This is a genomic window from Paenibacillus sp. 4624 (assembly GCF_050435065.1).
Taxonomy (GTDB): Bacteria; Bacillota; Bacilli; order Paenibacillales; family Paenibacillaceae; genus Paenibacillus; species Paenibacillus amylolyticus_D.
The window spans coordinates 576715-634385 of sequence record NZ_JBNDJR010000001.1; the positions used below are offsets into that span (position 1 = coordinate 576715).

General features: G+C 45.5%; 51 protein-coding genes and 1 other RNA gene (2 of these 52 only partly in view). 46 read left to right on the top strand and 6 right to left on the bottom strand.

From position 1 onward, the window contains the following. Both ABIE27_RS02600 and rnpB read left to right on the top strand, forming a co-directional pair. A protein-coding gene (locus ABIE27_RS02600) for a Nif3-like dinuclear metal center hexameric protein (protein WP_429349863.1) crosses the window boundary here: on the top strand, window positions 1-130 show its 3' end. Its footprint begins 986 nt before the window's first position; the window shows 130 of its 1116 coding nt (coding positions 987-1116); its start codon lies off the left edge, out of view; it ends in the stop codon at window positions 128-130. Between the two features lie 83 nt (window positions 131-213). Next, an RNA gene (gene rnpB, locus ABIE27_RS02605) (RNase P RNA component class A) lies at window positions 214-623 on the top strand. A 307-nt stretch (window positions 624-930) separates the two neighbouring features. On the opposite strand, the gene ABIE27_RS02610 is transcribed toward rnpB, so the two are convergent. Next, on the bottom strand, window positions 931-2160 hold the full coding sequence (locus tag ABIE27_RS02610) for a PLP-dependent aminotransferase family protein (protein WP_123062557.1): 1230 nt from the start codon (window positions 2158-2160) through the stop codon (window positions 931-933). 112 nt (window positions 2161-2272) lie between these two features. Here ABIE27_RS02610 and ABIE27_RS02615 point away from each other — a divergent pair, with 112 nt between their 5' ends. Both ABIE27_RS02615 and ABIE27_RS02620 read left to right on the top strand, forming a co-directional pair. Continuing rightward, entirely contained in the window at window positions 2273-3793 is a 1521-nt protein-coding gene (locus ABIE27_RS02615) for a PLP-dependent aminotransferase family protein (protein WP_429349864.1), read from the top strand. 85 nt (window positions 3794-3878) lie between these two features. Next, entirely contained in the window at window positions 3879-4130 is a 252-nt protein-coding gene (locus ABIE27_RS02620) for a hypothetical protein (RefSeq protein WP_123062555.1), read from the top strand. A 159-nt stretch (window positions 4131-4289) separates the two neighbouring features. Here the strand turns inward: ABIE27_RS02620 and ABIE27_RS02625 are convergent, their stop codons facing one another. Next, on the bottom strand, window positions 4290-6164 hold the full coding sequence (locus tag ABIE27_RS02625; RefSeq protein ID WP_429349865.1) for a S8 family peptidase: 1875 nt from the start codon (window positions 6162-6164) through the stop codon (window positions 4290-4292). 300 nt (window positions 6165-6464) lie between these two features. Between ABIE27_RS02625 and ABIE27_RS02630 the strand changes: the two genes are divergently transcribed. The 6 genes from ABIE27_RS02630 (at window position 6465) to thiI (ending at window position 11366) form a co-directional block, all read left to right on the top strand. After that, window positions 6465-6971 (top strand): YpuI family protein, encoded by a 507-nt coding sequence (locus ABIE27_RS02630; RefSeq protein ID WP_090914707.1) that lies wholly within the window; start codon window positions 6465-6467, stop codon window positions 6969-6971. A 184-nt stretch (window positions 6972-7155) separates the two neighbouring features. Continuing rightward, on the top strand, window positions 7156-7374 hold the full coding sequence (locus tag ABIE27_RS02635) for a DUF1540 domain-containing protein (RefSeq protein WP_090914705.1): 219 nt from the start codon (window positions 7156-7158) through the stop codon (window positions 7372-7374). Window positions 7375-7409: 35 nt separating this feature from the next. After that, complete coding sequence (locus tag ABIE27_RS02640) at window positions 7410-7829, top strand: hypothetical protein (RefSeq protein ID WP_429349866.1); 420 nt, start codon at window positions 7410-7412, stop codon at window positions 7827-7829. Between the two features lie 226 nt (window positions 7830-8055). Then, the gene (locus ABIE27_RS02645) at window positions 8056-8802 is read left to right on the top strand and encodes a lytic transglycosylase domain-containing protein (protein WP_429349867.1); all 747 of its coding nucleotides are present in this window, start codon (window positions 8056-8058) and stop codon (window positions 8800-8802) included. A 165-nt stretch (window positions 8803-8967) separates the two neighbouring features. Continuing rightward, the gene (locus ABIE27_RS02650) at window positions 8968-10116 is read left to right on the top strand and encodes a cysteine desulfurase family protein (RefSeq protein WP_429349868.1); all 1149 of its coding nucleotides are present in this window, start codon (window positions 8968-8970) and stop codon (window positions 10114-10116) included. Window positions 10117-10124: 8 nt separating this feature from the next. Continuing rightward, window positions 10125-11366: a tRNA uracil 4-sulfurtransferase ThiI gene (thiI, locus tag ABIE27_RS02655; protein WP_123062861.1), complete on the top strand. Its 1242-nt coding sequence runs from the start codon at window positions 10125-10127 to the stop codon at window positions 11364-11366. A 175-nt stretch (window positions 11367-11541) separates the two neighbouring features. On the opposite strand, the gene ABIE27_RS02660 is transcribed toward thiI, so the two are convergent. Further along, entirely contained in the window at window positions 11542-12234 is a 693-nt protein-coding gene (locus ABIE27_RS02660) for a TerC family protein (protein ID WP_123062551.1), read from the bottom strand. A gap of 87 nt (window positions 12235-12321) precedes the next feature. Between ABIE27_RS02660 and ABIE27_RS02665 the strand changes: the two genes are divergently transcribed. The 6 genes from ABIE27_RS02665 (at window position 12322) to ABIE27_RS02690 (ending at window position 18235) form a co-directional block, all read left to right on the top strand. Further along, complete coding sequence (locus ABIE27_RS02665; RefSeq protein WP_429349869.1) at window positions 12322-12981, top strand: TerC family protein; 660 nt, start codon at window positions 12322-12324, stop codon at window positions 12979-12981. 418 nt (window positions 12982-13399) lie between these two features. Continuing rightward, window positions 13400-13894, top strand: coding sequence for a LiaF transmembrane domain-containing protein (locus ABIE27_RS02670; protein ID WP_429349870.1), 495 nt, complete (start codon window positions 13400-13402; stop codon window positions 13892-13894). Window positions 13895-14080: 186 nt separating this feature from the next. Further along, the gene (typA, locus tag ABIE27_RS02675) at window positions 14081-15928 is read left to right on the top strand and encodes a translational GTPase TypA (protein ID WP_090923779.1); all 1848 of its coding nucleotides are present in this window, start codon (window positions 14081-14083) and stop codon (window positions 15926-15928) included. Window positions 15929-16238: 310 nt separating this feature from the next. Next, on the top strand, window positions 16239-16535 hold the full coding sequence (locus tag ABIE27_RS02680; protein WP_090923778.1) for a YlaH-like family protein: 297 nt from the start codon (window positions 16239-16241) through the stop codon (window positions 16533-16535). Window positions 16536-16625: 90 nt separating this feature from the next. Beyond that, window positions 16626-17687, top strand: coding sequence for an LCP family protein (locus tag ABIE27_RS02685; RefSeq protein WP_123062549.1), 1062 nt, complete (start codon window positions 16626-16628; stop codon window positions 17685-17687). A gap of 95 nt (window positions 17688-17782) precedes the next feature. Further along, window positions 17783-18235, top strand: a complete 453-nt coding sequence (locus ABIE27_RS02690) for a pyridoxamine 5'-phosphate oxidase family protein (RefSeq protein WP_123062548.1) — start codon at window positions 17783-17785, stop codon at window positions 18233-18235. Window positions 18236-18242: 7 nt separating this feature from the next. Here the strand turns inward: ABIE27_RS02690 and ABIE27_RS02695 are convergent, their stop codons facing one another. Then, entirely contained in the window at window positions 18243-18899 is a 657-nt protein-coding gene (locus ABIE27_RS02695; RefSeq protein WP_154957771.1) for a YhcN/YlaJ family sporulation lipoprotein, read from the bottom strand. A 227-nt stretch (window positions 18900-19126) separates the two neighbouring features. Here ABIE27_RS02695 and ABIE27_RS02700 point away from each other — a divergent pair, with 227 nt between their 5' ends. Beyond that, a complete protein-coding gene (locus ABIE27_RS02700) occupies window positions 19127-20461 on the top strand; it encodes a PhoH family protein (RefSeq protein ID WP_123062546.1) in 1335 nt (444 codons plus the stop codon). A 247-nt stretch (window positions 20462-20708) separates the two neighbouring features. Then, the gene (locus ABIE27_RS02705) at window positions 20709-21980 is read left to right on the top strand and encodes an extracellular solute-binding protein (RefSeq protein ID WP_429349871.1); all 1272 of its coding nucleotides are present in this window, start codon (window positions 20709-20711) and stop codon (window positions 21978-21980) included. On the opposite strand, the gene ABIE27_RS02710 is transcribed toward ABIE27_RS02705, so the two are convergent. Together ABIE27_RS02710 and ABIE27_RS02715 are read right to left on the bottom strand one after the other, a co-directional pair. Then, entirely contained in the window at window positions 21977-23056 is a 1080-nt protein-coding gene (locus tag ABIE27_RS02710) for a hypothetical protein (protein ID WP_123062544.1), read from the bottom strand. The two genes, ABIE27_RS02705 and ABIE27_RS02710, sit on opposite strands and share 4 nt — an antisense overlap. 179 nt (window positions 23057-23235) lie before the next feature. After that, the gene (locus ABIE27_RS02715; protein ID WP_090923772.1) at window positions 23236-23472 is read right to left on the bottom strand and encodes a DUF2626 domain-containing protein; all 237 of its coding nucleotides are present in this window, start codon (window positions 23470-23472) and stop codon (window positions 23236-23238) included. 315 nt (window positions 23473-23787) lie between these two features. Between ABIE27_RS02715 and ABIE27_RS02720 the strand changes: the two genes are divergently transcribed. The 28 genes from ABIE27_RS02720 to ABIE27_RS02855 form a co-directional block, all read left to right on the top strand. Further along, on the top strand, window positions 23788-24438 hold the full coding sequence (locus ABIE27_RS02720; protein WP_123062543.1) for an RsfA family transcriptional regulator: 651 nt from the start codon (window positions 23788-23790) through the stop codon (window positions 24436-24438). Window positions 24439-24605: 167 nt separating this feature from the next. Continuing rightward, a complete protein-coding gene (locus ABIE27_RS02725) occupies window positions 24606-25577 on the top strand; it encodes a ketopantoate reductase family protein (protein WP_123062542.1) in 972 nt (323 codons plus the stop codon). Continuing rightward, entirely contained in the window at window positions 25577-25951 is a 375-nt protein-coding gene (locus ABIE27_RS02730) for a DUF3397 domain-containing protein (protein ID WP_123062541.1), read from the top strand. The genes ABIE27_RS02725 and ABIE27_RS02730 overlap by 1 nt, the downstream gene beginning before the upstream one ends. Window positions 25952-26101: 150 nt before the next feature. Then, entirely contained in the window at window positions 26102-27802 is a 1701-nt protein-coding gene (locus ABIE27_RS02735; protein ID WP_123062540.1) for a peptide ABC transporter substrate-binding protein, read from the top strand. 190 nt (window positions 27803-27992) lie between these two features. Next, window positions 27993-28925 (top strand): ABC transporter permease, encoded by a 933-nt coding sequence (locus ABIE27_RS02740; protein WP_123062539.1) that lies wholly within the window; start codon window positions 27993-27995, stop codon window positions 28923-28925. Between the two features lie 11 nt (window positions 28926-28936). Beyond that, the gene (locus ABIE27_RS02745) at window positions 28937-29854 is read left to right on the top strand and encodes an ABC transporter permease (protein ID WP_240036646.1); all 918 of its coding nucleotides are present in this window, start codon (window positions 28937-28939) and stop codon (window positions 29852-29854) included. Window positions 29855-29871: 17 nt separating this feature from the next. Next, complete coding sequence (locus ABIE27_RS02750; protein ID WP_123062537.1) at window positions 29872-31641, top strand: ABC transporter ATP-binding protein; 1770 nt, start codon at window positions 29872-29874, stop codon at window positions 31639-31641. Between the two features lie 156 nt (window positions 31642-31797). Beyond that, on the top strand, window positions 31798-33429 hold the full coding sequence (bshC, locus tag ABIE27_RS02755) for a bacillithiol biosynthesis cysteine-adding enzyme BshC (RefSeq protein ID WP_123062536.1): 1632 nt from the start codon (window positions 31798-31800) through the stop codon (window positions 33427-33429). Between the two features lie 61 nt (window positions 33430-33490). After that, entirely contained in the window at window positions 33491-34756 is a 1266-nt protein-coding gene (locus ABIE27_RS02760; protein ID WP_429349872.1) for an adenosylhomocysteinase, read from the top strand. A gap of 274 nt (window positions 34757-35030) precedes the next feature. Then, window positions 35031-35468 (top strand): division/cell wall cluster transcriptional repressor MraZ, encoded by a 438-nt coding sequence (gene mraZ / locus ABIE27_RS02765; RefSeq protein ID WP_123062534.1) that lies wholly within the window; start codon window positions 35031-35033, stop codon window positions 35466-35468. An 18-nt stretch (window positions 35469-35486) separates the two neighbouring features. Beyond that, window positions 35487-36437, top strand: coding sequence for a 16S rRNA (cytosine(1402)-N(4))-methyltransferase RsmH (rsmH, locus tag ABIE27_RS02770; RefSeq protein ID WP_123062533.1), 951 nt, complete (start codon window positions 35487-35489; stop codon window positions 36435-36437). A 25-nt stretch (window positions 36438-36462) separates the two neighbouring features. Next, complete coding sequence (locus tag ABIE27_RS02775; protein WP_123062532.1) at window positions 36463-36888, top strand: hypothetical protein; 426 nt, start codon at window positions 36463-36465, stop codon at window positions 36886-36888. A gap of 12 nt (window positions 36889-36900) precedes the next feature. After that, window positions 36901-39249 (top strand): penicillin-binding transpeptidase domain-containing protein, encoded by a 2349-nt coding sequence (locus tag ABIE27_RS02780; protein WP_123062531.1) that lies wholly within the window; start codon window positions 36901-36903, stop codon window positions 39247-39249. 152 nt (window positions 39250-39401) lie between these two features. Next, entirely contained in the window at window positions 39402-41297 is a 1896-nt protein-coding gene (locus ABIE27_RS02785; protein WP_429349984.1) for a stage V sporulation protein D, read from the top strand. Window positions 41298-41470: 173 nt separating this feature from the next. Beyond that, window positions 41471-42958, top strand: a complete 1488-nt coding sequence (locus ABIE27_RS02790; RefSeq protein WP_123062529.1) for a UDP-N-acetylmuramoyl-L-alanyl-D-glutamate--2,6-diaminopimelate ligase — start codon at window positions 41471-41473, stop codon at window positions 42956-42958. Further along, a complete protein-coding gene (locus ABIE27_RS02795; protein ID WP_123062859.1) occupies window positions 42958-44370 on the top strand; it encodes a UDP-N-acetylmuramoyl-tripeptide--D-alanyl-D-alanine ligase in 1413 nt (470 codons plus the stop codon). Before ABIE27_RS02790 ends, ABIE27_RS02795 begins: the two co-directional genes overlap by 1 nt. A 12-nt stretch (window positions 44371-44382) precedes the next feature. Then, window positions 44383-45351, top strand: coding sequence for a phospho-N-acetylmuramoyl-pentapeptide-transferase (gene mraY, locus ABIE27_RS02800; RefSeq protein ID WP_123062528.1), 969 nt, complete (start codon window positions 44383-44385; stop codon window positions 45349-45351). 3 nt (window positions 45352-45354) lie between these two features. After that, window positions 45355-46776: a UDP-N-acetylmuramoyl-L-alanine--D-glutamate ligase gene (murD, locus tag ABIE27_RS02805; RefSeq protein ID WP_123062527.1), complete on the top strand. Its 1422-nt coding sequence runs from the start codon at window positions 45355-45357 to the stop codon at window positions 46774-46776. A 48-nt stretch (window positions 46777-46824) separates the two neighbouring features. Continuing rightward, a complete protein-coding gene (gene spoVE / locus ABIE27_RS02810; protein WP_123062526.1) occupies window positions 46825-47922 on the top strand; it encodes a stage V sporulation protein E in 1098 nt (365 codons plus the stop codon). 8 nt (window positions 47923-47930) lie between these two features. Next, window positions 47931-49043 carry an undecaprenyldiphospho-muramoylpentapeptide beta-N-acetylglucosaminyltransferase gene (gene murG, locus ABIE27_RS02815; protein ID WP_123062525.1) on the top strand — a complete coding sequence of 371 codons (1113 nt, stop codon included), beginning with the start codon at window positions 47931-47933 and terminating at the stop codon, window positions 49041-49043. A gap of 367 nt (window positions 49044-49410) precedes the next feature. Continuing rightward, on the top strand, window positions 49411-50736 hold the full coding sequence (murA, locus tag ABIE27_RS02820) for a UDP-N-acetylglucosamine 1-carboxyvinyltransferase (RefSeq protein ID WP_345789249.1): 1326 nt from the start codon (window positions 49411-49413) through the stop codon (window positions 50734-50736). Between the two features lie 59 nt (window positions 50737-50795). After that, entirely contained in the window at window positions 50796-51563 is a 768-nt protein-coding gene (locus ABIE27_RS02825; RefSeq protein WP_123062858.1) for a cell division protein FtsQ/DivIB, read from the top strand. A gap of 295 nt (window positions 51564-51858) precedes the next feature. After that, window positions 51859-53136: a cell division protein FtsA gene (gene ftsA, locus ABIE27_RS02830; RefSeq protein ID WP_123062522.1), complete on the top strand. Its 1278-nt coding sequence runs from the start codon at window positions 51859-51861 to the stop codon at window positions 53134-53136. A gap of 151 nt (window positions 53137-53287) precedes the next feature. Next, window positions 53288-54397 (top strand): cell division protein FtsZ, encoded by a 1110-nt coding sequence (ftsZ, locus tag ABIE27_RS02835; RefSeq protein WP_123062521.1) that lies wholly within the window; start codon window positions 53288-53290, stop codon window positions 54395-54397. Between the two features lie 439 nt (window positions 54398-54836). Continuing rightward, window positions 54837-55817, top strand: coding sequence for a sigma-E processing peptidase SpoIIGA (spoIIGA, locus tag ABIE27_RS02840; RefSeq protein ID WP_123062857.1), 981 nt, complete (start codon window positions 54837-54839; stop codon window positions 55815-55817). An 11-nt stretch (window positions 55818-55828) separates the two neighbouring features. Beyond that, the gene (gene sigE, locus ABIE27_RS02845; RefSeq protein WP_090923750.1) at window positions 55829-56551 is read left to right on the top strand and encodes an RNA polymerase sporulation sigma factor SigE; all 723 of its coding nucleotides are present in this window, start codon (window positions 55829-55831) and stop codon (window positions 56549-56551) included. A gap of 111 nt (window positions 56552-56662) precedes the next feature. Then, entirely contained in the window at window positions 56663-57445 is a 783-nt protein-coding gene (gene sigG, locus ABIE27_RS02850; RefSeq protein WP_110898501.1) for an RNA polymerase sporulation sigma factor SigG, read from the top strand. Window positions 57446-57665: 220 nt separating this feature from the next. Next, window positions 57666-57671, top strand: the start of a protein-coding gene (locus ABIE27_RS02855) for a YlmC/YmxH family sporulation protein (protein WP_240036612.1). 387 nt of this gene lie beyond the right edge of the window; only the first 6 of its 393 coding nucleotides appear in the window; it begins with the start codon at window positions 57666-57668; its stop codon lies off the right edge, out of view.

The following is a 57671-nucleotide window of genomic DNA, read 5'->3' on the forward strand; positions in this document are numbered from 1 at the left end:
GGGTCATAACACGGAGAAAATCATGAAACCTAAAACAGCAGATTGGCTTCGTGTCCGGCTAGAGGATCAGCGATATGAGACACAGGTGACTGCATCCGAGGTAGATACCGAAGTATTTCGCTTTCTGTAAAAGCGAGCATGTTAGTCTGATTTCCATTAATATTTAGCTTGTGTGGGACAGCAAATGCCTGTATACTATGTAATGTTGTTCGGAAAGCTTGACAGACAATCGCTGGTGGCCTTTGTTGCCACGAGAGGAAAGTCCGGGCTCCACAGGGCAGGATGCTGGATAACGTCCAGTCAGCGCGAGTTGAAGGATAGTGCCACAGAAATGGACCGCCGATGGCCGGGTTTTCCGGCACAGGCAAGGATGGAACCGAGGTGTAAGAGACCCCGAGGAACGCTGGTGACTTCGTTCCTGGTAAACCCCATCTGGAGCAAGACCTAATGGGACACGGTCTCCTCTTTGGAGGAGACAGCCTTAGCCCGAGGTGTGTCTAGGTTGGTCGCTTGAGCTGTGCAGCAATGCATGGCCTAGATAGATGATTGTCGCTTCTGGTGGGAGGGTAGTTCCCGTTTGAACCACGAAGAGCACAGAACCCGGCTTACGGTAAGCTTTCCTAACTGCAACAACAATAGTTAACAACATCAGAGTTTTGATGTTAGGCATTATCAATGCTCATCACATGAGGAACTTTTCAAAATTGACCTTTTAAAATGTAATGCTCCTGTTCGCGCCAGGACAGGTTATATAAAATAAGGCGGCAGATTCGTTTTAACGAATCTGCCGCCTTATTTTTTATTTATATATCATGTGTGAAAAGAGAAACACCCACGCATAAAGAAACCGCCTATCCCTTATATGGAATAAGCGGCTAACTGTTATGTTGATCAATTACAGATGATTACAGTTACATGCTTGCCTGTTAGTTACATGGTAACGACATGATCTGATTGATTGGAAGCATGCCAGCGCTGAATCGCGCGATCCATTCGCTGGGCGGCCTCAGGAAGAAGTTCAGGGTCAGTATGCGTAAAGTTAATACGCATCCGGTTAAGCTCTGGTGTGCCGGCATAGAAGGAATCTCCAGGCACGATGCACACTTTTTCCTGAATGCCATAAGTAAATAGATTGCTAGCGAGCATGCCTTCAGGCAATTGCAACCATAGGAACATCCCACCTTGTGGAGAATTCCATGTAATTCCATCCCAAGATTTAGAAGCCATGAGTGTAGTTAGCTTTTTCATGCGTTCTTCATAGTCCTGAGAGATGTGACGAATGTGGCCATCCAAATCAAAGGTTTCAAGCAAGGCATGGAGTGCACGCTGATCGATGCTGCTCGAATGCAAGTCTGCACCCTGTTTGGCTCTAGCAGCGATTTTTACAATATCTGGAGCGGCTAGAATCCAGCCCGTACGAAGACCTGGGGCTACCGTTTTGGAAAAAGTGCTGGTGTAAATTACGTTAGATGGTCCTTCATAGGAAGCGGCATCCAGTGCAGCGAGAGCGGGTACGTCCAGCTGTTCCGGGTTAAAGCGAATTTCGCCATAAGGGTCATCTTCCAGAATAAGCACACCATATTTGCGGCACAAATCGACGGCTTGTTGTCTTCTTTCTCGTGACCAGACTTTTCCTGTCGGATTGGAGAACGTAGGGTTGATGTAGACGAGTTTAGGGCGGTGTAGCTGAAGCAGTTCTTCGAGTGATTCAGGCAACATGCCGTGATCATCACAGGCCACCCCATGAGAGACTCCTTGATAGGATTGAATGACTTGCAAGGCAGCTAAATAAGTGGGGGATTCCACGAGCACGCGATCACCAGGATCTAAAAGGATTCGGCAGATGAGATCAATAGATTGCTGTGATCCAGTAGTCAAAAGCATATGATCAGGTGATGCCGGAAGTCCTTTCGATTCCAGGCGCTCGGCGATTTTGACACGAAGAGGACGGTAACCTTCCGTTTCTGCATATTGAAGAGCGGCTGATCCGCTCATAAATACTTTTTCATACGCCAGACGAATAGCTTCCAGCGGAAATGAAGTCTGTGCTGGCAATCCACCAGCAAGTGATATCATTCCAGGTGCCTGAGCAGCCTGCAACATGTCGCGAACGACAGAGGACGGTGTGTTTTGTGCCATTTTAGACCAGGGTGTACTCATATTATTCTCATCTCCTGTTATTCACTGTTATACTGATACTATAACCTATATTAGACGTAGCACACTATAACAGTAAAACAACGATCATAACAGTTAGGGGCGATGAGTAGACATGCATATTGAGCTTAAACGGGGAAGCAGTACCAAATTATATATGCAGATTGCTCTGACCATTGCAGATCGTATCCGCTCAGGTTTGATTGAACCGGGAACGAGATTGCCATCTGTTCGTAAGCTTACCGCTGATTTAGGCGTTAGCTTGGTAACTGTAACTAAAGCCTATGCGGAACTGGAGGCTATACAACTCGTTCGTTGCTCTCAGGGAAAGGGCTGTTATGTAAGGGGAACAGAGCCTTCCGGTCAAATGTCCAGAGAAGCAGTTGCCCATAGCAAAATGAGCATCAGAGGCTCAGGCGTTTCGTTGAACTGGCAGATGACACTGGTTGATTATTTACCCAGAGCACAACTATGGAGACATTTTGACGCATCCCCTCAAGTCCGCTATGAACTGCATATGTCAGCGATTCAACCTGAGTTATTACCTACACGTGATATTATCAATAGCGCCTATCACTTGTCCTCAGAACATGCAGAGCGCATGGCGGCCTATGGATCATTTCAGGGGGATTGGGAACTAAGACAGACCTTTGCAACACATTTTGCTTCTCGCGGAATGCAAGTCACGCCCGAAAGAATGTTAATTACAAGCGGAGCACAGCAGGGGATTGATCTGGTAGCTCGTACATTTATCGGTCCTGGAGATGTCGTATATATGGAGGCACCAACGTATACAGGGGCTATAGATGTGTTCACGAGTCGAGGAGCCAAAATCATTACCGTTCCTGTGGACAATGAAGGTATGCGTATTGATCTGCTTACCCGCTTGTGTGACACATATCCACCCAAGTTAATCTATACAATCCCTACATATCACAATCCGACAGGTGTGACGATGAGTGCTCAAAGGCGGGCCCAATTGCTAAATATCGCACAAAGTTATCATTGCCTCATTCTGGAAGATGATCCGTTTGCAGATTTATACTTTCGTGAGCCGCCACCGGCTTCGATTAAGTCCATGGATCGTGCAGGGCATGTGGTTTATATTAAAAGTTTCAGCAAAGTACTCTCCCCCGGTTGCCGTGTAGCTTGTGCTATAGCCGATGGGAGTGTGCTAACCCGGCTTGTGGCCGCGAAGTCTACGGCCGATCTGGGGAGTCCGTTATTAACACAGAAAGCACTTCAGGCTTATATTCAGGAACAGTATGACACTTACGTTTATCAGCTCCGAGAAGAACTCTACTCACGCTTGTGTGCTGCCTCAGAGGTGCTGGAGCAGTGTGCAACGAAGGAGATGCAATGGCGTCTTCCTGAGGGAGGGCTTAATTTATGGCTCGAATTGCAGGGGAATATGGATATGCATGAACTGCATCGGCAGTCTCTCGCTGCGGGCGTGTCTTTTCTGCCTGGTTCAGCTTGTTATGTTGCGGAAAGTGACACGACGAGTTTAAGAATATGTTTCACTGTGACGAGTAGCGAAGCGCTGAAGCAAGGGCTTCGAATTCTGTGCACTGTCATTGAGAAGGTCTCATCCAAACAATCTGGGGCAACGGCGGACAGGCTACCGCTCATTTAATTTTTAAGGATATGGACATCCATCCATACCACATCGGGTTCACTGCAATAGGTTATAGTATCACTTGAAAGGGAGTTGGTTTGAAATGAACCATTGTTGTCCACAGGTTTCACCGATTGTATGTGACCCGATTCAGGTTGTTCAGGATTATTACATTCCACAGATTGTGCCTGTAATCCACCCGATTGAAGTTGTGAAGCAACACCACTGTGTTCCAATACCTCATCATATGTACCCCGTTGTTATAAGAGAAGAAGGTCCGATGTATGTATCCAGCCATAAGAAAAAATCCGTGAAAAAATCAAGCAAAGCCCGCTCGACTTCTCGCAAGCGCTAATCGCAGTTGGCGTCCCGGGAATAAAGAATCAAACCAAAGAGCAGCATACGCCCCGGGGCGCAGCTGCTTTTATTTTCTTGTATAACTCTATTTGGAAAATGTGGCACGTTCACTCTGATATCCGAATAACCTGGAGATTAACGATTATGCCATAAGTTATTATCGGATATATTTTTTCATCGTGTTATCCATCTGCTGTCTGACATGCTGAGGCCAGAACTGTAACGGGGCACTGCTTCCGGATGCGGCTTGCAGCGCTTTGTATACATCAATCTGCCCATAGCCGTAGTACTTATCGTGGCCGGGTTCTCCTAGATCAATTACACTTTGTCGCATCAGATCCATGACCTCCGTATTGGTCAAATCCGGGTTCAACGAGCGAATTAATCCTGCAAGTGCTGCAACGTGGGGACTGGCCATGGATGTACCTGACAGAGCGGCGTACTGATTGTCCGGGTACGTACTAGCAATACTTGATCCGGGAGCCATGACATCCACATAGTCGCCATAGTTGGAATAGGAGGCTTTATTCATATCCGGGTCTGTAGCAGAGACAGCAAAAACTTCGGGATAAGCAGCAGGGTATCCTGGACGCTCGGTATTATCGTTGCCGGTTGCAGCGATAAGCACGATATCCCGATCAAAAGCGTATTTAATAGCATCATGGAGAAATTGAGCGTCCGCATAGTTACCGAGACTCATGTTAATGACTTTGGCGCCATGATCGGCTGCCCAAATGATTCCCTCAGCTACGGCATACGTTGTACCTGATCCCGAGTTATCCAGCACTTTGACGGGGAGCACCTTATTGTACCAGCTCATGCCAGCTACACCTTCGTTATTGTTCACAATCGCGCCGATAATTCCGGCAACATGGGTCCCGTGACCGACATCATCGAGCGGTTTGTTGCCCGGATTCACAACATTGTATCCTTCGAGCAATTTTCCTTTGAGATCCGGGTGATTCACATCAACACCTGTATCTACCACGGCTACGATAACATCTTTGTTGCCCTTCGTAATGTTCCACCCGCGATTTGTCTCAATGGCAGGAAGATTCCACTGATAATCGGAAAACAGTACATCGTTAGGGATGGGGACATCCGGTTGTTCAGCAGCCGTTTCATTGGTTAAGTACATATAGTGAGGCTCCATATACAGGGGATTCCATTTACTTCCGAAATAATCCCGCAGCTGTGCATAACTCATTGTTTCAGACCGAAAAACATACGTATAACCTAACTTGCGAGCAGACTGCGTCTTCACGTCAGAACGAATCATGCGCATATCTCGTTCACCCGGATCTTGCCGGAAACGAATGACGATTTCATTTTCGTAAAAATGGCTTGCATTGGCGTTGTCATGCCCGGTTTTTACCGTGATTTCGTTTAACGTGTCGGGATGAACCGATTCGATTTTAAATTTTCCTTCACGTGGATAAGGAATCATCCGTAAATTTTTGCGCTGATGTTCTTCCACGGCATTTAATACGCTTTGACTAAACAGAGCGATGATAGCTCGTTTGCCATCCTTGGAGGGTTGTCCCATGACAAAGTATTTTTCCTTTCCAAGTAGAAACGAAGAGGACTCGAAGCTTTGACGCTTGTGTACCGCTTTTTTTGCCAAATTCATGGCATGAGATAATTTTTGCTGCTCCAGTTTACTTCCTTCTTTGAACGCACGATCAAATCTTTTACTCGATGAGTCATCGATATTCATCAATTGAATAGACCGCATGTGCCCGTGTGAATCTTGAAGATCTTTCATATAACGGGTCACCTGTGCATCTGTCATCGTGTTCGTTTTATTCAGTATGATCCCGAGGTGCTGTTTGGCATCTACACGTGTCAGCAGATCAGTGGCTTTGATATCCTGAACTTTCAAACGCTGTTTACTGGCATGTTCCTTCTGAGGATTTTCCTGCATAGCGCTTGGCTTGGGTACGGTACGGTTGGATGTTGGAAGCAGTAAGGTCAGCGCTAATGCGCCTGCACCTGCTGCAAGAGCCCAGTTGATCCACCTTGGTCTGGACATAAGACAGAACCTCCTCGTTCATTTTGGACGATGATCATACGGCGTGCATGAACGCATCGTCGTTGTCACGGATGTAGTTATCGTTAGGAGAAGCACATATTTTTATACAAAAGAGTTTCGAGTCATTGCTTATTCCGAAGCATGTATCATGACAGGAATGGAAAGCGCGATTAAGGGATACCGCTCGTCAACTTTTTATGGTAGGATTATATCTGAGTATTCAAAAGGTCAGGAAACAAACATGGTTTGGCCTACCTGGATGTAAAAATGTAAGGACTTATTTAAGGGGGAGCTACCTTTATGTCAGCAGCCAATGTACAAAAAACATGTGAGTCAACCAGAGAAAAGTTAAAACCGGCGATCGATCGGATCGAAAAGTTTTTGAATGAAAATGCTTTGCCTGAACTGGATCAGAACCAGACGGAGGAATCAACCGCCTTCTACAAAGGTTTCCTTTCAGATCTCCGTCATTTGCTCGTTTTTTCTGAAGTTTCTTACGAAAAACTTGGCGTTGTGCTGCGTCGTGCCAACTTTGATGTCGAATTTGCCGAAAAGGCTCTTTATAATACGTATCACCAAAGTGTGAACAGCTTTTTCTATCCGAAAAATGAGTGCTACTCTGAGGACGGAAGATATGCTTACACAGGTCAGGATGCTATCCGTTTCCGTGATAAGCCCATTCGTGCTGTACGCGACGTCATTTTGGAAATTTCCAAGACTTATGAAGAACTGCGTGACGACTTGGCCTATTACGAGAGTGATTATCTGACCCAGCGTCGTATGCAAAGCCAACGTAACCACGCTTAATATTTCGTAAAACATAGACCGCCCTTGAGGCGGTTTTTTTTGTTTGGATGTAAAGATGGAACGTTCGTTTCGACCTGAATGGCTCTAGATAAATGTATTATCCTGAGACATGTTATCATCTGGCATTTTGGCGAAGAATATCGGATTTGGTGCGTGGGAACATTAGATGTCGAGGTGATAAAAAATGAGCCATGACAAACCAATTGTCAAATGCAGCGTTTCCAACTGTCATTTCTGGGGAGAAAACAACTTTTGCCAGGCCGATGCCATCATGATTGACATTGACCAGCACGCTACCCGTCGTCTGCATGAGGAATTTGCCGGAGAGACATTTGACTCCGATCATCATGATCATGCACGTACCTCTTCAGCAACATGCTGTCACACATTCAGACCTAAGTAAGCAGTCATCCCATCCATTAACGGAGGTGCTTTCACGTGAAGAATGATGATTTCAAAGACGAACATCTGGATCGTTACAACACAGAATCGCAGGGTCAACAACAGCGCCAGCGTGTGGATTATCCAAGAAAAGCATATCGTGAGGAGTACGGTGCGGAGATTACGCCGCGAGCAACCGTGCGAACCAGGGAGAGCGACCGCGTGCATTCAGATGCAGTACCGCAGAAACATGAGGCTGACCGTGTAATGGAGTCTTCGGGCCGCGTTGCAGGTTATATGGGTCTTGCTTTTGGTATTGCATCATTGTTTATGTGGTCTATTGTACTGGGTCCGGCAGCGGCTGTGCTTGGCTATTTTGCATTCGTGAATGGCCGTAAAACAGCGGGCGCATGGTCCATCGGATTGGGCATCGTCGCTACACTCAGTTACTTTTTTATGATTCCTTTTGCACGTTAAAAAAAGCGGACATCCGTTCATGGGATGAGAAAGTTATCCTCAGATCGCAGGACATTAGAAAAGCCTTCTGTATTCACTTCCTTATAGTGAATCAGAAGGTTTTTTCACATTTGCGCATATTTTTAACGCCTAATCAGCTATTTTTTATGAAAATGATGGAACCTGTCTGTAAAACCATGTAGAATAAAGTCATCTAGCTTGAATGAAACGGGAGTGGAGATAACTCATGCAAATCGATCCACGCAATTCGCGGCAATTACTGGAGCTGCAATTGTCTAATATCAATAATCAAACGAACGGATCTGCTGTGCCGACTGGTTCGACGACTGACTTTTCAAATATGATGGATGGATTGTTAAATGCGGATACTCGTAGTCTGAGCGATACGGTGAATCAGGCTTCGACCTCTAAACGATCCAACGACGGTTTGTTGTGGTTGCAACTTGGCAGTACCTATAGTCCCGATATGAATATAACGGGTTCTTCCCAGGCAGGTAATCCGGATTCATTGCTTGCTTTGAGCAATACAGGACAAGCTGATTCCAGCAAATCGGTGCCTACGGATTTCGAATCACTAATCTCACAGGCTAGTGCGAAGTACGGTGTACCTGAATCTTTAATCAAAGCTGTTATCGATACAGAATCGGGTTTTAATCCAAATGTTGTCTCTTCTGCAGGTGCGAAGGGTCTGATGCAATTAATGGATGGTACGGCAGCTGGACTTGGTGTGAGTGACTCCTTTGATCCGGGTCAAAATATTGATGCCGGGACCAAATATTTATCCCTTCAACTCCAGCGCTTTGGCGGACAGGAGAAAATGGCTTTAGCTGCATATAATGCTGGCCCGGGGCGAGTATCTAGACTTGGAGTTACGAATGATAATGAACTGATGAGCATGCTTCATCTGCTGCCTGTGGAAACACAGAACTATATTACTAAAGTGGAGCGAGCTCGTTCTAAATTTATGATCTAAAAGGGACATTTTCTGAGCATGCCCCAAACATAGAGATCCAGCTTAAAAGGCAGGCCTTCATTGCCTGCTTTCGGTTGGTCTTTTTTTGTGTTGTACGGAGATCGTGGTACAATGCTCACTATAGGTTAATGAATGAACGAACGAATAAGGAAGGTGCGCCTCGTTTTGAAATATTTTGATTATGCGGCAACGACTCCTCCATATCCAGATGTGGTTCGCACAATGACGGAAATTATGGAAACACAGTTCGGAAATGCGTCGTCGATTCATGGATACGGTGAACGTGCAGATCAATTACTACGCCGAGCGCGGACAGGCTGTGCTGCTGCAATCGGTGTAAAAGCAGATGAAATCGTATTTACATCCGGAGCAACGGAGAGTAATAATCTTGCGATCAAGGGGGCTGCTCTTCGGTATAGCTCACGGGGAAAACATATTATAACGACAGCAACGGAGCACGCATCTGTGTATGAAAGTGTGTTGCAGTTACAGCAATGGGGATGGGACGTAACCTTTATCCCTGTAGATTCAACAGGTGTCGTTACTGCTGAGCAGGTAGTTAAAGCTGTTCGTTCGGATACCGTGCTTGTTAGTCTGATGCATGTAAACAATGAGACGGGTGCGATTCACCCGGTAGAAGAGATTGGTAATCTGCTTAAAAAAAACGCACCGCGAGTCCTTTTTCATGTGGACGGTGTTCAGGGGTTCGGAAAAGTGCACGTTGCACCAGCCAAATGGAAAGCTGATCTGTACAGTTTGTCGGCTCATAAAGTCCGTGGGCCGAAAGGTGCCGGGCTCCTCTATGTGAGAAGTGGCGTAGAGCTTACACCTCTTCTATCTGGTGGTTCGCAGGAGCATGGGCTCAGGGCAGGAACAGAGAATACGGCTCTGATTGTGGGCATGGCCAAGGCGATGCGGATCGCAACGGAAAGACAAATTGATTTTTCGAGTCGCATCCGCTTACTCCGAGACCGGGTGATGAAGACGATTGCTTCTATCCCAGAGCTCGAGCTCAACAGTACACAAGACGGAGCGCCACATATTGTGCATTTTTCCTATCCTGCTATGAAAGCAGAAGTAGCACTGCATACCCTAGAGCAATTTGGATGCACGGTGTCCACCCAGTCTGCATGCTCCTCCCGTTCGGCTGAACCAAGCCGGGTGCTGCTTGCCATGGGAAGAGATGTTGCCTGTGCCTCTGGGGGATTGCGAATTAGTTTTGGTGATGAACATACAGAAGAGGATGCAGCCATGTTGGAAAAGGCGCTGCATCAGATGGTGGCACAATTACGGCCACTCGAAAGGCGGATGTAAATTAAATGTTGAATTATGATATGCTTCTTCTCCGTTTTGGAGAGTTTATGTTAAAAGGAAAAAATCGTGCGCGATTTGAGAAAACCATCATCACTCAAGTTAAGGCACTGCTTAAGCCTTATCCGGGTGCAAGTCTGCGTAAAGAATATGGCCGAGTCTACGTGGATCTTGGCGGTGAATCCCACACACAGCTTATTCCCGTGCTCAAACGTGTATTTGGTGTGGCGTCCATCAGTCCTGTGAAAGTAACGCCTTCCGAGATTGAAGAAATTGTGCAAACAGCGGTTGCTTTTATGGATGAACGAGCTCAAGAATTCGGCGAAGTCACGACCTTCAAGGTAAACGCACGTCGAGTGTGGAAGGTCTTCCCGCATTCTTCTCATGAAACAAACCATTTGGTTGGTTCACCGATTTTACGCAAATTTCAACAGTTGAAGGTCGATGTTCGTGACCCTGATATCGAGCTGCGTGTAGAAATCCGCGAACAAGGCACTTATATTTTCAGTGAAGTCATTCCTGCCGCAGGTGGGTTCCCGCTTGGAACAAATGGCAGGGCAATGGTTCTTTTATCCGGGGGGATAGACAGTCCTGTAGCCGCATGGTCTTCCATGCGCCGGGGGCTTGAAGTCGAGTGTGTGCATTTTTATAGTTATCCTTTTACCAGTCAGCGGGCCAAAGAAAAGGTGATTGATCTTGCACGTGCACTTGCAGATCATGCCGGTTCAATCAAATTACATTTGGTTCCATTTACGGAGATTCAGACCGCATTCACTCAGTTGGGCCAGGATAATCTGATTATTACATTAATGCGGCGTTCCATGCTACGAATTGCCACCAAGCTGGCAGAACGCGAACGTGCACTGGCGCTCATTACTGGTGATAGTCTGGGTCAGGTGGCAAGCCAAACCCTTCCGAGCATGAATGTCATCGGACGCGCTACAGACCTGCCTCTACTGAGACCACTGGTCATGATGGACAAACAGGAGATTGTTTCACTTTCCAAACAGATTGGTACCTATGACATCTCCATTCTGCCTTATGAGGATTGCTGTACATTGTTTGTTCCAAAATCACCATCAACCAATCCGAATCTGCGGATTGTGGACAAAATCGAAGCAACGATGAGCCATCTGCCGGAATGGCTGGATCAAGCGGTAGAACAGACAGAAACAATAACTTTGTATGCCGGGGAAGCTTCAGTATTGACGGGGCAGCCAGAGAACAGTGAAATGAAGGATGACTGGTTTTAATTGTGATTGCTATCTGTAGGCATACTACATTAGAGGTAGACATAACAAATGAAATGTAAATAGAACACAAAAAGAACAGGACTAACCCATGTAAGAAGGGTTCGGTCCTGTTCTTTTTTGTGAGACGTTATCTCGTAAATGCATTGCTTGTATTGCTTCCATATCCCTGACTCGTCTATGAATAGGAACGTTGGTGAGCTTTCCTACTTGTGGTTCGTTTACGGTAACCCGCAAAGACAACGCCTCCAATCACTACAACGATGAACAGGAAGCGGAGTGCCGGATGCTCCGTGAAAAAAGGCATAATCCGTTTTTCTTCAGTAATCATATTGGCAGCAGTATAACCTAGTACAACGGCGCCAAGATAGATAATCCAGGGAAAGTGGTTAATCAGTTTGATAAATAAGGTGCTGCCCCAAACGATAATCGGGACACTAATCAGCAATCCGAGGATAACAAGTACTAGATGTTGCTGTGCAGCCCCCGCTACGGCAATCACATTGTCTAGTCCCATGGCTGCATCTGCAATAATGATTGTACGAACAGCGGCCCAGAGGGAAGTATCTGCTTGAATGTCATTGTGCTCCTCTCCCTGATCAGCCAGCAGTTTATAGGCAATCCAGACCAGAAGCAAGCCTCCTACAAGCAAGAGCCAAGGCACTTTGAGCAACCATAATACAACGACGGTAGCTGCAATTCGGATGAGAAGTGCACCGCCAGTGCCGAACAGGATCGCCTTTTTTTGCACAGAAGAATGGAGATTTCTGGCTGCAAGACCAATGACGATGGCATTATCGCCAGCCAGGATCAGATCAATAAAAACAACATTCAACAAGGACAGCCAGAATGTTGGACTAAACAGCTCCATGCGATATGTCACTCCTTATATATTCTTCAAACACTAAGAATAGCATGTACATCTTTCACATACAAGTTAGAGTGGGGGGATGAGGAGATGGATACACTATGGTTATTAACGCAAATTTTAATGATCAATCTGGTGTTGAGTGGAGATAACGCGGTTGTCATTGCAATGGCTAGCAAAGATTTACCTCCGGCTCAACGTAAAAAAGCGGTGTGGTGGGGCGCACTTGGTGCAGTACTTCTACGTTGCGTACTTACTTTCGCAGCTGTACTGTTGCTGGGGATCCCTTTTATTCAGGCGGCAGGCGGTTTGCTATTGTTCTGGATCGCGCTGAAGCTGTTGCTTCAAAACGACGATGAAGTACATATCCGTAATGCATCTACAACATGGAAAGCGATTCAGACGATTCTGGTTGCTGATTTCGTGATGAGTCTGGATAATGTATTAGCGATAGCTGCTTTGGCGGACGGAGATCTGGCACTAATCGTCATCGGGATTGCAATTAGTATTCCTATTGTAGTGTGGGGCAGCGGCATCATTGTGGGTCTGCTTAAACGGTTTCCGATTTTGGTGTTTGCGGGTTCAGGTATACTGGCGTTTACCGCAGGAGAAATGTTAATGAGAGATCCGAAGCTGGGGGACTGGCTAGGTGGAATGGCAGCACAAGCTCATGCGATGTTGCCAGCAGCTCTGGCTTGTCTGGTTATAGCAGCGGGAGGGGCACACAGATTTGTTCGACGGAATGCGTAGATGTCAACATGGGTTGGAATAATTTTTGTTTGAGAGGTGTCCCATAAGGGATACCTTTTCTGTTTTTAAATCTTCCTGAGGAGTTCCGCCAAGAAGAGTCTGCGTTTTTTTCGCATGTGAACGATAAAGGTGTAGAGGATAGAGCATTAAGGAGGGAAAGTAATCTTTGTGTCGTAAGCTGCTATAATATTATATATGGTGTCTCTAAGGGGAATACAGATTAAGGTTGGAGGCGTTATGTTTATTTTACCTGAGCTAGGACGACTCATTTTCGACATCAGTATAGTTTTTTGTGGAAACATCAGATACACTGTTAACATCAGGTTATAGCTCGCTTTTGCAATTCAAAAGGTGTTCAGTGCCGGGAATCAGCACAGTTTAGAAATTACATAATTAACAAAAACCAGAGGTGATTATAATGAAGAATGAAAGAGCAATCGGACTATTTATTGTAGTTGCTGGTCTTGTCATTTTGCTCGGCAAATTAGGGGTGTTTGGGTTTATCGGTCGAAATTTCTGGCCACTGTTGCTATTACTGCCAGGTATTGCTCTTTATGCGTTGTTTTATGCCCGGATGACGCCGTCCTGGTCGTTAGTGCCTGCGGGAGTTCTCACAGTATATGGTGTACTGTTCAGTATAACGAATATATGGGGGGCTGGACTCATGAGAAATTTGTGGCCAATCCTGTTGCTTGCAATTGCTGTCGGCTTGCTTGGATACGGTGCAGTTGAGCGGCGAAGACCCGAATTTGTCTATCCTGCTGCCCTAATTATCGGGGCGGTTTCCATCGTATTGCTGGCGTTTACGCTGCTACAGACAGGGATCATTTATGTACTCGCTGTTCTGCTCATCTTGGGTGGAGTCTGGTTGCTTGCTGGGCGAGGGCGTATAGGGCGAGGTAAGGGATGGTAAACATCTCCTGTCTTAACCTATGGAGTTTCGAGCGAAATATCTTGATTTTTACCTACGATAAACTATAATATAAGGGATATAGACATGCGTCGGGTTATCACCGACGCTTATTTTGTGAGTAACCTGCGATTTTGCGGGAAGTTTAGTAGATAAGAATTGAAATTGGAAAGGATATGGATACAAACCATGCATTCAAGAGAACACATTCGCAATATTGCGATTATTGCCCACGTCGACCACGGGAAAACGACACTAGTCGACAAGTTGCTCCAGCAATCCGGTACATTCCGTGACCACGAGACTGTACAGGAGCGCGCAATGGACTCCAACGATTTGGAGCGTGAACGCGGTATTACGATTTTGGCCAAAAACACGGCTATAACGTATAAAGATTATCTGATTAACATTGTAGATACACCTGGACACGCCGACTTCGGTGGTGAAGTAGAACGTATCATGAAAATGGTTGACGGCGTATTGCTCGTTGTTGATGCTTATGAGGGCTGTATGCCACAAACGAAGTTCGTACTTCGTAAAGCGCTGGAGCACAACCTGACTCCAATCGTAATTGTAAACAAAATTGACCGTCCAGCGGCTCGTCCGGCTGAGGTTATTGATGAAGTACTTGACCTGTTCATCGAACTGGGTGCCAACGATCAACAACTCGAATTCCCTGTTGTATATGCTTCCGCATTGAACGGAACATCCAGCATGGAAGACGATCCTGCCAAACAAGATGACAACATGATGGCGATCTACGATACCATCGTAAGTCATATCCCTCATCCAACAGAGAACGTTGAAGAGCCACTGCAATTCCTCGTTACGCTGATGGACTACAATGAATACCTTGGACGTATCGCTATCGGTCGTGTAAACCGCGGTGTGATCCGTCAAGGCCAATCCGTTACTGTTATTATGCGTGATGGCAAAAGCAAAACAGCTCGTATCGAGAAACTGTTCGGTTTCCAAGGTCTGAAACGTGTAGAGACAGAGGAAGCCGGCGCAGGTGACATCGTTGCGATCGCAGGTATTAAGGATATCAACATCGGTGAAACGATTGCTGATCCGAACAACCCTGAAGCTTTGCCGGTTCTGAAAATTGATGAGCCAACACTGCAAATGACATTCCTCGTAAACAACAGTCCATTCGCAGGCCGCGAAGGTAAATGGGTAACTTCCCGTAAACTGCGCGAGCGTTTGTTAAAAGAATTAGAAACCGACGTATCTCTTCGTGTTGAAGAAACAGAGAGCCCAGATGCATTTATCGTTTCCGGACGTGGTGAACTTCACCTCGGTATCCTGATTGAAAATATGCGTCGTGAAGGATATGAGCTTCAAGTATCCAAACCGGAAGTTATCATCAAAGAAGTTGACGGTAAGAAAATGGAGCCTGTTGAGCGCTTGTTGATTGACATCCCTGAAGAAAGCATGGGTTCCGTTATGGAGAGCCTAGGCGCACGTAAAGCAGAGATGGTTAACATGATCAACAATGGTAGCGGTCAAGTACGTCTGGAGTTCCTGATTCCTGCACGTGGTCTGATTGGATATAGCACGAACTTCCTCACATTGACTCGTGGTTATGGCGTAATGAACCATGCATTTGACAGCTATGCTCCAGTCGTATCCGGTCAAGTGGGTGGACGTCACCAAGGTGTACTGATCTCAACGGAAACGGGCACATCTACGTTCTACGGAATGATGGGTGTTGAGGATCGTGGTACGCTCTTCCTTGAGCCTGGAACAGAAATTTACGAAGGTATGATTGTTGGTGAGCATACACGTGACAATGATATCGTTGTTAACATCTGTAAAGAAAAACAACTGACTAACGTTCGTTCTTCCGGTAAAGATGATACGGTTAAAATTAAAACGCCGATTATTTTCTCGTTGGAACAAGCGCTTGAATATTTGAACGATGATGAGTACTGTGAAATCACGCCGAAATCCATTCGTCTTCGTAAGAAGCTTTTGAACAAATCCGAGCGTGAGCGTGCAGAAAAACAACGCAAAATGGCTCAAAATAACGCGTAACACCCACTACCCTAAGAGATACAAAAGTCAATGTTTGAAGGGACCCTATTGCACGATGGAACGATTCCTGTCTCTCGCCACTTGTAGTGGAGGGAGAGGAATCGATTCTGCAGAAGCGAAGCGCTCGCCCTTGTCCCCGAATTTCAACACTTGATAGAGTGTTCATAGAAATTCGGGGACAACAGCGATCAAAAGAACGATCCGATCTCGGAACGGTCGAACGAGCGACGAAGAATCTCATTGTGCAGCAGTAAAGTCCCGCCAATGCTTGAATTTTGTACAGCATGATCATGAAAGGAGATGCCTTAACATGCAAGCATGGTTTGCATCACACCCGATCATCGCCTATATCGTCATCTTTGTACTGATTACTTACGTGTATAACAAGGTCTTTCGGGTTCGTCAGAAATTGCCAATCGGTAAGGAAATTGTGTTATATATCTTGATGGCGATGGGTACGTTCATGCTTCTTATTTTTCAGATCGATAAGTTGCCCATCATTCAATGTTTGCTGGTAGCTGTTGGTCTGATGCTGTTAGTGCGCGTGCGTTATTTCGTTGAAGGTCGTCAAAAGAAAAAAGCGGAAGCTTCCGCTCGAAACTCATAATGCTGTCTATGCATAAACACATCCGTTTTCCCTTGGGAAAGCGGTTGTGTTTTATGTAGACCAAACAGATGTGATAAAGGTGTTGAGAACATGAATTCAAATTCAAACGGATTGCCTCCACGAAGACAAGCTTCGAATTCACCTAGCAATTCAGGCAACAAAAGCAATAAGGGAAAGCCGCCGAAGAAGAAGAAGCGTATGCGCGGATTCATCAGGGTGTTTCTCAGTCTGCTTGTGATCGGTATTTTGGTCGGTGGGGGATATGTGTACTGGCTATACAACCAAGTTGCGAATACGGGGATTGATAAACCCGTTCCTCCAGGCATGTCGGCTACAACCAAACCACTGACGATGTTGCTGTTAGGTACAGATAATCGTCCCGAAACGGGTACGTTTTTATCCGATGTTGTGATGGTTGCTGCACTTAATCCGAATACGAAGACTGCAACGGTAGTATCCTTACCTCGTGATACGCGTATTCAGCTGGGCGGCTACAAGTCGAACAAACTAAATGCTTATTATCCACGATTCAAAACACAAGAAAAGACCTCTGGCAAAAAGGCAGAGGATCAGATGAAAGAAATGATGGAAAAGTACCTCGGTGTGGATATCAACTATACAACGGTTCTGAATTTTCAGGCTTTCCGTGATGCGATAAACGCCGTCGGTGGAGTTGATGTTACGGTTGATAAAAACATGTGTTACCGAGATACGGCTGACAATACGGATATTAATTTGAAGGCAGGAGCCCAGCATTTGGACGGAAAAGAGGCGCTTGACTTTGTTCGCTATCGTAAGTCCAACTGTAAGCCAAAGACGGCCGAGTCCAATGATTTTGATCGCAATAAACGCCAGAGCCAAGTAATGAATGCTATGCTGGATCAGATGAAATCGCTTGGCGGAATCACCAAGATTGGCAAAGTGATTAGTGCGGTAGATAAAAACATGACTACGGATGTGGAATCCGAACAAATGAAAAACTTTATAGCGACTTATTGGAATATTTCCACCGAAAATGTACACTTTACTCCGGTTACGGGGGAGTGGAGAAGTCCTTATGTATATATTAATGAGACAGAATTGGCCAATGCCAAACAGGCGCTGCAAGATACACTTTCAGGTAAAGTGACGGCATCAACCCCCAAAGAATAGCTTACGTTTTGGGGATTGGAAGCTCGGTTCGCGGTGTGCTATAATAACATCAACCAAGATGAGAATTGCATAAAGAAGGTTAGGGGGCTGGTTGAATGTCCGAAGCCGTCACACAGTTAACAGATTCTCTTTTACAGCAGTTTAAAGACGAGACTTTTGTGCTTCTTAACACCGTTGATGTCGAATCTGGAGGTCCGACTTCTACAGCAATCTCCTGGATTTATGCTGAAAATGCATCGACTTTTCGTTTGGCGATTGATCATCGTTCCCGTCTGGTAAATAATATGATACACAATCCGCTGATTACGATTACTGTTTTTGGCGAAGAGATGGTGTATGCAGTCAATGGACGTGCTTCCGTGCGACAAGATCCATTGCAAGACGTACCCTTTAATATGTGCTGTTTCGACATTCGGATTGAAGCGGTGAGGAATGCCCTGTTCTATGGTGCTCAACTGTCCTCTGTGCCTCAATTTGTCAAAATATACGACCAACGTGCCGCAGAGAAGCTTGATGAGCAAGTCTTTGCGGCAATGAAAAAAGCCTAGTGAGAGATCACTGGGCTTTTTGTTGTCTTTTTTCCGATGTGTGTTGTTGCATGTACTGATCCTGAGCAGGTTCATCCGGGTTTTGGCGAACTTTGACGTCTTTCGGAAGCTGTGGAATGATGCGCCCAACCATATCGGCAAGTTCTGAAGCAAAACCGGAAATTGGATGGCCTTTACGGATATGCTCACCAATTTCTTTGATACGCTCCGTGACATCAGCATCGGCGGTTACGATGGAATCCACACCTTCCGGGTCTTTGCGCAAAGCTTCTGCAACGGCGTATTTAATCGTACCAACGCGTGCCCGTTCGAGATCACCATCGACATCAATGCCGACAACCGCTGTGTTGCCGAGTATAACGCAGTTAGCATCTTGCACACCTTCAACTTGCTTGGCAAGTGCTTTGAGGTGACTCACTCGTTTTTTATTTGTCATTCGGCCCATTTCTGTATCATCCGCAACATTGAGATCATGTACCTCGCCTGTATTTTCGTTGAAGTGATCTAAGCGTGAAGGATTCATTCGATCTTCTTGCTGTGTGGTTATGTTTCCTCCGTAACTTCTTGGATGCATCTCATGCGGTTCCTGTGAAGCGTTACGTGTAGAAGTATTACAGCCAGTAAGAACAAAGATTAGAAGCAGCGTGCATATCCCCATTTTCATAAATGTTCATCCTTTCTTGGAGTTTTTCAGAATGGTTGACAATTATTTTGCCCTAGTCGAATACATTTATGTATGGGAGCATGATTGTCCATGCCGCTGCTGAAGATCACATGATCAAGATGAACTCGGGAATGAGGGGAAACGGAAGGCTCGTAAGAGCAACTTCGTCATTCCCGAGAACACGTTCCAGCCCATGCCTTTAACGACGCCGCTTTGGAGGGGATTGAATGAAAAAGATTTTTGTATTGGATACCAACGTGCTTCTGCATGACCCCAATGCCATATTTGCCTTTGAAGAACATGAGGTAATCATTCCCGCGGTTGTACTGGAGGAGATTGACTCCAAAAAAAGAAATGCCGATGAGATCGGCCGTAACGCACGCAATGTGTCCAGACTGCTGGATGGACTCAGGGAACTGGGTCACTTGCACAGTGGCGTACCTCTTGCGAATGGAGGCAATCTAAAAGTTGAGCTTAATCACCGCAGTTTTGTGAGAGTTCAGGAAATGTTCGGGGAAGTGTCCAATGACAATCGAATCTTGGCCGTCGCGCTGAATTATCAGATTGAAGAGAATGAAAAAGAAGTGGTGGAGCGACAAGTTGTTCTTGTTAGTAAAGACGTTCTGGTACGGATCAAGGCGGACGTACTTGGACTGATCACACAGGATTACTTATCGGATCGGACTGCTGGACTTAGCGAGTTGTACCCTGGATATACAGCGCTGAAAGTTCACCCGTCTGTCATTGATGAGTTTTACACATATCGTTTCTTGCCGATCAAACCGTTACAACTGTCTTATTCACTCTATCCGAATGAATTTGTCATTCTGAAGGATGAGATGGGTACGAACAAATCCGCTTTGCTTAAAGTGAATACCGAAGGTACAAAGCTGGAGCCATTGTTCCTCAGTAATGATAATGTCTGGGGGATTAGCGCCCGAAATGCACAACAACGGATGGCATTGGAGCTTCTGTTGAACGACGATATTCCGCTTGTGACGATAACTGGCAAAGCGGGTACAGGTAAAACACTGCTCGCCTTGGCAGCAGGATTGCTGAAAGTAGAGGATGATCACAAATACAAAAAACTGCTGATCGCGCGTCCCGTCGTGCCGATGGGCAAGGATATCGGGTATTTGCCAGGAGAGAAGGAAGAAAAGCTTCGTCCTTGGATGCAACCCATCTATGATAATCTTGAATTTTTATTTGATACAAAAAAGGCTGGAGATATAGACAAAATACTGATGGGTCTCGGCAGCATTCAAGTTGAAGCACTGACCTATATCCGCGGAAGATCGATTCCCGGTCAATTCATCATTATCGATGAAGCACAGAACTTGTCTCGTCATGAAGTGAAAACAATAGTATCCCGGGTGGGTGAAGGTAGTAAAATTATTTTGATGGGTGACCCTGAGCAGATTGACCACCCTTACCTGGATTCCGCAAGCAACGGATTGACCTACATTGTCGAACGTTTCAAACAAGAGGGAATCAGTGGGCATATTATGCTTGAAAAAGGAGAACGTTCCAAGCTGGCACAGCTTGCGGCAGACTTGTTGTAACAAGCTCTCGATCGTTACAAAGTTGGATTTATTTCCCGGAAAATGATTTAAAGCACAAGCCGACTTTTGAAGTCGGCTTTTTTTGCTGAAAAAATTAAAATCAAATGTTATACAGAACTGTATATGCTCTTAATATGCAAAATACAAGAAAAGTGTTTTTTGGCAGGGTAGGACAAGAGCACTACATATTTGTTACAATAATGGTTGCGAGAAAATATAAAATAAGTTATTTCAAGGGGGAGAGTGAATGAAGCGTAGACATCAGGTTGTTTTATTTGCAGTTTTACTGCTTTCGCTAACAATCCTTTCACCTAGCTTTGATTTTAGAGGTTCGCAGCATAATCAGGGACGAAATCAAGAGAAAGATACATACACGGGTGTTTCATCCCGTAATCAAAATACAAGTGCACCTCTCGATGTAATGGTATCCATGTCCAAAGCCGAGTTTGAGTCTTTTCAAAAAGTGGCTAAAGAAGTAGCGGCTTCTATTTACGTTGAGATTAATCTCCGCAATGTGGAACCGGATGAGTATATAGAGGTGCTCGATCAGGAGTTTTCCTTGGGGGAGAACGGAGATATTATTTTATTGGATAGTGACCAAGTTCAACATTATGCCAAAAAAGGTTATTTGCTTCCTTTAAATGCGACAACGCTTTCCAAAGCTCTTGGCGATTCAGTTGCTGAGTTACGAGGAATAACAGAGTGGAACGGATATCAATGGGCAATGCCCTTTGATGTAGATCCTTATGTGATGGGAGTAATACCCTCATATTTGAATGAGGCTGGGTTGCAGGGCTTTCCACAGAATAGGGAGCAATGGTCTAAGTTAATCAAGGAATCTCAAACAAAGAGCGCACCTTTGATTTCGTTGAATATAGATGATATTTACGAAGCGAGTGCGTGGTTGAGTTACTTGCCGCCAGGAATGAGTCCCGACCAGATTCTAAGAATGCAGCGTACCTCTATGACAAATGAATTTCAACAGGGGATCAGCTTACTCGGCGAGCTCCAACCCCATATTATAACCATGTCTGTAGATCCAGTATTAGCTGCTTCGGATGATAAGGTGCCAACCCCGATGTTTGTATCTACATTATCTCGTATTTTACATGCAGATGAAGCTGCCAAAGGTCGGGGGACATTTTCTTCACCTGTCTCTTTGCAGGCTTTGCGGGCGGTAGAATCCAGAAGTCTGGTTATTACAGCAGGAGCTGTGGAAACGGATGCAGCGAGTCGTTGGATTGAAGGCATGTCTTCTGCAGTAACGCAGAAAAAGTGGTATAAACAAACCAAACGTTTGCCTGCAAGAAAACAAGAGAGTGAGAAGGAAGTTGGGGATGTTGAGAGTCGGTATAATATGGCTTTAAACCAATCATGGTTCGCCAAAGAGTCTCCGGTGCAATCGATTGAAAACAAAACGATGATCGATCGTTTTCAAAAACGAGTGCAACAGGTTCTCGAAGGGGAGATCAGTGCTGCCCAGTATGTGAGCAGCATTAGAAAAACGGTTAACCCCTAAAATGAAATCGCTAATTTCACTTCCAAAACCCCTTCATCTGTGGAAACATCCGTAGCTTTGACAAAGGACAGTATTTTTTGCGGATAAAAACCGAGATCGAACTCTTTCTCCAACATGCTGCGTGTTGTATCAGGCAGTTCAAGCTGATTGAACACCAGCTTATCCACATGAAAACGAATGGAATTTTGCGGTTCGTTCTCGACCGTATAGTGTCCTTCAATGCTTAATTGTAATTGATCACGCTTACCCGAAGCTGTAATTTTATCCTGATCAAATGTGAACGCAAAATCTTCAAAAATTTCATTTTGTGAGCGTAAAAACGCATTTAATTCGTCCTGACCAATGCGGATGGTATACGTTGTGCCCGTAGTAGAAATGGCTCCGTTTTGCTTTTGCACAAAATCGGGCAAGTTTTGCATGGCTGACGCCAATGCCTTGAAATAACGTTTTACCTCGTATATGCCGACGTTTTCCCAATACAACGTTAATTCATTCATTAATTTTTGGATAGCTGCCGCGTCACCGCTGGCGGTTATTTGCTTATCCACTTCTTTTTGCAGTGAGGCTACCCTTGTTCGCTGGTTCTCGAGATTGGTTTTCATCTCGGTGAGCTCTATAGAGGTTTGGCGGATTTGATCAGACGTATGCTGCAGTTGATTGTAGCGGGTCTGATACTTGTCCAAAACGGCTTGATCTTTACCAATGATGATTTGATAGTAGTCATATAGAACAAACAAATCTTTAAATGATCTTGCTCCAAGTACTGTCATGAGCAGGCTGTCACGCTCTCCCGTGTAGTAGGACCTTACAACAGCTCCGGCGCGGTCTTGCTGGATATGTATTTCCTTTTTCTGTTGCAGCAGTTGGGCAGTTAGTGTCTCATGTTGCTTGGCTAATTGTGTCTGCTGTTCAGTTATACGTTTAATTTCATGATCAATCTCTACAATAGATAATGTCTTTTGCAGAATGGCTTGCGTCTCTTCGGGTGAAGTTTCTCCATAAACGTATGATGAGGCGGACTGCACGAACAATATGATAATGTACAAGATGGCGATTAGGCCATATCGATGCTTCACAATCATTCTCCTTTCTTTAATCCTTGTAAAATCCTGCAGATGAGTACTCTTCCAAACAATATATGAAATCCGTACGAAAAATATCCTTAATGGTTACATACCATTATATCTTCATATGTAATCTTAAAAACAAAAAAACAATCCGACAAGAGCCGGATTGCTTTGATGCTGCTGGCGGATTAGAGCGGCAGTCCCATTTGAAATACAGTCCAGTAGCTGAACCCTGTGAACGTCACGATCATATAACCCCAGAAGAGCAATATGTACGTACGTTCTGTAAACTTCAAGTATCCCAAAAGAACAAAAAACGCAGTCTGCAGGAAGAACAGTAAAGCCATTTCGACTAAATCTCCTGCAAAAGCCATCAGGCCAATCGCAAGCGTGAAGAACCCGAGTACCCGAAACATGCGTGCCACGGTAAATCCTCCTCTCTTATGTACGTTCATAGATTGTCTACATAATATTATACCGACAAAGGAAAAACGTGTAAACAAATTTGGGTATGAAAGCGAATTCTTTTTTTAATACGCTTTAGATTAAAAGTATGCAGAATTATATTAATCACGTATGAGGGGACCTGAATGTGGAAATACATTTTAGTATGAAATCAATTCTATGAACTCTATGAGAGGCATAAGATTGAGTAAAGCAACTTTTATACCTAATTCACATAACGGGTTACCGGTTATGGGGACGGTTATTTCAGGATGGTGTTAGGAGGGTATTATAGCATGACTGCAGTGAGACAGGATGCTTGGAGCACAGAGGATGATTTGATTTTGGCGGAGGTTACATTGCGTCATATTCGGGAAGGCAGTACGCAGCTAGCCGCTTTTGAAGAAGTGGGCGAAAAAATAGGCAGAACTTCGGCTGCCTGTGGGTTCCGTTGGAACAGCTGTGTGCGTAAAAAGTATGAATCTGCGATTAGCAATGCTAAAGCACAAAGGCAGAAGCGGAGCTATCTAAGAAAACAGCCGGCAATGCTTGGTCCACAGGTTGCTGCACTGGCAACATTAGACGCTGAGGAAGGTGTTTTCAAGACGGAGGGTGTGTCGGATGAATCCTTATCTATGGATGCAGTCATCCGTTTCCTAAGGCAGTGGAAAGGAACTGCACAGGAGAGTAATCGTCAGCTTAAAATGCTTGAAAAGGAATTGCGTGAGAAGGAAGACGAACTGCATGAATTACGTTGTGAGAACGACAGGTTGTCCAAGGAAGTTAATGAGGTTCAAACCGATTATCGCGTGGTGAACGATGATTACAAAGCATTGATCCAAATTATGGATCGTGCACGCAGGCTTGCCTTTTTATCTGAAGAAGAAGAAGAACTCAAGACAAGGTTCAAAATGGATGCCAACGGAAACTTGGAACGGATTGAGTAGCTATATTCAAAAGTAAAAGTAACCTTGTAATATTTACCCGCCAAACCTCCGTAATTATACGGTTGGTATGACGGGTTTTTAGTTGTGTGCATTTTGTTCTATTATAGAAGAAGATTTTTCGGATTGATTCAAATGGTACAGTAACATGACCAGAACAGGGGGATCAGATGATTATAGATGTAGTAGGAGCAGGCTCGCTAGGACTTTTATATGGAGGGAAGTTGCAAGCATCAGGTGAAAGTGTACGTTTTTGGACTAGAACATCAGTACAGGCCGATGAGCTTAAGCGAGAAGGGATTACGATTACTGAGAAGGAGAAAGAAATTCACATTAGGCCCAACGAGATTCGGGCTTACCCGGCATCGCAACTGGAGAATCATTGGAACAAGGAGCCTGGAGACTGGATACTACTCACTGTGAAGCAAACTCATATTGATCATTTTATTGAACAGACAGCAACGTTAACGTTAGAGACACGGCAGCCATTAAAGATTGCTTGTTATCAAAATGGTCTTGGTCATCTGGAGAAGCTACAGGCTGCTTTGCCAAATGCATTGCTGTGTAGTGCGATTACAACTGAAGGGGCTAAACGTACCAAAGGTGAGGTGAACCGGGCCGGCGATGGAAAAACACTTCTGGGCCTGAGCAAGAGTTTGACGAAAACAAACGTGGGAATAATAGATGAACAACAAATATTTACTTTAGCCAGGGTTGTGCAACAGGCAGGATTTGACTGTACAGTGTCGAATGAAATCGATAAGCTGATATACAGAAAACTGCTCATTAATGCGGTGATCAACCCGCTTACGGCAATATGGAGAATCCCCAATGGTGAATTGCTTCACATGAAGGAACGAGTTAGCATTATGCGCCAGTTGTATGATGAGGCAATGACCGTGTATGGAGCTATGAACGTGCAATTGGAAGGAGATTTGTGGGATCAGATTCAGGGGGTATGCCGCGACACTGCTTCGAATACGTCCTCCATGCTGGCAGATGTACTACATAAACGCATAACAGAGGTTGAATCAATTAACGGATCAATCATAAGAATGGCAAAGGAGTTCAATCTGAAGGTACCTACACATGAAATGCTTTTTCATTTGATCCAAGGTATGCAATCAGAAGGGGTGAGTTAATGGGATTTTTCATCGTATTGAGTATATTGCCCTTTTTTCCTTTTTTACTCATGTATTGGGGCATGATGGTATGGAAGAAAGATAAGTCGACTGCACTGCGAGCAGCTATGGATGTCACTACATTTTTCCTTATTTTCTCCGTGTCTGCGTTATTCAACTTAACATTTGATTCGAATTTTGGTTTTTATCTGACATTAATACTCATACTAATAGCGCTTGGTTTTATCGGGGGTGCGCAAAATCGACTAAAAGGAAAGGTTGATGGGGGAAGAATGTTCCGGGCCGTATGGCGCATGTCGTTTGTAATGATGAGTTTTGGTTATATTTTGTTTACTTTATTTGGATTATTTAGATACATTATGAATCAAATGTGAGGTTACATAACGCGAAATCTCGAAAAGATGTGTCGATTTTGTCGAAAACTGAAAAAAACATTACTTTCTGAAAAAGTAATGTAGATTTTTTTGACCGGTGGTTGTATAATCTATAAACATAAACCACATCAATTTAGGGGGAAAAGTTAGATGAAAAGGAAAAGTCTATTAGTCCTTTTGACGCTGATCTTGGCGTTCGGTACCGTACTTGCAGCGTGCGGATCGAAAAATGAAGGCACAGGTACCACAACAGATAACAATTCTGCAAGCGGAGAAAAAGGTCTTGCCAAAGATCAAGTTTTGAAAATTAACTTAACGGCTGAACCTCCTACGTTTGACCCGGCTCAAGCAAAAGACAGCCAAACGAACACGGTTTTGAAATTTTTGTACGAAGGTCTGGTACGCATTGACGAAAACGGCAAAGAAGCCGCTGGTGTTGCTAAAGACTGGACAGTTTCTGAAGATGGTTTGAAATATGTGTTCAACCTGAACCCAGATGCAAAATGGAGCAATGGAGATCCTATTACTGCTGAAGATTTCGTTCGTTCTTGGGAACGTGCTTTGAAACCGGAAACAGCTTCTCCTTATGCATACCAATTGTACTACATCAAGGGTGCTGAAGGTTTCAACATGAGCAAAGATAAAGACTACAAAGGTACTAAAATCACTGATTTCTCCCAAGTGGGTGTGAAAGCTAATGATGAGCACACACTTGAAGTTACATTGGAAAACCCAACGCCTTACTTCTTGGGTCTGACAGCATTCTACACGTACTATCCAGTACACAAATCTGCTGATACGAATGACAAATTCTTCACAGACTATAAAAACATGATCGTTAACGGTCCGTTTGTAATGGATCAATATTCTAAAGGTCAAAAAATTGTAGTGAAGAAAAACGAAGGCTACCATGCAGCTTCTGATATCAAATTGACTCAAATCGATATGTCTCTGACAAGCAGTAGTGCTTCCGAACTGCAAGCTTACAAATCAGGACAACTGGACTATACTGGTGCACCTAACGGTGAGGTTCCTACGGACCAAATTCCTTCTTTGAAGGCTGAATTGCCAAACGAGTTCAAAGCTACGGGTATCGCAAGTACGTACTACTATCAGTTCAACGTAAATGAAGCACCATTCAACAATGTTAAAATCCGTAAAGCATTTGCAATGGCTATTCAACGTCAACTGATTGTTGATAAAGTAACACAAGGTGGACAAATTCCAGCATTCGGATTCGTTCCTCCAGGTATCCGTGGTGAAAACGGCGAATTCCGCGACGAGCACAAAGACGACTACTTCACTGAAAATGTGGATGAAGCTAAAGCGTTGCTTGCTGAAGGTATGAAAGAAGAAGGCTATACTACATTGCCAACAGTCACTTTGATCTACAACACAAGTGACAATCACGCTAAAATTGCTTTGGCTATTGCTGATATGTGGAAAAAGAACCTTGGTGTTGATGTGAAAACTGAAAACCAAGAGTGGGGCGTATTCCTTGAGAACCGCCAAAATCAAAACTTCCAAATCGCTCGTGCGGGCTGGTCTGCTGACTATAATGATCCGTACAACTTCTTGGAAATGTGGACTACTGGCAACACAAACAACGACTCTAAATTCAGCAACGAGCAGTATGATAAAGATGTAAAAGACACTGTGAAAACAGCTGATGCAGCAGCACGTATGACTGCTTTTGCTGATGCTGAGAAAATTTTGGTTCAAGATGAAATGGCTGTAATGCCTATCTACTACTACACTAACGTATCTTTGACTAAGCCTTACCTGAAAGGTGTACAACTTGATTTCAGTGGAGCGATTGACTTCACTCGTGCATATCTGGAAGAGAAGTAAGTTGTTCTGAAGTCTAATATGATTGCTTCGGGATATATATGTGGAATTCCATATATATCCCGATTTTTTTGTATGTGCACTGATTTTCCTTATAATTCTTGAAATTTCCGATAAATGGATTGGACTTTATTGTGGTCTGATTCTACAATCGATTTGTATACAAAATATTGTTTGTGGAGGTGTGCAAGGGTTGGTTAAGTACGTTTTGAAAAAACTGCTATTTATGCTGCTATCGCTTTTCATACTCGCATCGATGACTTTCTTCCTGATGAAGGCCATTCCTGGTGACCCTTTTACATCGGAGAAAAAAGTCTCACCTGAAATTCGGGTTCTCCTCGAAGAAAAGTACGGTCTGAACAAACCGATGTATGAACAATACCTGAAGTACATGGGTGGGATTGTTAAAGGAGACTTCGGAGTTTCAATGAAGTATCTAAACCGGGATGTCTCTGACATGATTGGTGAAACATTTACAGCTTCGTTGAAGCTAGGTATCTTTGCAATCATCATCTCTATCATTGTAGGGGTATTGCTTGGTCTGCTTGCAGCAGTATATCACCGTAAACTGATTGATGATGTAACTATGGTGCTTGCTGTCATAGGGATCGCTGTACCGAGTTTCTTGCTCGCATCCTTATTACAGTATGTGTTTGCGTTTAAACTAGGCTGGTTTAACGTTATGGGCTTTGATGGGCCGCTTGACTATGTTCTGCCTGTTGCTGCTCTGTCCGCATCACCGATTGCTTTTATCGCACGTCTAACGCGTTCAAGCATGCTGGAAGTTTTACATGCAGACTATATCAAAACGGCGAAAGCCAAAGGTTTGAAATGGCCTGCCATCATGTTTAAGCACGTTGTACGGAACGGTATTTTGCCTGTTGTTACGTATGTAGGACCAATGACCGCTAACATTATTACAGGTTCTGTTGTCATTGAGCAGATCTTTAACATTGGTGGAATTGGCAAAGTATTTGTCGAAAGTATTACGAACCGGGATTACACTATGATCATGGGAATTACTATTTTCTATGGTATTCTCCTAATGTTAGCGCGTTTCCTTACAGATATCGCTTACGTATTGGTTGATCCTAGAATTAAGCTGGAAAGCCGGAAGGGGGCATAACGTTGTCTGGCATGAATAATAACAATAATGGAACGGCGAACACTGACCTGAACAGTCAGGCAGCGGTAAAGCCGCAAGAGAGTATTTCCCTTTTTAGAGACGCAATGTACAGACTGGCAACCAATAAAGCGGCAATGATTAGCCTGGGTGTGCTGGTGCTTGTTGTACTGTTTGCTATAATTGGACCAACTTCTTTGTTTACGAAGTACAATTATTATTCCAATGATTTGCTTAATTCGAACGCTGCTCCAAGTGCGGATCACTGGTTTGGTACAGATGATCTGGGCCGCGATGTATGGGTAAGAACATGGGTAGGCGCGCGTGTCTCCTTGACAGTAGGTCTGGCTGCGGCGTTGATTGACCTTGTGATCGGGGTCATCTATGGTGCGATCATGGGTTTCTACGGTGGACGAGTTGATGGGATTATGAATAAGTTCTCCGAGATTTTGTACTCATTGCCTTACATGCTGGTTGTTATCCTGTTGCTGGTTGTTTTGGAGCCAAGTCTTACAACGATTATTATTGCGCTCACTATTACAGGCTGGATTAGTATGTCCTGGATTGTACGTGGTGAGATTATGCAACTGAAAAATAGAGACTTTATCCTTGCTGCAAGATCGATGGGGGCAAGTACTGGACGTCAATTGTTCCGCCACTTGTTGCCAAATGCAGTTGGGCCGATTATCGTTACATTGACATTGTCCATTCCAAATGCGATTTTTGCTGAGGCATTCCTGAGTTTCCTCGGTCTGGGTGTATCTGCACCAAGATCTTCCCTTGGATCCATGATTAACGATGCACTTACGGGCTGGACGCTGTATCCATGGCGGATGTGGTTCCCGGCTGGTTTGATGGTTGTTACAATGCTTGCATTTAATTTGCTCGGTGATGGGCTGCGCGACGCACTTGATCCGAAATTACGTAAATAGAAAGAGGAGGTGGGATTATGGAGCCGATTTTAACAGTCAAAGACTTAAGTGTATCGTTTTCGACGCGCTCGGGTGAATTTGATGCCGTTAAAAATGTGAGTTTCGAAATTGGCAGAGGAGAAACGCTAGGGATCGTAGGTGAATCCGGTAGTGGTAAGAGTGTTACCGCCCAGACGATCATGAAATTGATCCCTTCCCCGCCTTCGAAGGTTAAGAGCGGAGAAATTACGTTTCACGGGCAGGATTTGCTAAATAAGACAGATAAACAAATGGAATCTATTCGTGGTAAAGATATCGGTATGATCTTCCAGGATCCAATGACTTCCTTGAATCCTACAATTAAAATTGGTAAACAGATTACGGAAGTATTGCGTAAACACCAAAATATGTCCAAGCAGGCAGCGAACAAAGCTGCTCTTGAGATGCTTGAACTTGTAGGAATCAAAAATGCAGCGATTCGCATGAATCATTATCCGCACCAATTCTCTGGTGGTATGCGTCAGCGTGCGATGATTGCAATTGCACTTGCTTGTCGTCCGTCTTTGCTGATTGCGGATGAGCCGACAACAGCACTCGACGTTACCATTCAGGCTCAAATTCTGGATGTCATGAAAGACATGCAGAAAAAGCTTGGAACATCCATTATGCTGATTACTCATGATCTTGGTGTTGTAGCGGGCATGTGTGACCGTGTAGTTGTTATGAAGGAAGGCGAAGTTGTAGAAACAGGGACAACGGCTGAAATCTTCAGTAACCCACAGCATCCTTACACGATTAAATTGTTGAATGCTCTCCCGCGTCTGGACGAGCCGAAAAAAGAAAAGCCAACTCCGGCAGGTATTGTCAAAGGAAGTAACAAGCCTTTGGTTCAAGTGAAAAACCTGAAACAATACTTTAACCTTGGCAAAGGTAATATCCTTAAAGCTGTAAACGATGTGAGCTTCGACATCTTTGAAGGAGAAACACTTGGTGTTGTAGGTGAGTCAGGTTGCGGGAAATCGACGACTGGACGCACTATTCTGCGCCTTTATGAACCAACGGGCGGAAGTGTTAACTTCAATGGTACAGACATTTACAAATTGTCTCCGCGCAAGATGAAAGAAATGCGTAAAGACATGCAGATGATTTTCCAAGATCCATATGCCTCACTGAATCCGCGTTTTAACGTTATGGATATTATCGGAGAGTCTTTGGATATTCACGGGCTGGCAACAAGTTCTAAAGAGCGCAAGAGACGGGTAGAGGAGCTATTAGACCTCGTAGGTCTTAACCCAAGTCATGCTTTGCGTTATCCGCATGAATTTTCCGGTGGACAAAGACAGCGGATCGGGATTGCGCGTGCACTTGCTGTTGACCCTAAATTTATCATCTGTGATGAGCCGCTTTCTGCACTGGATGTATCCATTCAGGCTCAGGTTGTTAAATTGCTTGAGGAATTGCAGCAACGCCTTGGATTGACGTACCTCTTTATCGCCCATGACTTGTCCATGGTGAAACATATCAGTGACCGTGTTGCTGTTATGTATATGGGTAAAGTGGTAGAATTGGCTGAGAGTGAAGAGCTGTACGCGAATCCAATTCATCCATACACCAAAACATTGCTTTCTGCGATCCCTGTTCCAGATCCGGAAGTAGAAGCGAATAAACGCCGCATTTTGTTGCCGGAAGAACAATCTGGCCCAATTCAAAATGCATCGGGCGGTCCTAAAAATGATCCGTATAATTTGGAAAATGCTCAATTGATTGAGGTTTCCAAAGGGCACTGGGTGTCAGAACCTTACGTATAATAGTTTCGAAAACGAATATGCTATTATATACATCATAACCGCCGATTTAAATCGGCGGTTTTTTTTATATTATTTATGACTTTGCTTTGACGAAGAGCTACTGAATTCGGTACAATCAAGGAAGGCTCTTTAGAAGCAGAATAGGAGGCAGACCTCATGAAAGGGATCACCGAGGCGCTCCGCAGCGGATCAAAGCTTGCAGAGGATTATATCTGTATGACAGATGCTGCGCGAAGCCTTTACGAATATAACATTCGCTGGGAAGATGGCCTCCACGCGCGTGCTGAATGGCTGAAACAATCGGAGCATACACGTGTTGACCGTCGTGAACTGGCGGCGTATTTACGTTTATATAATAAGCGAGTAAATGATCATGACAAGGTTCATGCTTCAATTACCCGCCTTGTTGAAGAGAATGCACTCGTCGTTACTGGGGGACAACAGAGCGGCTTGTTCACTGGACCATTGTTTGTGATATACAAGGCGGCTAGTGTGGTCGCAGCTGCGCGTGAAGCAGAACAGCAATTGAAACGTCCAGTTATTCCTGTGTTCTGGATTGCGGGCGAAGACCATGACTGGGATGAGGTAAATCATACGCATTTACCTGATACGCAAGGACAGATTCACAAAGTCAAACTGCAAGGACATTTTAAAGGCAGAGATTCGGTAAGTCGTGTGGAAGTGAAGTGGGAACAGTGGAGGACGGTACTGCAGCAGGTAGAACAATTGTTGCCTGATACCATTCATAAGCCGGAGTTAATAAAGCTGGTTACAGAAATCCATCAGTCCACTACGAATCTAAGTGATGCGTTTGCGCGAATGATATCAGCTTTGTTTGCAGGCACTGGACTGGTACTCATGGATGCTGCTGATCCTGAATTGCGTAAGTTAGAGAAGCCCATATTCGAGCGTTTAATTCGGAAGAATGATTCGTTGCGTGAAGCCTATTTACAAGGAGCATCGCTTGTAGAACAAGCTGGTTATGCTATGCCAGCAGAAGTAGCTGAAGATGGGGCCAATCTCTTTTATATTCATGAAGGCACCCGCTTGTTATTAACGCTGAAAGATAACCTGTATCAAGATCGAAAAGGGCTGGTGTCTTTTACGGAGGAACGTTTGTTACAAGAATTAGCAGATCATCCTGAGCGTTTCAGTAACAATGTGCTCACCCGACCTTTAATGCAAGATTCATTGCTGCCTGTGGCGGCAGTTATTTTAGGGCATGGAGAAATTGCATATTGGGGACTGACTCGCGAAGCGTTCCGTACTTTTGGGCTACAAATGCCGATATTACTTCCACGCCTTTCCTTCACAATTATGGAGGATGTGCAGTGCAAATATATGAAACAATACGGACTTTCTTTCCAGGATGTACAGAACCAATTGGAAGAAAAGAAAGCACAGTGGCTGGCTCAGCAGGAAACATTCCAGGTTGACGAGCAGTTCACACAGATCCGTGAGCAATTTATGGCGCTTTATCGTCCGCTGCTGGATCAGGTTGCAGAAGTGCATCCAGGATTGAACCGGATCGGTGAAGCGAATTTAGCCAAAATGAACGAACAGATTCAGTATTTGGAACGTCAGACTCGCAAGGCTATTGAAGATAAACATCAAGTGAGTTTGAGGCATTGGAACGGTATTCAAAATGCTCTGTTCCCAATGGGCAAACCCCAGGAACGAGTACATAATGCACTCTTTTACCTGAATCGTTATGGAACCGACTGGATCGAGGAACTGATTCAAGCATCTACTGACTTCCGGGGAGAACACAAGGTTATATCCCTGTAAGTATCTATTTAGATTATATTGATCTTTATAATAGAAGAAACACATTTGAGGAGGAGATAAAGTGACCACATCTGCATTACAAAACAGCATCGTCAAAGATATGGGGCTTGCTGCTGAGGGCCATTTGAAAATTGATTGGGTCGAGGCGCATATGCCAGTGTTAAACCGGATTCGTCGTCAATTTGAGCAGGATTTGCCTTTTAAAGGTCTGAAGGTATCGATTTGCCTTCACCTGGAAGCTAAAACTGCATATCTGGCAAAAGTCATTCAGGCTGGTGGTGCTGAAGTGACGATCACGCACAGCAACCCACTGTCTACTCAAGATGATGTTTGTGCGGCTTTGGTAGAAGACGGTGTGACTGTTTATGCGAAATATAATCCTGAGCCAGCCGAGTTCAAAGCACTGCAACTCCGTGCTCTTGAAGCGAAGCCTGATCTCATTATTGATGATGGTGGGGATTTCGCAACGATCATTGCTTCTGAGCGTCCTGATCTTGCAGCAACGATTCGCGGGGGCGCAGAAGAAACGACAACAGGTATTATCCGTTTGAAAGCATTGGCGAAAGAAGGACAACTGAAATTCCCGATGGTTGCGGTAAATGACGCATATTGCAAGTATCTGTTTGATAACCGTTATGGTACGGGGCAGTCTGCATTTGACGGTATCATTCGGACAACGAATCTGGTGGTCGCAGGTAAAAATGTTGTTGTAGCTGGGTATGGCTGGTGTGGTAAAGGAGTGGCCATGCGTGCAAAAGGTTTGGGTGCCAATGTCATTGTAACTGAAATTGACCCGATCAAAGCTGTGGAAGCACATATGGATGGTTTCCGGGTTATGACGATGCTGGAAGCAGCAAAGTTGGGTGATTTCTTTATTGCGGTAACAGGGAACAAGGATGTTATTACGGGTGAACATTACGATGTTATGAAAGACGGAGCTATTTTGAGCAACGCAGGTCACTTCGACGTTGAGGTTAACAAACCGGAGCTTGCCAAACGTTCCGAATCCATTCGTACTGTTCGCCGCAACATTGAGGAGTACCGTTTCAAAGATGGGCGTAAAATGTATCTTCTCGCCGAGGGTCGCTTGGTAAATCTGGGAGCGGCTGACGGACATCCGGCCGAGATCATGGATACTACGTTTGCACTGCAAGCACTAGGTTTGCGTTATGTGAGTGAAAACTATGAATCTCTTGGTAAAAACGTAGTTAATGTTCCCTATGATATTGATCAGCAAGTGGCGAGTTATAAGCTGGAAAGCCTGAATATTGCCATTGATTCTTTATCCGCTGAGCAAGAAAAATACTTGGATAGTTGGAAATTTTAAAGGTTATCCAATAATTACAAACAGCTAAACTGCTTCAAAAGTAGTAGAATGGTGTATTGAAGATATGGCTCATGTACGGGTGCACATACGATCGCCCGTAACCGGGAAACGTCTTTGGTCCTGAATGACAGGATCGAAGGCGTTTTTTTCGGTGAAATTAAATAAAAAAATAGAAAAGTCAAGAAGGGTTTTGATTTTTTTAACCGAATCTATTATGCTTAGGTGGTGGAAAGTGGGGCAAAGTGGGGGAAAAGGGTGAGGAGTGAGTGCGGCAATGTTTATGGGCGAGTTTCAACATAGCATTGATGATAAAGGCCGGGTCATTATTCCGGCTAAATTCCGCGAATCTCTTGGATCCACTTTCGTTGTCACACGAGGTTTGGACCAGTGTCTTTTCGTGTACCCCATGGAGGAGTGGGGGGTCATGGAACAGAAACTCAAAGCACTGCCGCTGATGAAATCCGACGCACGTGCGTTTACCCGGTTTTTTTTCTCAGGTGCAACTGAATGTGAACTGGATAAACAGGGCAGGGTAAATCTGCCGGGTAACCTGAGAGAGTATGCCAAATTGGACAAGGATTGCGTTGTTCTTGGCGTGTCGACCCGGGTGGAGATTTGGAGCAAAGGCATATGGGAAAGTTATTTCAATCAATCCGAAGAAGCATTCAACGACATTGCCGAAAAGCTGGTCGATTTTAATTTTGACTTATAAAGTAAGGAGGGGTGCAGGTTGTTTCACCACATCACCGTACTCAAAGAAGAGGCAACCGAGGGATTAAACATCAAGCAGGACGGTATATACGTGGACTGCACTTTAGGAGGGGCGGGACACAGTTCCGTGATTGCATCCAAGCTAGGTCCGGGGGGACGTCTGATCGCACTTGATCAGGATGATTGGGCTTTGGACAATGCACGCGAGAAACTCGCTGCTTATGAAAACCAGGTTACATTGGTGAAAACCAATTTTAGAGATTTGGAGCAGGTTCTCAAAGATCTTGATGTTCCTATGAAGGATGGTGTACCACAGGTTGACGGAATTCTGTATGACCTTGGTGTGTCATCACCACAGTTTGATGAAGGAGAACGTGGATTCAGTTACAATCACGATGCACCGCTTGATATGCGAATGGACCAGGATGCACTTTTGACAGCCAAGGAGATTGTGAATGAATGGCCAGAAGCAGAGATTGCGCGAATTCTGTATCGCTATGGTGAAGAGAAGTTTTCCAAACGGATTGCTCGTGTTATTGTGAATCGACGTAGTCAGTCTGAAATCGCAACGACAGGTGAACTTGTGGAATTGATCAAAGAAGGTATTCCTGCAGCAGCCCGCCGTACAGGTGGACATCCTGCGAAGCGAAGTTTTCAGGCGCTGCGTATTGCTGTGAATGATGAACTTGGGGCTTTTGAAGAAGGACTGCATCAGGCTGTTCGTTGTTTAGCGCCAGGGGGGCGCGTATCTGTTATCACCTTCCATTCCCTTGAGGACCGGATATGTAAACAGATCTTCAGCAGCTATCTTGAAAAATGTACATGTCCACCTGACTTTCCGTTATGTGTATGCAATGGTAAAGGAACGTTACGTCTCGTCAACCGAAAACCGCTGATTCCAACAGAAGCGGAACTGACCGAGAACTCTCGTGCACGATCAGCCAAGTTGCGTGTAGCTGAGAAATTGTAGAATAAAAGTGGAGAGGAGCCTTCTAATGGCATATACACGCGGCAATCTAGCGGTCAAAGAAAAAGCCCAGGAACGTGTAACGCAGCAGAGGTACAAGGAAACAACCAAAGTCGTGACACGTCGCACAGGTCTGCCAGCCCGTGAAAAATTTTTATACCTGATCACACTCTTAGCCGTCATTATTGTAGGTGGTGCTCTGATGTCTCGTTACGCTCATATTTATGAACTAAACAAGCAGGCTCAGTCGACCATTGTAAAAATTAAAGAGGCTGAGAAGACCATTGCCGATTTACGGGTGGAGAGAGAAACATTGAATAACCAGGTTGTCGAGAATGCAAAAAGGCTGGGTTACGTAGAAGCTTCCGATAAGGATGTTATTTTTGTACCACGCTCAACAACGAATACATCAACAGGTACTGAATCATCCTCGAAGGCAACCAGTAGCAAGTAAAGAGGTGTTTCGATGGTAAAAAGAATAAAAATGCGCACGTTGTTAATAGGGGGATTCATTACCCTCTTTTTTCTTGTACTCGTAACCCGTATATTTTTCATTCAGGTCGTTAATGGTGACAAATGGCAGGAGCGTGCGGCGGGTCTAATCGAAAGGGAACAGACGATCAAGGCTGCTCGTGGAACGATTACAGATCGAAATGGGAATGTGCTTGCTACGGATTCGCCAGCGTATACCGTTTCGGTTAATCCGCTCCTGATCAATCAGTTGGGGATTGAGGACGAGGTAACGACAAAATTGTCCGCACTGCTCAAGAAAAATGAGAGTGAGATGCGTGCTCTGGTTACAGCGAAAAAAAGTGATGGAGATTTTTTTCAACAACGTGAAGTACGCAGTGAAGGGTACAAAATTAGTCCTGAACTTGCCGGAAAAGTAAACGAGCTGCGCGAAGAGCTTCAGGATGAACATAAGGCAAAAAATGCAATTGTCATGACGCAGGAATCCAAACGTTTTTATCCGGAAGAGTCGCTTGCCTCTCATGTGCTGGGTTATATGAGTCGTGACGGCAAAGCTGTCAATGGGCTCGAAGTCTCGTATGACGACGTGCTGACAGGCACAGATGGTTTTCTCAACTATCAGAAGGACGCTAAAGGAACTAAACTACCCAATTCACAGGATAACTACTTGCCTCCAAAGAATGGTAAAAATCTGAAGCTGACGATTGATGATACCATCCAGCTGTACATTGAGAGTGCAATGAAAGAAACGATTGCGAAATATAACCCGATGAGTATGACCGTCATTGCAGCCGATCCAAACACGATGGAGATTCTGGGGATGGCAAACTGGCCAACGTTTAATCCGAATACGTATGCGAGCACGCCGGATCAGAAAAACTTCATCAACCATGCAACGCAGTCGATCTACGAACCAGGTTCCACATTCAAAATTGTTACGCTTGCAGGAGCCGTGGAGGAAAAATTGTTTGATCCGAATGCTACATTTGAATCCAAGCCAACGCGTATCGGTGGTTATACCATCGGTGATAACGGTCATTCATATGGACGAATCTCTTATCTTGAAGGCGTGAAGCGTTCCAGTAACATTGCCTTTGTCAATCTTGGGTACAGCATGCTTGGGGGAGAGCGGCTGCGTCACTATATCGATCAGTTCGGTTTTGGTAAAAAGACGGGCATTGACCTGCCAAGTGAAGCGGCTTCGCCAATCAAACCTCTTGTATACAAATCAGAGATTGCTACCGCAGCATATGGTCATGGTCTCGTACAAGTAACACCGATCCAGCAGTTATCTGCCATCTCGGCGATTGCAAACGGCGGTAAGTTACTCCAGCCTCATCTCGTGAAGGAGATTATTAACCCGAATGATGGCACAACGGAAGTGATCAAGCCGAAAGTGATTCGACAGGTCATCTCGCAAGAATCGGCCAAGCTTGTTGGCGGTTATCTTGAGCAGGTCGTAGCAGATCAGACAATAGGCACAGGACGTAATGCCTATATCGAGGGATATCGCGTTGCGGGCAAAACAGGAACGGCGAGAAAAGTTATTAACGGTCAATACAGTAAAAACAAAGATGTTGTTTCGTTTATCGGATTTGCACCGGTCAACAATCCGAAGATTGCGATGTTGATTGTGATTGACCAGCCAGACGGTACAAACATTGGCGGAGGAACTGCAGCGGCTCCAGTGTTCAAAAAGGTTGTAAGCCAGACGTTGCAATATATGGGCATACCGAAAGATACAGCCAAATCAACAGACAAAAAATCAAAGGATTTAGCTGTCGTACAGGCTAAGGCTCCAGACTTAAGTGGTAAAACGGCCAAACAGGCCAGAAGCCAGCTTCTCAGCTCCGGAATTGCTTACGTCACGCTTGGTCAGGGTGAGAACGTGATTCGCCAGTATCCACAAGCGGGTGCTTCGATGAATCCAGGCCAACGAGTCTACTTACTGACGGAAGAAAGCAGTAAAATGAAGATTCCAGATCTGACAGGTGAATCTCTTCGTGATGCATTGGAGGTTCTTTCACTGATGAAAGTAGGCGTAACAGTCAAGGGTGAAGGCTATGTCGTGAAACAGAAGGAGCAGGTGTCAGGTGAGCAACGAACGGTGCAGCTAACCTTACAGACAGCAAAGGCAGCGGTAACCGGTATTGCTGATGAAGCACCGGATTCTTCTGATCCGAATGCGAAAAACCAAGACAAAAATACGAAAACAGCTGATGAGGGTAAAACGGAGGGGGCTGACCCGCCAGGAAGCGCCTCGAATCAGAGTCAGTCTGACAAGCAAAAGGGTCAAGACGAAACATCTGGTAAACCAGCTACTGAAGGGGCTTCCCTGCCATAGACTGCATAGACAGCTTGTTCTAACCCCCGGTTGTCCTGAATATTCATGAATGAGACAGTTCATGATTTTGGGACGAGTGGGGGGATCTTTTCGTGAAGGGAACAAGTGTTAATCTGCGACGCAGGTTGCTGTGGAGTTTGTTGATTCTGGTTATGTTATTTTCGGCCTTGGTCATCAGGCTTGCTTATGTACAGTTAGGGAAAGGGCCGGAGTTATCGGCCAAAGCGGAGGAATCTTGGCGTCGTAACATTCCATACACGGCTAAAAGGGGAGAGATTCTGGATCGAAACGGAACTTCTCTAGCCTACAATGTGACAACCCCAACGATCATGGCGATACCGGCTCAAGTTAAGGAAGCGGAGACAACAGCCAGATTGCTGGCACCGCTACTGGGTATGACAGAAGAGAAAGTGCTGGCAACCATCAAGAAACGAGAATTGATTGTACGACTACAACCCGGTGGCCGCAAAATTACGATGGAGAAAGCTCAGCGCATCCGTGATTTGAAGCTTCCGGGTATCGTTGTTGCCGAGGATAACAAACGTTTCTATCCGTATGATGATCTGGCTGCTCATATTCTCGGATTTACAGGGATTGATAATCAGGGACTGACTGGCGTTGAAAAAAGATATGATGACAAGCTGAATGGTTTAAATGGGAGTGTATCCTACTTGTCCGATGCGGCCGGAAGGCTCATGCCGGGCTCATCTGAGAAGTATGTGGAACCGAAGGACGGGCTTAACCTCAAGCTGACCATTGATAAATCCATTCAGTCGATTATGGAACGGGAATTGGATCAGGCCATGGTTAAGTTTCAGGCCAATTCCGCTTTGGCTATTGCAATGAATCCCAAAACAGGAGAAATTTTAGGGATGTCTAGCAGACCAGGCTACGAGCCGGCAGATTATCAGCAATATCCTTCCGAAATTTATAACCGGAACTTGCCCATCTGGATGACGTATGAACCGGGTTCAACTTTCAAAATTATTACACTGGCTGCTGCGCTGCAAGAAAAAAAGGTAAACCTGCAGCATGATCAATTTTTTGATCCCGGATTTGTAGAAGTTGGCGGAGCACGCTTGCGCTGTTGGAAAAAAGGTGGACATGGAAGCCAGACTTTCCTTCAAGTGGTGGAGAACTCCTGCAACCCTGGATTTGTTGCTTTGGGACAAAAGCTTGGTAAAGAATCGTTGTTCTCCTACATTAAAAATTTCGGTTTTGGTTCCAAAACTGGAATTGATCTTAGCGGAGAAGCGAGTGGTATTCTTTTCAAATTAGCAAATGTAGGGCCAGTTGAACTTGCAACGACCGCCTTTGGGCAGGGGGTATCCGTAACCCCCATTCAGCAAGTAGCAGCGGTATCGGCTGCCATCAACGGTGGCAAGCTCTATAAACCTTTCGTTACGAAAGCCTGGGTACATCCAGAAACCGGAGAGGTGCTTGAGGAAGTAAAGCCTGAACTCGTTCGCGAGGTCATCTCGGAGGATACGTCCAAACAAGTACGAGAAGCGCTCGAAAGTGTTGTTGCCAAAGGTACGGGTCGTCCAGCATTTATCGATGGATACCGGGTTGGAGGCAAAACAGGTACAGCCCAGAAGGTTATTAACGGGCGTTACTCGTCGAGTGAGCACATCGTTTCGTTTATCGGGTTTGCTCCGGCTGATGATCCGCAGATCGTAGTATACACCGCTGTAGACAATCCGAAAGGTATTCAGTTTGGCGGTGTCGTTGCAGCCCCCATCGTACAAAATATTTTGGAAGATTCGCTCCATTATATGAATGTGCCTGTACGTAAGGACCAACTCGCTAAAGAGTACAAATATGGTGAAACCAAAATTGTGACGGTTCCTGATCTTACTGGGGCTACGGTGGAAGATTTGTACGAGGATCTCAACATGAACTTTATGCTGGCGAAGTCGGGCAGTGGCAAATACGTAATTAATCAGGCACCTAAACCAGGAGCAAGAGTAGAGCAAGGCTCAACGATACGTATCTATATGGGCAACGTCCTGAAAGAGGATGGGCATGATCATTCGAAGCACGAATAAAGTTCTCGAATGGATCGTTTAGTGACGCTCTTATAAAGGCTTAAACGGAGATTCAGTCTCACACCGCAACAAAATTCAGGGGATCGCGTTTCATTATTTGGTGATCTGGTCGATATTAATACTATAGGAATCTGTGGATACAGAAGTATATTTGGAAAAGTGAGGTTATTCATGTGCTTTTAAAACAGTTTGAATCCAAGTTGATTACCGCCCGTCTCGTGGGCGACCCCCATACAGAATGTCACAACCTTCAGACAGATTCCCGGCAAGTCAAACCGGGTGATCTGTTTATCTGTCTTCCGGGACATACGGTCGATGGACATGATTATGCAGATAAAGCAGTTCAGGCCGGAGCATCTGCTCTCGTTGTGGAACGGCAGCTTGACTTGCCTGTACCGCAGTTGATCGTGAAAGACAGTCGCTTTGCGATGGCAGTTCTGTCTGACTTCTTTTTTGATTCGCCAAGCCGCAAGATGAAAATGATTGGTATAACAGGAACGAACGGCAAAACAACAACGACGTATTTGATTGAAAAAATTATGAGCGATTACGGTCAGAAAACCGGACTGATCGGTACCATCCAGATGCGTTATGATGGGCGCACTTACCCGATGTCGGGAACAACACCTGAAGCTTTGGATTTGCAACGTAGTTTGCATGATATGGTTCAGGCTGGTACGGAATGTTGTGTGATGGAAGTTTCTTCTCATGCATTGGAGCAAGGGCGGGTGAAAGGCACGGATTTCCGTACAGCGGTGTTTACAAACCTGTCTCAGGATCATCTCGATTACCATCATTCCATGGAGGAGTATCGGGGAGCTAAGGGGTTGTTTTTTGCTCGGCTGGGTAACGGTTATGCGGAAGATGCTGCCGAGCGGAAGTATGCAGTGATCAATGCGGATGATCCAGCCGCGGATTATTTTATTGCTGTAACGGCTGCTGAGGTTATTACATACGGCATGGAAGAACAAGCGGATGTTCGTGCATCTGCAATTTCAATCACAGCTCAGGGGACGACCTTTCATGTAGATACCTTTGCGGGTAGCGCAGACATTGAGCTGCGTATGGTAGGCAAGTTCAACGTGTACAATGCGATGGCAGCCATCTCGGCAACGCTGGTGGAAGGTGTTCCACTGGAAGAAATCAAGCGTAGTCTGGAAACCGTACCGGGTGTCGATGGCAGGGTAGAAGCTGTCAATGAAGGTCAGGCATTCGCCGTTATCGTTGATTATGCCCATACACCGGATGGACTTGAAAATGTACTGCGTACAGTCAATGAGTTTGCGGAAGGACGTGTCATCTGCGTATTTGGGTGCGGAGGTGACCGGGATCGCACAAAACGCCCATTGATGGGTAAGATTGCTGCGAAGTACAGTGATTTTGTATTAGTGACTTCTGACAACCCGCGGACGGAAGATCCGGCTCTGATCCTCAAAGACATTGAGCAAGGTTTGCTGGAAGAGTCTGTTCCGTCTGAGCGCTACACAATGATCGTGGATCGGCGTCAGGCCATTCATGAAGCTATTGAAATGGCAAGCCCGGCCGATGTAGTATTGATTGCGGGCAAGGGTCACGAGACTTATCAAATTATTGGAACAACCAAGACAGATTTCGATGACCGGATCATAGCCAAAGAAGCGATAAGGGGCAAATCCAATTGATAAAACGAACATTAGCGCAAATCGCCGACATGTGTGGTGGCACACTAAGTGATGCCGCGGTTTATAGTGAAATTATCGCCGAAGGGGTATTTACAGATTCACGTAAACCGGTGGCAGACAGTTTGTTTATCCCTTTGGTGGGTGAACGTTTTGATGGGCACGAGTTTGTGCAAGCTTGTCTGGAGCAGGGTGCTGCCGGTGCGATGTGGCAAAAGAATCATGGTGTTCCCCCGCAGGGAGCTGTTATTTTGGTGGACGATACCTTGGCTGCACTACAGACACTTGCATCGGCTTATCTTCATGAGAACAAGGCAGCTGTCGTTGGCATCACAGGCAGTAATGGGAAAACAACAACCAAGGATATTGTTAACGCGCTTCTCTCTTCCACATTTAAGGTGCATAAAACGCAGGGCAATTTCAACAATCATATCGGTCTGCCGCTAACGGTATTGAGTATGACTCCAGACACGGAAATCATCATTTTGGAGATGGGCATGAGCGGTCGCGGTGAAATCTATGACCTTTCTGTCATTGCTCAGCCGGATGTAGCAATCATCACGAACATTGGCGAATCGCATTTGCTTCAGCTTGGCTCAAGACTTGAAATTGCTAGAGCAAAGGCTGAAATTGCTGCTGGTATGAAACCTGGCGGATTACTCATATACAACGGAGACGAGCCTTTAATCGCTCAGGTGCTTGAAGAGTCTGCAACGAAGCAGCCAGAGGGCATGCAGCGGTTTAGATTTGGGTTACAAACGGATAATGATGATTATCCAACAGGGCTGATGAATGCGCAGCACGGGATGGTGTTTACAACCAAACAGTCTGGCGACAAAGCCTATACCCTTCCCTTGCTGGGTACGCACAATGTAATTAACTGTTTGGCTGCCATGACCGTAGCACGTCATTTTGGGGTGACTGAGGAAAATATGGCAACAGGCTTGTCACAGTTGAAATTGACAGGTATGCGTATCGAGGTTACACAAGCGGTCAGCGGACTTACTCTCCTGAATGATGCATATAATGCAAGCCCGACTTCCATGAAGGCTGCGATCGATGTGTTAGAAGGGTTAAAAGGATATCGGATGAAAGTGGCTGTACTGGGAGATATGCTGGAGTTAGGTTCGGAGGAGCAGCAGCTTCATCATGAAATCGGAACGTATATTACTCCTGATAAATTGGATAAAGTGCTGGTATACGGTCCATTATCTGTGCATATTGCTGAGGGAGCAAAGAAGCATATGGCAGCTGAAGCTGTGCATGCTTTTGATAATAAAGAAGAATTAACCCGTTATCTGCTGGAGAATCTTCATCCGAAAGATGCAGTTTTGTTTAAAGCCTCACGGGGCATGAAACTGGAGGATGTAGCTCAAGCACTGCAGACGGCACCATTACAGAATCGAGTAGACTAGAGGGGTGAACCCATGGATTTTCAGGTATTACTGTTAACAATCGGCGTTTCATTTATTTTGGCGGTGATTGCCGCACCGCTGCTTATTCCGCTCTTGCGGCGGATGAAGTTCGGACAACAGGTCAGGGAAGACGGGCCTCAGAGCCATTTGAAAAAAAGCGGAACCCCAACGATGGGCGGAGTTGTAATCTTACTTGCGTTCACGCTGGCGTTTCTTAAATTCTCAGCGGTCAAAAACACAGACTTTTATGTATTGCTTGTCGCTACGCTGGGATTTGGTCTCATTGGTTTTTTGGATGACTATATCAAAATTGTTTTCAAGCGTTCGCTTGGACTGACTGCCAGACAAAAAATGCTGGGGCAGCTGCTTTTCAGTGCCCTCATGTGTTATTTACTTATTCAAAATGGACACAGCACCGCGATTTCTATTCCGGGAACTTCGGTTTCGTTTGACTGGACGGGATGGTTTTATTATCCGTTTGTTGTGTTTATGATGCTGGCCATTACCAATGCGGTTAATTTTACGGATGGTTTGGATGGTCTTCTCTCCGGTGTAAGTGCGATTGCTTTTGGCGCGTTTGCTATTGTGGCAATGCAGGCAACGTCGATGCCAGCGGCAGTGTGTGCAGCTGCCATGATTGGGGCTGTTCTGGGATTCCTGGTTTACAATGCACATCCGGCCAAGGTGTTTATGGGCGATACGGGTTCACTCGGAATCGGCGGTGCCATTGGTGCAATTGCCATCGTTACGAAGACAGAACTTCTTTTTCTCGTCATCGGCGGTATTTTTGTAATCGAGGTCCTTTCCGTTGTGATCCAAGTCGTATCCTTCAAAACTCGTGGTAAACGTGTATTTAAAATGAGCCCGATCCACCATCACTTCGAGCTTAGTGGCTGGTCAGAATGGCGGGTTGTCATTACCTTTTGGGCGGTAGGTGCTATTTTGGCCGCTCTTGGACTTTATCTCAACAAGGGGTTGTAAATTATGAATCATCCAGAAACATATCGCGGACAACAAGTTGTCGTGCTGGGGCTTGCGAAGAGCGGCGTACAAGTTGCCAAGGTGCTGCATCGCGCAGGAGCTGACGTTATCGTAAACGATAAAAAAGACAGAGAACAGTGTCCCGAAGCTTCCGAATTGGAGGCTTTGGGAATTTCTGTTGTATGCGGGGGACATCCGGATGATCTCATTCACCGTGATGTGAAGCTGGTCGTTAAAAACCCCGGTATTCCGTATCATGCTGCTCCTGTGCAACAAGCACTTGAATTAGGGATTGAAGTGGTGACCGAGGTAGAGGTAGCATATCACCTTTGCGGGGCACCTATGATCGGGATTACCGGTTCTAATGGGAAAACAACGACAACAACTTGGGTAGGAAATATGCTGGAACAAGCAGGTTTGAATCCCATTGTCGCTGGTAATATTGGAACACCTCTCTGTGAGGCTGCAGAGCAGGCTACCGCTGATAACTGGATGGTCGTCGAGCTGAGCAGCTTCCAGCTCAAAGGCACGGTAGAGTTTCGTCCGCGTATTGCTGCGCTCCTTAACGTGGCAGAGACGCATCTGGATTATCATGGGGGCATGGAAGATTACGTAGCTTCCAAAGCAAAGCTGTTTGCCAATCAGCAGCCAGATGACGTTGCTGTTCTCAATTGGGATGATGCGGTATGTCGTGAACTCATTCCTTATATCAAGGCGAGGTTAATTCCATTCTCATTAACGGAAAACCTGGAAACAGGCGTGTATGCAGATCCGCCTTATGTTGATGGAGAAGAGGATGATGTAAAGCGTCAGGTGATCTATTCGGATGGTGCAGGCCATCGAGAGGTAATCATCGATGTGGAGGACATTGGCATACCTGGGCGTTTTAATGTGGGTAATGCGCTGGCTGCAGTAGCTATTGCAATCGCAGCGGGCGCTAACCCGTCAAAGCTGGCTGCTCCGCTGGCTGATTTCAAAGGTGTTGAACATCGACTGGAGTACGTGTTGGAACATAATGGCTCAGTTTATTACAATAATTCGAAAGCTACCAATTCCAAAGCAACGGTAATGGCATTGAATTCCTTTAAGGAACCTGTTGTATTGATTGCGGGCGGACTAGATCGCGGTTCGGATATGATGGAACTGTTGCCGGCATTAGAGGAACGTGTCAAAGCATTGGTGGTTCTGGGTGAAAACCGTGCTAAAATGGCTAAAGTTGCGGAACTTGCGGGACTAAAGCAAATTAAGGTCGTCGATAATGAGGAGGACGCTGCCCGTACGTTGACGGTTGCCGTTCAGGAAGCAGCAAGGCTGGCTGAACCGGGGGATGTTGTTTTGTTATCGCCTGCGTGTGCAAGCTGGGACATGTTTGCCTCCTATGAAGAACGGGGACGCATTTTTAAAGAGGCGGCGCATAACTTGTAAGTAGGGGGGTGGAAAAGCCCCTACTTCCATGCAAGGGGTGGCCTCCTGATGAAACAGACGCGACCGGCGCCGGATATTTGGCTCCTGATTTGTATTTTGGCTCTGCTAGCCATCGGCATCATTATGGTGTATAGCGCAGGCTCAGTACTTGCGTTCCGCAACTATGGCGATTCATTTTATTTTGTGAAAAGGCAGATTTTATTCGCCGTGCTTGGGCTTGCAGCCATGTTTGTAACAGCGAATGTGGACTATAGGGTATGGCGAAAATATGCTAAACCGATTTTAATTATCTGTTTTATCATGCTCATTGCTGTATTAATTCCGGGAATCGGTGTCGTTCGCGGCGGTGCACGCAGCTGGCTGGGGATTGGTTCTTTCGGTATCCAGCCTTCCGAGTTCATGAAACTGGGTATGATCTTGTTTTTGGCCCACTGGCTAAGCAAAGACCCTGGAAAAATTAAAACTTTTACAACGGGGCTGTTGCCTCCGCTTGGGCTGATGGGGCTGGCTTTTGGCATAATTATGTTGCAGCCGGATTTAGGTACAGGCACCGTGATGATGGGGGCATCCATGCTTATCATTTTCACGACCGGAGCACGAATGAAACATCTCGCTTTGCTTGCGCTTGGTGGGGTCGCAGGATTCGCGGCACTTGTTGCAGCGGCACCCTATCGGTTGCAGCGAATTACAGCTTTTCTGGATCCGTGGTCTGATCCGCTGGGTGCAGGTTATCAGATCATTCAATCGCTCTATGCGATCGGTCCAGGTGGACTGGCTGGTCTTGGGCTAGGGATGAGTAGACAGAAGTACAGTTACGTGCCTGAACCGCAGACGGACTTTATATTTAGTATTTTGGCGGAAGAACTCGGTTTTATTGGTGGAATGATTGTATTATTATTGTTTCTGGTGCTGGTGTGGAGAGGAATGCGTGTAGCGATGACGGTTCCAGAGTCCTTTGGAAGCCTGCTGGCTGTGGGGATTATTGGTATGGTTGCTGTGCAGGTCATTATAAATATCGGTGTAGTGATTGGACTCATGCCTGTCACAGGGATTACACTGCCGCTGATCAGTTATGGCGGATCATCGCTGACGCTCATGCTCACCGCACTCGGTATATTATTGAATTTATCCCGTTATGCGAGGTGACTTATACGATGCGAGTCGTTCTTAGTGGCGGCGGTACGGGGGGGCATATTTACCCGGCCGTGGCCATAGCAAGACAATGTGAGGCGGAGAATGCCGACTCGACGTTTTTATACATTGGCGGTACACGAGGACTTGAAAGTAAGCTGGTTCCTCAGGAAGATATCCCTTTTAAATCGATTGACATTACAGGTTTCAGGCGTAAGTTATCCTTTGAAAATGTGAAAACGATTATGCGTTTTGTTCAAGGGGTAAGGAAATCAAAAAAAATGCTGAAAGAATTCAAGCCGGACGTTGTTATCGGTACAGGCGGTTATGTCTGCGGGCCTGTGGTCTATGCAGCGGCAAAGCTTGGAATACCAAGTGTGATTCATGAACAGAATGCGATCCCGGGACTGACGAACAAGTTTCTCATGCGTTATGTAGATACGGTTGCTGTCAGTTTCGAAGGATCTGAAAAATCATTCTCGGGAGCCAAAAAGGTAATCTATACCGGTAACCCGCGAGCGACAACGGTAGCTCAGGCCAGTCGGGATCGTGGGTTTGCAACACTAGGGGTTCCGATGGACAGTCGTGTTGTGCTTGTCGTTGGCGGCAGCCGTGGGGCTAAAGCGATCAATCAGGCGATGATTGAAATGGCACCAATGCTGGAACAGCTGGATGATGTACATGTCGTTTACGTTACAGGTGAGACCTATTTCGATGAAACCCGTGAAGCGATCCGTAGTTCTTTGGGAACGATGCCTAATCATCTGCATGTACTTCCTTATGTACATAACATGCCCGAAGTGCTCGCTTGTACCTCTTTGATTGTGAACCGTGCAGGAGCCTCGTTCCTTGCGGAGATTACATCTCTTGGTATTCCATCGATTCTGATTCCATCACCAAACGTAACCAACAATCATCAGGAAGCTAATGCGCGTACCCTTGAAAAAGGAGGAGCCTCACTCACAATGCTGGAGAGAGAGCTTACAGGCAAAGGTCTGTATGAAGCCATTGCAGGCATTATGAATGACGAATCAAGGCGTAAGCAGATGGCAGATGCTTCTCGAAAATTAGGGAAACCAGATGCAGCAAAAGTGCTCGTAAGCGAAATTAAGCGTCTTGTTGCAAAACGACAATAGGTGTTTGAACGCATTCATGGGCGATTGTCACACACCAGACGGGACTGACATAAGATACGGTATAAATCGTGACAATCGTTCCATGATACCGCAGTACAGCATCGTATCGGCAAAGGTGCAACTAGGGGTGAAGACGTGAGTTTGCCAAGCGGTAGTGCTGGTAATGATCGGTGGAACCAAGGGATGGATTGCGGAGCCTCATGGATCGGATGTGTCACGGATAATTCAATTCGCTGAGATTGACTGGGGACAATGGATATGCATTTCATTGTTCAATCAGGCCAAGCGACAGCAGAGGACGTCATCACCCTTATGCAGTCTATTCAAAGCACTATATCATCTCATTGCGGTATCCATCCGGTACCGTATGTCTTCGCAGTGGGTGAGCGTAAACCCCGGAGGTGATACATTGGACAAATTGGTGATTGAAGGTGGGAGACCCCTATCAGGATCCATACGCATCCATGGAGCAAAAAATGCTGCTTTACCGATCATGGCCGCAAGTTTGCTCGCAGACGGAGAAATTACGCTGCACAACGTTCCACACTTGCTGGACATCGAAGTAATGCTGTATATCCTGGAACGACTTGGATGCACATGTCGGCATGAGCAGGGAACAGTGACGATCAATACGTCGCTCGTCCGGTCACATGATGTGCCAGAGGATCTTATGAAGCAAATGCGCTCTTCCATTTTTCTGATGGGGCCATTGCTTGCGAGGTTTGGGAGAGTATCTGTATATCAGCCGGGTGGCTGTGCGATCGGGGAACGTAAAATCGATCTTCACCTCCGGGGGCTGGAAGCACTCGGAGCACAGATTGAAGAGCAAGATCAGCAAATTATCTGTCATGGAGCTAATCTGACAGGTACGGATATTCATCTGGATTTTCCGAGTGTTGGAGCTACTGAAAACATCATGATGGCTGCTGTGCTTGCAGAGGGCACAACGACGATTTTTAACGCAGCGAGAGAGCCTGAGATTCAGGATTTGCAGCATTTTCTGAATGCAATGGGAGCACGAATTATGGGTGCCGGTACGGATACAATCACGATAAATGGTGTTGAGAAGTTGCAACCTTGCACCTATGAGATCATACCGGACCGGATTGTCGCTGGAACCGTCATGATCGCTGCTGCTGCAACCCGAGGCAATGTTACGCTTACACACTGCAATCCGGCACATCTTACTTCGCTTATTCATGTGTTAAAGCGCACTGGTGTTCAAATCACAGTCTGCAATGATATAATGACTGTGAGTTGTATGACCCGCCCAAAATCGGTGGATCGTATCGTGACTTCTCCATATCCTTCGTTTCCAACGGATCTTCAATCACAGATCATGGTGCTGCTCAGTTTGGCAGATGGATTCAGTGTGATGAAGGAAACCGTGTTCGAAGGTCGGTTTAAACATGTGGATGAACTGAATGTCATGGGAGCGGATATATCGGTTGATTTGAATGCAGCCTTTATTCGTGGAGTTCCAAGGCTATATGGTGCTACTGTAGAGGCGACAGATCTTCGCGCGGGTGCAGCATTAGTTATTGCAGGTCTGGCGGCTCAAGGTAAAACCATTGTGGAGCAAGTGCACCACATTGACAGGGGATATGATCAGATCGAAAAGTTATTCCAGAGTCTTGGAGCCTCGGTGGAGAGACAGTCTACTGTTTCGAAACAGTTGGATTTTGCCAATTAACGTCCTTGGCGTCCCCTTCTTGGAAGAGGAGGGGGCCTGAGGCTTTGTGGAGCGTTATTATGCCTAAAAGTCAAATTCCGGTTCTCAAGGAGAATCGCCCAAAAGGAAACACAAGCCGTAAAATTGTAATTATCCTTTTATTATTATTTATTGTATTGCTGGCTGTATTATTCTTTCGTTCTTCTGTAAGCCGTATATCAGCGATCGAAATTACGGGTAATGTATACACGGCCACTGCGGATTTGCTTGAAAAGAGTGGTTTGAGGGAAGGCGAACAGTTTTTTGGAACAAGTGCTACTGAAATTATAGAACGTCTTAAAACGATTAAAGCTGTCTCAACGGTTACTGTGGACAAGCAATTCCCGGGTACGATCCATATCAAGGTTCAGGAGTTTCCCACTGTCGCTTATGAACTGGACACAAGTGGGGCGCTTAAAGCAATATTGTCAAACGGGACAAGCCTTAATGTACCACCAACGATCGGTGTTGCTGTAGAGAAACCGATTCTGACACAATGGAAACCGAATGATCCGCTCAAAGCAAAACTGAGTGAGGCGTTGGCTCAAATTCCGAATGAACTGACAACGGATATATCCGAAATTATTCCCAATCCGACACCCTCTTTTCCGGATCAGATCCGCATGTACACCAAGTCACAGTTTGAAGTGATTACAACGATATCGCTGTTAACGGATAAAGTGGAGTATTTGAATCAGGTAATTGAGACCGAACGACCTGGAAAAATTACGATGCTTGAGGCTGATACGTATGTGCCGTTTATACCGGATAATCCAGAGGATGACGCTGAGCCGGGAGCAGGGCAATGATGCATGTTGATGATTGGCTGTTCATTGCGTAAAAGTGTAGACAGGATCGGGCTTTAGCACCGGTTAATGTGTGAAACTTGTTCTTTCTGAGATGAAGAAAAAATGGTACACTTGAACTTACGGCACATAAGTTGCCTCCTTCTTTTTTCTTCAAGGTTTTATGTTTCACATCCAGAACTTGGCACCCAAAAAAATTGTAGAAAAAAGAGGGAAAGCCTAAACTGTGTTGAATATGTTTTAATGAGTGTTTGAACCCGAACGTATTTTACTATTGGAGTCAGGAGGTGCCACAGACTTGAGCAACAATGACATCATTGTTAGTTTGGACATCGGTACATCCAAAATTCGCGCTATTATTGGGGAAATTAATAATGGAACCTTTAATATTATTGGAGTTGGATCTGCCGACTCGGAAGGAATTCGCAAAGGTGTAATCGTAGATATCGACCAGACAGTGCAGTCGATTCGCAATGCAGTGGATCATGCAGAACGTATGGTAGGTATTCAAATATCCGAAGTATATGTTGGAATCTCGGGCAATCATATCGGACTGATGAGCAGTCATGGTGTGGTGGCAGTATCGAACGAAGATCGTGAGATCGGAGAAGAAGACATGGAGCGGGTGTTGAAAGCAGCCGAAGTCATTGCGGTTCCACCGGAACGGGAAATTATTGATGTTGTCGCCAAGCAATATGTTGTTGACGGCTTGGAGGGCATACAAGACCCGCGTGGGATGATTGGTGTTCGTCTGGAAGTTGAAGCAACCATCATTACAGGTGCAAAAACCGCGATACATAATCTTTTGCGCTGCGTGGAAAAAGCGGGATTAAAAGTGAGTGACCTGGTTCTCATGTCATTGGGAGCAGGCCAGTTAGCTCTATCCAAAGATGAGAAAACGATGGGCTCTGTGCTTGTGGATATCGGAGCAGGAGCAACAACCATCGCTATCTTTGAAGAGGACAGCCTGGTTGCGACTTCAACACTGCCAATCGGTGGGGAATTTGTAACGAATGATATTGCTTATGGTTTGCGTACTTTGACGGATCAGGCGGAGAAAGTTAAGCTGAAATATGGCTGTGCCTGGCTTGATGATGCTGCCGCAGATGTGATGTTCAAAGTGACGCGTATTGGTAGCAACGTGGACAAGGAGTTTTCCCAAGAGGATCTGGCGGCTATTATTGAACCTAGGGTTCAGGAAATATTCCAGATGATTGGACAAGAAGTCAAACGCCTTGGTTACAACGAGCTACCTGGAGGTTATATACTAACGGGTGGTACGGTCTCTATGCCTGGTGTTCTGCAAGTCGCACAGCATGAGCTGGCTGCTTCAGTACGTGTTGCGGTTCCAGATTACATTGGTGTCCGTGATCCTGGATACACCAGTGGTGTCGGTATTTTGCACAATGTTATTCGCGGTTTGCGCATCAGGCCCTCGAGCAGCAACGGCGGTAACAACAACAATACCAACAGCAAGAAACCGACAAGCCGTCCGAAGCCGAATGCGGCACAGGAATCGGAGCAAAAACCCGGTCTGTTCGAACGACTGAAGAACATGTTCAGTGAATTTATATAACAGGTTGGATCCATTTCATACATTCTTTGAAGCCGTCTGAATGCGCTGGTACTAAAATAAACGCTTTCGTTCGTCGATATATGAAATTGATTCGGTTCAAATCAAAAATTGGACGGGCCATCCATGCACATTGAGGGGGAGATGGAATTATATGTTGGAATTTGATTTTGAGATGGAGAGCTTGGCTCAGATTAAAGTCATTGGGGTAGGCGGCGGCGGAAGCAACGCTGTTAACCGAATGATTGAAGGTGGAGTACAAGGTGTTGAATTTATTACAGTGAACACGGATGCCCAGGCATTGCACCTGGCCAAATCCGAGCATAAATTGCAAATTGGTGATAAGTTAACCCGTGGTCTTGGTGCTGGTGCCAATCCGGATGTAGGTAAAAAGGCAGCGGAAGAGTCCCGTGACTTGATCATGAACACATTGAAAGGTGCGGACATGGTATTTGTTACAGCAGGTATGGGCGGCGGTACAGGTACGGGTGCAGCTCCGGTAATCGCTGAGATTGCTAAAGAGTGCGGCGCACTTACTGTAGGTGTTGTAACACGTCCTTTCACTTTTGAAGGCCGCAAGCGTTCGACTCATGCTGAACAAGGAATCGAAGCACTTAAGGAAAAAGTGGATACACTGATTGTGATCCCGAATGACCGTTTGCTTGAAATTGTTGACAAAAAGACTCCGATGTTGGAAGCATTCCGTCAAGCGGATAACGTACTTCGTCAAGCGGTACAAGGTATCTCCGATTTGATCAAGGTTCCTGGTCTGATCAACCTTGACTTTGCAGACGTCAAAACGATCATGCATGAGCGTGGATCTGCCCTTATGGGGATCGGTGAAGCGACTGGAGAGAACCGTGCAGCCGAAGCGGCACGCAAAGCCATCATGAGTCCTTTGCTTGAGACCTCTATTGAAGGCGCACGTGGCGTAATCATGAACATCACAGGTGGCGTTAATCTGTCCCTGTATGAAGTGAATGAAGCTGCAGAGATCGTGACATCGGCTTCCGATCCGGAAGTGAATATGATCTTTGGTGCGATTATTGATGAAGATCTGAAAGAGGAGATCAAGGTTACAGTCATCGCGACAGGATTTGAGGACAAACCTTCTGCTCCACCCGTACGCAAACCTGCTACAGCATCAGAGCCGGCAGAGACACGTTCACCGAATCTTCGTCCATTCGGAAACCAGCCAAGCAATGATCAGCTGGACATTCCGACATTTTTACGTAATCGTTCGCGCAACAATAACAACGAATAATTGGGTAATATTACATCTGGAAAACCCGGTGTTGCTTTTGCAGCAACCGGGTTTTTTGCTGTTTTTTTATATAGCTTAACATACAGGAATGAACAAATTCTGAACAACTCGGCTGCGTCATTCCGACAAAAATAGTTGAAGACAAGCTCCCACAATTAGACAGACTTTGAACAGGAGGCTACGTATACTTGGGAATATGCTCATGAATATCGAGATGATGAAGCATTTAGGTTGTTTCAAATTCGAAGCATTTAGGTTGTTTCAATCCGGAGCATTTGGGTTGTTTCCGTCTGAGCTATGTGAGATCGATACAATCTGACGCATGTGAAATTGATTCAATCGGAAGGATGTAGGATTGATTCAACCTAAAGGCATGTGAGGTTCGTTGTAACCATTCGTTTATTCGTTTCGATGGTTGGATGCAGGCAGGTGAAGAGCGTTGGTTGTATATGTCGATTTGATCTTTTTGACAAACCTATGTATGGATGGAGCGCTCATTGGATTGACGGCTTGGATGCGCCAAACGAAGCTGGTCTGGTGGAGATGGCTGTTATCGGCCATCGTTGGCGCGTTATACGTCGTGATGATGTTTGTACCGCAGTTTGATTTCCTGTTCACGTTTTTGATCAAGTTTGGTTTTTCTCTTGTGATGTTGAGTATCGCGTTTGGATATAAGGGACTGCAGGCTTTTGTGAGGACGCTGGGTACATTTTATGTCATTAATTTTGTGGCAGCTGGAGGCATCCTGGGTGTGCATTATATGCTTCAGAGCTCAGGAGAACTGTTCAATGGCATCTGGTTCACAGCATCTGGCGGCATGTCGTTTGATCTGAAGATTGCGTTCTGGTTTACTTTCATTGTATTCTTCGCGGTGCTCATTTTATTCAAAATTGTGCAAGGGGCCAAACGTAAATCAGATCGCATGACCACTTACCTTGGTCAAGTTGAGGTTTACATCGATGAGGTTGTTGTGTCTTGTACAGGCCTTCTGGATACAGGAAATCAACTTACAGATCCCTTGTCACGGATGCCGGTGATGGTTATGGAGGTTTCATTGTGGCAAGCGATGTTGCCTGATTCATGGAACAGTAGACTGAAACACGAATCACCGGAAAATCTCATCATGGAACTGGATCAGAATCATTTTCGTTGGCAGGATCGTCTGCGCTTGGTTCCTTATCGGGGGATTAATAAAGGAACAGCATTTATGCTGGCGATCAGGCCGGATCGGGCTAAAGTGACGATGGACGGAACAGATTATGTGACGACAAAAGTTCTGATTGGGCTGGATGGGGGCATTTTGTCGTCGGATGGGAAATATCAGGCCGTAATTCATCCTGAACTGGTGCAAGAAGCTGCTTCTGCGCAGTCTAAGGCTCAATCCGCAGAACCCACAGAAAAGCCGCTGAATGTGGTATAGGAGGAACCTACATGCTTGTGAAATGGAAACTGGTTGCCCAGCTACAATATTATCGTTTGTTGTTCCTGTTTGGGCTGAAAAGTGAAGAGATCTATTACATTGGGGGAAGTGAGGCACTTCCACCTCCATTGACACGGGAAGAAGAGGAGTACTTGCTACAGAAGTTATCGTCAGGAGATTCGGCGATTCGTGCCATGTTAATCGAGCGTAACCTGCGTTTGGTGGTATACATTGCACGTAAGTTCGAGAACACAGGGATTAACATCGAGGACCTGGTATCCATAGGTGCAATCGGACTGATCAAAGCTGTAAATACATTTGATCCGGAAAAGAAAATAAAGCTCGCGACCTACGCTTCGCGCTGTATCGAAAATGAAATTTTGATGTATCTGCGGCGTAACAGTAAAATTCGTACAGAAGTTTCTTTTGATGAACCACTGAACATCGACTGGGATGGAAACGAGCTTTTATTATCCGATGTGCTAGGTACCGAGAACGATACAATCTATCGAAATATTGAAGAACAGGTAGATCGCAAGCTGCTCCATAAGGCGCTGGAAAAACTGACCGATCGCGAGCGAATGATTATGGAGCTTCGTTTTGGCTTGACGGATGGGGAAGAAAAGACGCAAAAGGATGTGGCAGATCTGCTTGGAATCTCCCAATCCTATATCTCTAGGCTTGAAAAAAGAATCATTAAGAGGCTTCGAAAAGAGTTCAACAAAATGGTTTGATCCCATGAGAAAAGAAGATTGGGTATTACTGGCAAGGGTGCCAACGACGAATAAAAAAGCCTGCCCCGGAGATAATGTACATTAATGTTTCTCCTTGGGAGGTAAATCACGATGACCCGAAACAAAGTCGAGATTTGTGGCGTGGACACCGCAAAGTTGCCTGTTCTCACCAATATTGAAATGCGGGAATTATTTCATTCCCTTCAGCAGCACCATGATCGCTCAGCAAGAGAGAAATTAGTGAATGGCAACCTGCGTTTGGTACTCAGTGTCATTCAGCGTTTTAACAATCGGGGGGAGTTTGTCGATGATCTGTTCCAGGTTGGATGTATCGGCCTGATGAAAGCCATTGATAATTTTGATTTATCCCAAAATGTCAAATTTTCAACCTATGCAGTACCGATGATTATCGGTGAGATTCGCAGGTATCTGCGTGACAATAATCCGATTCGGGTATCCCGGTCACTACGGGATATTGCCTATAAGGCACTTCAGGTTCGTGACAGCCTGACGAATAAAAATTCACGCGAACCGACGATATTTGAAATTTCGGAGGCACTGAACGTACCGAAGGAAGATGTTGTTTTTGCACTGGATGCCATTCAAGATCCGGTATCCCTGTTTGAACCCATTTATCACGACGGGGGAGACCCGATTTATGTGATGGATCAGATCAGTGATGACAAAAACAAGGATGTGTCCTGGATTGAAGAGATCGCATTGCGGGAAGCGATGCACCGTCTCGGTCAACGGGAAAAGATGATTTTGTCGATGCGCTTTTTTGAAGGGAAAACCCAGATGGAAGTGGCGGATGAAATCGGAATATCGCAGGCTCAGGTTTCACGTCTGGAGAAATCAGCTATACAGCAGATGCAGAAACATGTGAAATCGTAGGATGACATTAAACAAGAAAGGCGATCAGTCGGAGAATCATTCCATTGATCGTCTTTTTTGTGCAAAAGGAAGGGAAGTCTCCCCCTAGTCCAGTGTACTTTTGTCCGAGTTGGCTTTGTAATAAACAAGCGAAAAACAGGACATTTTTCGCCTACAGAACATATATTGGTATAGAGGCATGCTGAACGGGCAGATGAGCTGTAAACAGGGGGCGGGGAGAATGAGA

Coding starts and splice junctions, on each gene's coding strand:
- ABIE27_RS02610 (WP_123062557.1), bottom strand. CDS start 2,160: ATGAGTACACCCTGGTCTAAAATGGCACAAAACACACCGTCCTCTGTC.
- ABIE27_RS02615 (WP_429349864.1), top strand. CDS start 2,273: ATGCATATTGAGCTTAAACGGGGAAGCAGTACCAAATTATATATGCAG.
- ABIE27_RS02620 (WP_123062555.1), top strand. CDS start 3,879: ATGAACCATTGTTGTCCACAGGTTTCACCGATTGTATGTGACCCGATT.
- ABIE27_RS02625 (WP_429349865.1), bottom strand. CDS start 6,164: ATGTCCAGACCAAGGTGGATCAACTGGGCTCTTGCAGCAGGTGCAGGC.
- ABIE27_RS02630 (WP_090914707.1), top strand. CDS start 6,465: ATGTCAGCAGCCAATGTACAAAAAACATGTGAGTCAACCAGAGAAAAG.
- ABIE27_RS02635 (WP_090914705.1), top strand. CDS start 7,156: ATGAGCCATGACAAACCAATTGTCAAATGCAGCGTTTCCAACTGTCAT.
- ABIE27_RS02645 (WP_429349867.1), top strand. CDS start 8,056: ATGCAAATCGATCCACGCAATTCGCGGCAATTACTGGAGCTGCAATTG.
- ABIE27_RS02660 (WP_123062551.1), bottom strand. CDS start 12,234: ATGGAGCTGTTTAGTCCAACATTCTGGCTGTCCTTGTTGAATGTTGTT.
- ABIE27_RS02665 (WP_429349869.1), top strand. CDS start 12,322: ATGGATACACTATGGTTATTAACGCAAATTTTAATGATCAATCTGGTG.
- ABIE27_RS02670 (WP_429349870.1), top strand. CDS start 13,400: ATGAAGAATGAAAGAGCAATCGGACTATTTATTGTAGTTGCTGGTCTT.
- typA (WP_090923779.1), top strand. CDS start 14,081: ATGCATTCAAGAGAACACATTCGCAATATTGCGATTATTGCCCACGTC.
- ABIE27_RS02680 (WP_090923778.1), top strand. CDS start 16,239: ATGCAAGCATGGTTTGCATCACACCCGATCATCGCCTATATCGTCATC.
- ABIE27_RS02685 (WP_123062549.1), top strand. CDS start 16,626: ATGAATTCAAATTCAAACGGATTGCCTCCACGAAGACAAGCTTCGAAT.
- ABIE27_RS02690 (WP_123062548.1), top strand. CDS start 17,783: ATGTCCGAAGCCGTCACACAGTTAACAGATTCTCTTTTACAGCAGTTT.
- ABIE27_RS02695 (WP_154957771.1), bottom strand. CDS start 18,899: ATGAAAATGGGGATATGCACGCTGCTTCTAATCTTTGTTCTTACTGGC.
- ABIE27_RS02700 (WP_123062546.1), top strand. CDS start 19,127: ATGAAAAAGATTTTTGTATTGGATACCAACGTGCTTCTGCATGACCCC.
- ABIE27_RS02705 (WP_429349871.1), top strand. CDS start 20,709: ATGAAGCGTAGACATCAGGTTGTTTTATTTGCAGTTTTACTGCTTTCG.
- ABIE27_RS02720 (WP_123062543.1), top strand. CDS start 23,788: ATGACTGCAGTGAGACAGGATGCTTGGAGCACAGAGGATGATTTGATT.
- ABIE27_RS02725 (WP_123062542.1), top strand. CDS start 24,606: ATGATTATAGATGTAGTAGGAGCAGGCTCGCTAGGACTTTTATATGGA.
- ABIE27_RS02730 (WP_123062541.1), top strand. CDS start 25,577: ATGGGATTTTTCATCGTATTGAGTATATTGCCCTTTTTTCCTTTTTTA.
- ABIE27_RS02735 (WP_123062540.1), top strand. CDS start 26,102: ATGAAAAGGAAAAGTCTATTAGTCCTTTTGACGCTGATCTTGGCGTTC.
- ABIE27_RS02745 (WP_240036646.1), top strand. CDS start 28,937: ATGAATAATAACAATAATGGAACGGCGAACACTGACCTGAACAGTCAG.
- ABIE27_RS02750 (WP_123062537.1), top strand. CDS start 29,872: ATGGAGCCGATTTTAACAGTCAAAGACTTAAGTGTATCGTTTTCGACG.
- bshC (WP_123062536.1), top strand. CDS start 31,798: ATGAAAGGGATCACCGAGGCGCTCCGCAGCGGATCAAAGCTTGCAGAG.
- mraZ (WP_123062534.1), top strand. CDS start 35,031: ATGTTTATGGGCGAGTTTCAACATAGCATTGATGATAAAGGCCGGGTC.
- ABIE27_RS02775 (WP_123062532.1), top strand. CDS start 36,463: ATGGCATATACACGCGGCAATCTAGCGGTCAAAGAAAAAGCCCAGGAA.
- ABIE27_RS02780 (WP_123062531.1), top strand. CDS start 36,901: ATGGTAAAAAGAATAAAAATGCGCACGTTGTTAATAGGGGGATTCATT.
- ABIE27_RS02785 (WP_429349984.1), top strand. CDS start 39,402: ATGTTATTTTCGGCCTTGGTCATCAGGCTTGCTTATGTACAGTTAGGG.
- mraY (WP_123062528.1), top strand. CDS start 44,383: ATGGATTTTCAGGTATTACTGTTAACAATCGGCGTTTCATTTATTTTG.
- murD (WP_123062527.1), top strand. CDS start 45,355: ATGAATCATCCAGAAACATATCGCGGACAACAAGTTGTCGTGCTGGGG.
- spoVE (WP_123062526.1), top strand. CDS start 46,825: ATGAAACAGACGCGACCGGCGCCGGATATTTGGCTCCTGATTTGTATT.
- murG (WP_123062525.1), top strand. CDS start 47,931: ATGCGAGTCGTTCTTAGTGGCGGCGGTACGGGGGGGCATATTTACCCG.
- murA (WP_345789249.1), top strand. CDS start 49,411: ATGTCTTCGCAGTGGGTGAGCGTAAACCCCGGAGGTGATACATTGGAC.
- ABIE27_RS02825 (WP_123062858.1), top strand. CDS start 50,796: ATGCCTAAAAGTCAAATTCCGGTTCTCAAGGAGAATCGCCCAAAAGGA.
- ftsZ (WP_123062521.1), top strand. CDS start 53,288: ATGTTGGAATTTGATTTTGAGATGGAGAGCTTGGCTCAGATTAAAGTC.
- sigE (WP_090923750.1), top strand. CDS start 55,829: ATGCTTGTGAAATGGAAACTGGTTGCCCAGCTACAATATTATCGTTTG.
- sigG (WP_110898501.1), top strand. CDS start 56,663: ATGACCCGAAACAAAGTCGAGATTTGTGGCGTGGACACCGCAAAGTTG.